This is a genomic window from Streptococcus infantis, from assembly GCF_047460825.1.
GTDB lineage: Bacteria > Bacillota > Bacilli > Lactobacillales > Streptococcaceae > Streptococcus > Streptococcus infantis_V.
In genome coordinates this window covers 1-56,102 of the sequence record NZ_JASHFO010000007.1, presented here as the reverse complement: position 1 = coordinate 56,102, position 56,102 = coordinate 1, and the positions used below count along the sequence as shown (strand labels likewise).

Genomic DNA, 56,102 nt, shown 5'->3' with positions numbered 1-56,102 from the left:
CGTCCCCACCACTTAAGGGGAAATATCAAAAAGAAAAAAAGAAGATAAATTTAAGGAGAAAAACACATGTCTAAAATTATCGGTATTGACTTAGGTACAACAAACTCAGCAGTAGCAGTTCTTGAAGGAACAGAAAGCAAAATCATCGCAAACCCAGAAGGAAACCGCACAACTCCATCTGTTGTGTCATTCAAAAACGGTGAAATCATCGTTGGTGACGCTGCAAAACGTCAAGCAGTCACAAACCCAGATACAGTGATCTCTATCAAATCTAAGATGGGTACTTCTGAAAAAGTTTCTGCTAACGGTAAAGAATACACTCCACAAGAAATCTCAGCTATGATCCTTCAATACTTGAAAGGTTACGCTGAAGAATACCTTGGTGAAAAAGTAACAAAAGCAGTTATCACAGTTCCAGCTTACTTCAATGATGCTCAACGTCAAGCAACTAAAGACGCTGGTAAAATCGCTGGCCTTGAAGTAGAACGTATCGTCAACGAACCAACTGCAGCAGCTCTTGCTTACGGTTTGGACAAGACAGACAAAGAAGAAAAAATCTTGGTATTCGACCTTGGTGGTGGTACATTCGACGTATCTATCCTTGAATTGGGTGATGGTGTCTTTGACGTATTGGCAACTGCAGGGGATAACAAACTCGGTGGTGACGACTTTGACCAAAAAATCATCGACTACTTGGTAGCAGAATTCAAGAAAGAAAACGGCATCGACTTGTCAGCTGACAAGATGGCTCTTCAACGTTTGAAAGATGCGGCTGAAAAAGCTAAGAAAGACCTTTCTGGAGTGACTTCAACTCAAATCAGCTTGCCATTTATCACTGCTGGTGAGGCTGGACCTCTTCACTTGGAAATGACTTTGACTCGTGCTAAATTCGACGATTTGACTCGTGATCTCGTAGAACGTACAAAGGTTCCAGTTCGCCAAGCCCTTTCAGATGCAGGTTTGAGCTTGTCAGAAATCGACGAAGTGATCCTTGTCGGTGGTTCAACTCGTATCCCAGCAGTTGTTGAGGCTGTTAAAGCTGAAACTGGTAAAGAACCAAACAAATCAGTAAACCCTGATGAAGTTGTTGCTATGGGAGCTGCGATCCAAGGTGGTGTCATCACTGGTGATGTTAAAGACGTTGTCCTTCTTGACGTAACACCATTGTCACTTGGTATCGAAACAATGGGTGGAGTCTTCACAAAACTCATCGACCGCAACACTACAATTCCAACTTCTAAATCACAAGTCTTCTCAACTGCAGCAGACAACCAACCAGCCGTTGATATCCACGTTCTTCAAGGGGAACGCCCAATGGCAGCAGATAACAAGACTCTTGGACGTTTCCAATTGACAGATATCCCAGCTGCACCTCGTGGTATCCCACAAATCGAAGTTACATTTGACATCGATAAGAACGGTATCGTATCTGTTAAGGCTAAAGATCTTGGAACTCAAAAAGAACAAACAATCGTTATCCAATCTAACTCAGGTTTGACAGACGAAGAAATCGACCGCATGATGAAAGATGCAGAAGCTAACGCTGAAGCAGATAAGAAACGTAAAGAAGAAGTTGACCTTCGTAACGAAGTAGACCAAGCGATCTTTGCGACTGAAAAGACAATCAAAGAAACTGAAGGCAAAGGCTTCGATGCAGAACGTGATGCTGCACAAGCTGCCCTTGATGATCTTAAGAAAGCTCAAGAAGACAACAACTTAGACGACATGAAAGCAAAACTTGAAGCATTGAACGAAAAAGCTCAAGGACTTGCGGTTAAACTCTACGAACAAGCCGCAGCAGCGCAACAAGCTCAAGCAGGAGCAGAAGGCGCACAAGCAACAGGAAACGCAGGCGATGACGTCGTAGATGGAGAGTTTACGGAAAAATAAGATGCAAAGCCCGTTAAAACCTCACAGTGAAAATAGGAAATCTGACGCAGAAACTCTAGTTTCTAGGAAGATTTATACCTAAAAGTAGCCTTATCTGTAATTCGCTAAAGCTAAAACAGCTACGTCTCTTTTTCACCAAGAGGTTAGGGCGTGCTCAATTTAGCCGAAACTCAATTCAGCATAACTAGCAAATGACAAAAAGAAATCCAGAGGTTGCAACCCAGCCTCTGTTTTTCGGTAAAATAGAGGATGTTGCGTATGAAAAAAGTACTTTGTATCATTTATCCTAATTTTTCTCTTTATGAGATAACCACTTTAACGAGTACTTTAGCTTTATCTTTTGGCGTAACAATTGATTATGTGGCTTCAGAACATTCGATAGTTATATCTGAGGATGGCTTACCCTGTCAACCGACTAAAACATTGGATCAAATCCGTATAGAAGAGTATTCTTGTGTGATTTTGCCAGGAATGGTTAACATTGGACCTGCTCTACAGGATGAAAAATTGATCTCATTTTTGAGAAGTCTTGATGAGCAAGATGTCTTAATTGCAGCCATTTCTTCAGCCCCCCTTTTATTAGCTAAAGCAGGCTTGTTGAAGGACACGAAATTTACAGGTGGAATTTGGCAAAACTTCTTTGACTATTTTGAATTTCTTCCTCGTGAGAATTTCCAACCGAAAGTCCTTGTGCAAGATAAACAGATCATTACGGCTATAGGATTCGCACATCAAGAGTTTGCAAGGAAAGTGATTCTAAGTCTAGGTTTGGCAGAAAATACTGACAACTATTTTAAAGAACAGAACGAATATTCAGAAGAGGATTTGATATTTACTCTATCAGATGAAGAGTTTGATCAAGTGGAGCGATGTATAGAAAACACCCTCTAAAGATTTACATGAAATTTATAGAAAGGAACAAAGAGTGTTTGGGAAATTGTAGCCGAGCTCTGAAGTTTCTTACTCAATATAAAAGAAAGGAATTGAACCCGACCTACATCGAGGTTTGATTTACAACATCAATAGAAAGGAACAAATGTGTTCGCAACTGAACACGGGCTACGGACTGTGCCAAAAAGATAGTTTTTTCTAGGACGTAAGCGTCCGTCGTCAAAACTCCTATTTTGCCTGTGTCCGTTTAACGCCCTTTGTATCTTGAATTATGAACAATACTGAATTTTACGACCGTTTGGGCGTTTCGAAAAATGCATCTCAAGATGAGATCAAGAAAGCCTATCGGAAATTATCTAAAAAATATCACCCAGATATCAACAAGGATCCTGGTGCTGAGGACAAGTACAAGGAAGTTCAAGAAGCTTATGAAACTTTGAGCGATGAACAGAAACGTGCTGCCTATGACCAATATGGTGCTGCTGGTGCCAATGGTGGTTTTGGTGGTGCTGGCGGTTTCGGAGGCTTCGACGGAGCAGGTGGCTTTGGCGGATTTGAAGATATCTTCTCAAGCTTCTTTGGTGGTGGAGGTGCATCACGTAATCCAAACGCCCCTCGTCAAGGTGACGACCTCCAGTATCGCGTTCATTTGACTTTTGAAGAAGCTATTTTTGGTACAGAAAAGGAAGTCAAATACAATCGTGAAGCAAGCTGTCGTACTTGTAATGGGTCTGGTGCTAAACCTGGAACAAGTCCAGTTACTTGTGGACGCTGTCATGGTTCAGGTGTGATCAATGTTGATACCCAAACACCTCTTGGTATGATGCGTCGCCAGGTAACCTGTGATGTCTGTCATGGCCGTGGTCAAGAAATCAAAGATCCATGTACAACCTGTCATGGAACTGGTCATGAAAAACAAGCTCATAGCGTACACGTAAAAATCCCTGCTGGTGTGGAAACAGGTCAACAGATCCGCCTAGCTGGTCAGGGTGAAGCCGGCTTTAATGGTGGTCCTTATGGTGACTTGTACGTGGTGGTTTCAGTTGAAGCTAGTGATAAGTTTGAACGTGAAGGAACTACTATCTTCTATAATTTGAACCTCAATTTTGTTCAAGCAGCACTTGGTGATACAGTAGACATCCCTACAGTTCATGGTGATGTAGAATTAGTCATTCCAGAAGGAACTCAGACTGGTAAACGATTCCGCCTACGTGGTAAAGGTGCGCCTAGCCTTCGTGGTGGTGCCCTTGGTGACCAATATGTTACTGTCAATGTTGTTACCCCAACAGGTTTGAATGACCGCCAAAAAGCAGCCTTGAAAGAATTCGCAGCTGCAGGTGATTTAAAAGTAAATCCAAAGAAAAAAGGCTTCTTTGACCATATTAAGGATGCCTTTGAAGGAGAATAAAGCATAAAGTAAAAAGAGCCTTCGGGCTCTTTTTCGTGCAATCTTTAGAATGTTATACTCAATGAAAATCAAAGAGCAAACTAGGAAGCTAGCCGCAGGTTGCTCAAAGTACTGCTTTGAGGTTGCAGATAGAGCTGACGTAGTTTGAAGAGATTTTCGAAGTGTATGAGCATGGGAGAAATCATTCTCAGACTAGTCTGTTATTGATATTTTTGAGTGAGTAAGCCAGCCTCATCCATGTCCTGGATGAGTTGCTTGAGTTCCGCTTCCTTGCCAGGTTTCACGGTGACGGTATCAATGTGCTTAATTGCCGAATTATCGTGAATATCCACCAAGGTCAAAGCTTTTTCATAGAATGCGATCCCCTTTTTCATGCTTTCCGGATCATTCAAAGTTAGAATTGTGTAAGAAGAATGTGATTTCTTTCCGTTTTCTCGGAAATACTTCTCGCCTTCCTCCTCTAAAAATTGGGATAAACCATGATTGAATAAGTTGTCCTCTACTGAATGGTAGGAAATATCTCCTGTGTTTAGGACATAGACTTTGAGTCGGTTTTTAGTGAGGTTTGGACTTTCTTTTAGGACTGGGTGGCTATTGACAACATCATCAGAGAAAGTCACATAAAAATCTAAGCCTCCACCCTCGAATTGATAGCTTCCATTTGATTCTACTTTTTCAGGAGGCAGGTCAAGGGAGATGAAGATTTGTTTTAAGGCTTCATTTCCTTTTTTGATGTCACTCGGTGAGGCCTTGAACAGATTGGCCAGTATTAGAAATGCTAGGGCTGTAAGAAGGCAGAGGCCACCACAAATTATCAGGATGATCCGCGTCAAAACTTTAAAAAACTGTTTCATTTTCATGCCCTCCCTGGTCTGTTAGGATTTGCTAACCCAAATGGATTTAAAGGGGAAATAAGGAAAATTGGAGTTTCCCTTTCCTTAGTTTTCTTCAGTTTCCTGCAATTCTTTTAGTACAGCTAATCTTGTTTGGACGTCTTTTTCCAAGACTTTAAACTTATAGGTCAAATCTTTTTGATATTCCTTGATGAGTTCTTTTTGTTGGTTGATAATTTGCAGGTTATCTTGGATGATATCCAAGTCTTCCTTAATGGCTTCAACACGATCAGTTGTATCTAGAACCTCTTCAGTGATAGCTTGGCGATTCTTAACGAGGAGGTATGAACCGACTGCAGAGCCTGCAAAAAGTAGTAAGTTTGATAGTTTCATAGTGACTCCTTAAGCGTTTTTGATCGTTTCAGCGACTTGGGTAAGTTTGTCGAAGTCTGGTTCATGGGCGATAAAGTCAATTTTTAGGTCGTCATCTGCACTATAGCGAGGAACGAGGTGGACATGGGTATGGAAAACGGTTTGTCCAGCAACTTCTTCGCAGTTGGCGATGATATTCATACCTTCAGCTTTGGTAGCTTTCATGACTTTTTGAGCAACCTTTGGTACTTGGGCGAACAGTTGGCTAGCACTTGCAGCATCCATTTCTAAAAGATTGCGGTGGTGTTCTTTTGGTACGACCAAGGTGTGACCAGGTGTTACTTGTGAGATATCAAGGAAGGCAAGAACTTGATCATCTTCGTAAACCTTTGATGCGGGAATCTCCCCAGCGATAATTTTACAAAAAATGCAATCTGACATAAAATCTACCTCTACTGTATTGAATTTTGATATAATATAGCTACATTATACCAGATTTGGAGAAAATATGTTAGAAATTAAAAACCTGACAGGTGGCTATGTTCATGTCCCTGTCTTGAAAGATGTGTCCTTTACAGTCGAGAGTGGACAGTTGGTCGGTTTGATCGGTCTCAATGGTGCTGGAAAATCAACGACCATCAATGAAATTATTGGACTTTTGACACCTTATAGTGGAGAAATAAACATTGACGGGCTAACCTTAGGTGCCAATCCTCGTGAATATCGTCAGCAGATTGGTTACATTCCTGAAACTCCTAGTTTGTACGAAGAATTAACTCTCAGAGAACATATCGAGACAGTTGCCATGGCCTATGGTATTGAGCAAAATCTAGCTTTTGAACGTGTAGAACCTCTTTTAAAGATGTTCCGTTTGGATCAGAAATTAGATTGGTTCCCTGTTCATTTTTCAAAAGGGATGAAACAGAAGGTCATGATTATCTGTGCCTTTGTTGTGGATCCGAGTCTCTTTATCGTCGATGAACCTTTCCTTGGTCTTGATCCCTTGGCAATTTCGGACTTGATTCAGCTTTTGGATCTTGAAAAGAAAAAAGGCAAGTCTATCCTCATGAGTACCCACGTTCTTGACTCTGCTGAAAAAATGTGTGATTCTTTTGTCATTCTCCACAAAGGTCAAGTCAGAGCTAAAGGGGATCTTGAAGAGCTGAGACAAGCTTTTGCCATGCCAGAAGCAAGTCTCAATGATATCTATTTGGCTTTGACCAAAGAGGAGGACAGATGAAAGACTTGTTTCTAAAGCGAAAGCAGGCTTTTCGTAAAGAGTGTGTCGGTTATCTGCGTTATGTGCTCAATGACCACTTTGTCTTGTTTTTACTGGTCTTAGTAGGTTTTCTAGCCTATCAGTATAGTCAACTACTTCAGCATTTTCCTGAGAATCATTTACCAATCCTAGGTTTAATTGGGATTGTCTCTGTTTTACTCTTGCTTTGGGGTGGAATCGCGACTTATGTGGAAGCGCCTGATAAGCTCTTTCTCTTAGTAGCTGAAGAAGAAGTAAGAGAACATATCCAGAAGCAAAGTCTAGTTTCCTTCATCTTTTGGGTTAGTGTACAGACTCTCTTTTTGCTCCTTTTTGCTCCTTTATTTTTAGCCATGGGTTTGGGCTTAGGAGTTTTTGGGGTCTATGTTCTTCTGTTGGGAGTAGGGAAATATTTTCTGTTTCAGAAAAAAGCTGGCAAGTTTTTTAGTGCAAATCATCTGGACTGGGACTATGTGATTGCCCAAGAAAGTAAACGCAAGCAGTTCTTACTTCGCTTCTTTGCCCTCTTTACCCAAGTCAAGGGAATTTCAAACAGCGTCAAGCGACGAGCTTATCTAGACTTTATCCTTAAAGTTGTTCAAAAAGTGCCTGGGAAGATCTGGCAGAACCTCTATCTTCGTTCTTATCTGCGAAATGGAGATCTTTTTGCCCTCAGTCTTCGCCTCCTCTTCCTATCCTTGCTGGCGTTGATCTTTATCGAGCAAGCTTGGATAGCGACAGCAGTGGTAGTTTTATTTAACTATCTCTTGCTCTTTCAGTTATTGGCTCTCTATCATGCCTTTGATTACCAATATTTGATCCAACTTTTCCCGCTAGACAAGGGACAAAAGGAAAAAGGGTTACAGGCAGTTGTCCGAGGATTGACTGGTTTTGTTTTATTGGTTCAACTGATAGTTGGTTTGATTACCCTCCAAGAAAAACTAGCCCTTCTAGCCCTGCTTGGAGCTGGATTGGTCTTGCAAATCTTGTATCTCCCTTATCAGGTGAAACGTCAGATACAGGATTAAATCTTATAAGATTAGATGAAAATGAGGTTGGGACAAAAGATCCCAACCTCATTTTTTATTAGCAATCAAACTTTGACGCGGTAGCTGATTGAACTTTTTGTTCGTCTTTTAGACTCCAAAAATCTCCTAATCATCCTCGCGGGGCTGGGACTACGAAATCGAGACTTTGCCTTTCGATTTTTGTCCCACCGCCATTTTTATTTACGTAACTTCAATGAATACCAAGGAGCAAGCCAGGAAGCTAGCCGCAGGTTACTCAAAAAACAGTTTTAAGGCTAACATGGTTTGAAAAGATTTTTGAAGACTATTACAAGATAAGGGTTGGCCCGTAGAGACTTAACTTGGTCTTGACTTGGTCAAAGTGGAAGCGGTCATAGGCTCTCCAAGCGGCACGGGTAGGACCGTCTGGATTGAGAGCACTGAGGCCCAGGAGAAGGCTGGAAGTTTGGTAAAATTTTTCTAGCTCAATCAAGAATCGATTATCCACTGTCTCAGTTTTAGAGAGAAAGCGGAGGATATTGTCCAGTTGCTCCTGGAAACGGACATCGTCAGCTGTTGCCTGTTTGCAGACTTGGTAAGTTTTGTTTAACTCAGTTATCAGTGCCTGAGCTCTTTTGATTGGATCTGTATCCGTCATGAGAATTCCTCCTTTGTGATGGTTTTAAAGTTGTTTTAAGCCTTTGTATTTCTAATCATAGCCTATCACTTTTTACTCTTTTTTTATCTACAAATCTTTAATTGTCATTGAAATTTCCTGAATGGTAATAGCGAGATTTTATGATAAAATAGTTGTAAGGTTATCATGGTTATTTAGTAAAAAATTCAACACTTTAGGAATTTTTGAGAACCGTTTAGGATTTGGTGAAAATTAGTTGCTAGACTTATGGTATCCTCTTTTTAGGAGGTTTTATCCATGAACTACATTATCATCCAAAAAGAGAAAGAAATTTTCAAATTAAACATAAAGGATATCTACTATATCCAAACGCATCCAAGTAAAGCCCATACCGTGCAGATTGTTACAGAAGACGCTAGCTTTGATCTGTTTCAAAATTTAAGCAAGCTTGAGAAACAATATGGGGAAACCTTAACGAGATGTCATCGGAATTGTCTGGTCAACCTTGAACGAGTAAAATCCATGGAACTCCAATCAAAGACTCTTTTTCTTGGAGAAGAAGGTCGATATGCTGTTCAGTATTCCAGACGTCGTTATAGAGAAATTCGCCAAAAATGGTTGAAAGAAGGAGAGTAAGAAGATGAGAATTTTTGTTTTAGAAGATGATTTTTCCCAACAAGCAAGAATTGAAACGACGATTGAAAAACTTTTGAAAAAACAGAGTATCATTCCCAGTTCTTTTGAAGTTTTTGGCAAGCCAAACCAACTGCTGGCAGAGGTACATGAGAAGGGGGCGCATCAGCTTTTCTTTTTGGACATTGAGATTCGAAACGAAGAGATGAAGGGTCTGGAAGTGGCTAGAAAGATTCGGGATCGGGATCCTTATGCCCTGATTGTCTTTGTGACGACTCACTCAGAGTTTATGCCCCTGTCTTTTCGCTACCAAGTTTCAGCTTTGGACTACATTGATAAGGCCTTGTCGGCAGAGGAGTTTGAATCTCGTATCGAGACAGCCCTCCTCTATGCCAATAGTCAAGATAGTAAAAGTCTGGCGGACGATTGCTTTTACTTTAAATCAAAATTTGCTCAATTCCAGTATCCTTTTAAAGAGGTTTACTATCTCGAAACATCCCCAAGACCCCATCGTGTTATCCTCTATACCAAGACAGACAGGTTGGAATTTACGGCGAGTTTAGAGGAGGTTCTCAAGCAGGAGCCACGTCTCTTGCAGTGCCATCGCTCCTTCCTCATCAATCCAACCAATGTAGTTCGTTTGGATAAGAAAGAAAAACTCCTTTTCTTTCCTAATAGCGGAAGCTGTCTGATCGCGCGTTATAAGGTCAGGGAAGTGTCTGAGGCTATCAATAACTTACATTGAGCTAGGAGAGTTTATGAATATTGCTTGGATATTATTGCATACACTTATTACTAATGGGCTAGAAATTGTCATTTTCTTTAAGGTGGATGGAATTGGTCTCACTTTCGAGAGGATTTTTAAGGCCTTTCTTTTTAAGATACTGTTGGCCTTTGTTTTTGTAATGATTGGCTATATAGTAGGAAATATTTACCTATCTTATTTTATGGAACCCTTGTATGGCATCGGCTTGTCTTTCTTACTGTTAAGAGGGCTTCCTAAAAAACTTCTCTTCTTTTATGGTCTCTTTCCAATGATATTGGTGAATCTCTTTTATAGAGGGGTCTCCTATTTTGTGCTTCCATTTTTGGGACAAGGGCAAGTATATGATGACTACTCATTTACTGGGTTATGTATAATAATTTTCAATTTCTTCATTTCTCTAGCCTTTTTGAAATGGTTGGACTATGATTTTACTAGTTTGAGAAGGGAGATTCTAGATAAAGCCTTTCAAAAGTCCCTGACTCAGATTAACTGGATAATGGGGGCTTACTATTTGGTGATACAAAGTCTGTCTTACTTTGAATATGAGCAAGGTATTCAATCAACGACTGTTCGCCATCTCATCCTAGTGTTTTACCTACTCTTTTTTATGGGGGTTATCAAGAAATTGGATACCTATTTGAAGGACAAACTCCATGAGAGACTGGACCAAGAGCAGGACTTGCGCTACAAAGATATGGAGCGGTATAGTCTGCATATAGAGGAGCTTTACAAGGAAGTACGGAGTTTTCGCCATGACTACACCAACCTCTTGACCAGCTTACGACTAGGCATTGAAGAGGAGGATATAGAGCAGATAAAAGAGGTCTACGACTCCGTCTTGAAGGACTCCAGCCAAAAATTGCAGGACAATAAATATGACCTTGGCAGATTGGTGAATGTTCGGGATCGTGCCCTCAAAAGTCTTCTAGCTGGAAAATTTATAAAAGCTAGAGAAAAGGACATTGTCTTTAATGTCGAAGTTCCTGAGGAGATTCAAGTCGAGAGTATGAACCTGCTTGATTTTTTGACCATCGTATCTATCCTTTGTGACAATGCCATTGAAGCCAGTGTAGAGGCCAGTCAACCTCATGTTTCAATCGCCTTTTTAAAAAGTGGAGCACAGGAGACCTTCATCATCGAAAATTCCATCAAAGAAGAGGGCATAAATATTTCTGAAATCTTCTCTTTTGGAGTTAGTTCTAAAGGGGAGGACAGAGGTGTTGGTCTTTATACTGTCATGAAGATTGTGGAAAGTTATCCCAATGCTAGTCTCAATACCACCTGTCAAGATCAAGTCTTTCGTCAGGTGCTTACTATGATACCTATAGAATGATGAAAAAATAAGACCGAGAGTGCTTGTTTCTCGGTCTTATTTTTTATAGTTGTATTGGATGATGAAGTCCTTTCGTATTGTTATGCTTAATTATATTAAGGCTGTATAAGATATCTTCCCACCATCCTCCACCTGTAATTTGGTTGAGTTCGGTAGTTGTTAGTTCTTGAAATGAGGTTAGATTTTGATTCTTATCCATGTTACAATTCTCCTGTTTTATAAGATAATAAATAGTTATAGAGTGTTATCTGAAAATTAATCAGAATGTGTTAAAATTTTATCTTTGAAATAATCAAAATATGTTTTCTTTGCAGTTACACTAGTGACGCGACCTTGTAAGCCATATTGGATGAGTTTACTATCCTCATTAGATAGTTTTGCAAGAGCGGTTAATTTAAAGAGATTTCCTTGCTCTGTTCTGGTAGGAGTTTGATCAATTGTCTGAAGTTGGCCGATGATGGTAATGCCATGATTTCCAATCTTCTCAAGCTTTAATCTTACAGTTTGTCCTTTATCTAGTAAGGGGAGATAGTCAGATGATACGTAGTAAGTGATTAGTACTTCTCTTGTATCTGTTATAATAGGGAATATTTGAGCAATTTCTGTACCAGTTGGAATTCTATTTTTACCTTCAAATTCACTGTTCAGATGAACGATACCTTTACTTGGAGCGGTTAAGGTATTGTTTTCTAAGCGCTGTGTCGCTTGATCTAGTTGTACTTTTAATTCTGTTAATTGATTCTCCACGGTTAGTTGTTGCTGAGAAGCTGTCTGTAAAAACTGAGTGCGAAGTACATCAATTTTGGTTTCTAAACTATTGTCATAAGTTGCTACACTTCCAATACCAGCTTGTTGAATTTTAAGATTGGCGATAGATGATTCGAGACCTGTAACACTTTGATTAATTTGAGAGAAAAATTGCTCATCTATAGCTCCTTGTGTCTGTCCTTGTGATGCTACAAGATAACTATTCAAGGTTGACTGGTGTGGATTACCAGTTGGTAATCGAGATTTTTTATTTATGATAGCATCTCTCAGTTCTTCATATTCTCCAATTCGTTGTTGGATTTTTATGATTTCTTGTTCGATAGCTGATGAACTGCTATTGGCAAGGTTGGCTTGATTTGAAACCTCAGTGTTAGTCTTTGATATACCCAGTTCAATATCACGAGCTTGTTTGGTAAAATTCATAAAGGTATTATGGTAGCCAAACTCATCCTCACCAGAAAAAAGATCGGTATTTTTTTCTAAGCTTTGTTTCAAAATTCCAAGTCCTTCTTTTTGCTTCTCAAGTCTTTGTAATTGAGTTTCTAAGGCAGTTTTCTGGCTCTCTTCCATTGTTTCAGAGTATTTGATGAGTAAATCACCTTTCTCAACTACTTGATTTGCCACTAAATGATTAGCTAAGATAGTATTATCACTGGTTGACTGAATGGATGCAATGACACTTGTAGGAGTGACTTCTCCTTGCGATGTAACAGTAATCTCTTTTGTAGCAACAAGGGAGAAAATCACGATGAAAGTAAACAGTAATGAAAGTGGTATGATTAATACTGTCGCATAATTATGGTAACGTCTCTGATAAAACTCGACGCTTCTAAAAAGATTAGGATTCATAACATTCCCCTTATTTGTTGAATAGATGATGGTAGAAGCCCTGCGCCTTCATTAACTCTTGATGACTACCAACTTCAATGATTTTACCCTGGTCAAGAACAATAACACTATTAGTTCGTTCGGCTATACTGAGACGATGGGCTACAAAGAGAATGGTTTTATCAGTTAGGGACATAAGATTATCTATAACTTTTTTCTCAGTCAAGACATCAAGACCGCTAGTAGCTTCATCTAGTATTAAAACAGGAGCTTTAGTTAAAAGAGCACGAGCGAGGGCTATTCGTTGCTTCTGTCCTCCTGATAGACCAGCTCCATCAGAGAGCTGGGTTTGATAGCCCATAGGCATTCTTTCAATGTCTTGACGGATTTCAGCTAATTCACAAGCTTTTAGAATATCTTCTTGGCTAATCATATGATTACCTCCTAAGGTTAAATTTTCCAATATAGAGCCATTAAAGATATAGGCTTGTTGAGGCAGGTAATTAATATGACGTCGTAAGACTTTTTTATCAATGTTTTTAATATCCTGATGATTGATGGTAATATGTCCTTTGTAAGGGTCAAAGAAATTAACAATCATTTTGGCTAGAGTTGTTTTACCAGAACCACTAACTCCAACCAGGCTTACCTTATCTCCTTGTTTAATCGTTAGATTAATATCCGTTAAGGTATCTCGTCCAAAACCATACTTATAAGAAAGATCATCAAATTCAATATCGCCCATCAAAAAATGTGAATGAACAGGAGTTTCTTGGACTTGAAACTCAGATTCGACTAGATAGACTTCGTTCAAACGGTTATTAGCGACCTTCGCAGATTGGAGTTTGGTTTGGAGGTTGATAATATTTTCCATAGGAGTTGTAAAGTAAGAAAGAAGTGTGTTAAAAGTAATCAGCTGACCGATAGAAATTTTACTCGACATGACTAATTGAGCGCCAAACCATAGGATAAGGATATTCAGAACTAATTTTGTTCCCTGCTTTAAACTCGTTTGTAAAATAGAATATTTGCTGAGTTTAAAGGACTTTTCCAAATAATCTACAAATTCGCTGTCTATATTTTGGTAGCGATTTTCTTCACTTGTGAGTGACTTGATGGTTTCAATCCCGTTAATATCTTCGATGATGGCAGAACTAACCATAGAATTACTTTGCATGACATCGTGGTTCATTTTTTCAAAAGGCTTCATAAAAGAAAAGATGATGAACATGTATATAGGAATGGAAATAAGAGAAAGAAGGAAGAGACTAGGGTTTTGTGCAAGTAAGACGCCCCCTACAAGAATCAGAATGGAGACATCAAGAAAAAGAGAGAGAATGGTAGAAGCCAAGGCATCTATGATAGAGTTGGCATCTGTGAACCGTGAAATGATTTCCCCTGTACGACGTGTCGCAAAGAAAGACATAGGAAGTTCAAAAATATGGCGAATATAGGATAAAATCACATCAATACTTAATCTTTGACTCAGAACGGTTAGGAGATAATCTCTGGAGAAGCTCATGACTTGTTGGAGGATATAGGTTATAACCAGACCAACTGAGATGATTCCTAAAGTTGATTTCATCTGATTTGGAATGTATTCATCCAAGATTCCTTGAAGATAATAAGAACCACCGATATTGATAATCGTGACCAATAAGCTTGAGAGAACGATGTAAGCAATGAGAGATTTTTGCTTGAAAATCAGAGGAAGGAAGCTTAGTAGACCATTCTTTTTATCTTTATGGGGTTGATAGCTGGGTTTGGGAGCTAGAAAAATAGCTACTCCAGTCCATTCAGAGAAAAAGCGTTCTTTTGACATTTTGGTGATTTTTACAGAAGGGTCAGGATCACCAATAATCAGATAGTCTTTCTTTGTTTGATAGACAACATAGTAATGTTGGAGTTTTCCTTCTTTGTTAACGTGAACGATAAATGGATAGGGGACATCACTCATGTCAAAGAGCGTCTTATCTGCTTGAACAGGTCTTGTTTCAAAGCCCATTTCATCAGCGGCTTTTACAATGCCAAGAGCAGTCGTTCCTTCTTTATTGGTCTTTGCAAGTTCTCTCAAGTGAGCTAGAGAAAAATCTGAACCATAGAATTTAGCAATCGAGGCTAAGGCAGCAACACCGCAGTCTCTAGCATCTATTTGAGGAACAAATGTACGTTTATAAGAAGTCATTGGCAATTCCTTTCATATAGTAGATAGGTATATTATGCCATAATAATAAGTTCATATCTTATAAAATCTTGAATAGTCATTGAAACTTCCTGAATGGTAAAAAAGTGATTAGAAATTATCTTTTAAAAAAATTTTAGAGGTGGTTTTAAATAAAAAAGCTAATTTAAGACGTTTCGATGACAATTCAAGATTTGGATGAAAAATTTTAAAAAACAATGATATACTAAACTTGTCAAAATTGCAACAAGACAAAAAAGAAATGTATCAATCTTACAGGTTTTACTCATAGTAAATACTTATAAAGTATATTGTATGAACCAGATTAGAGTGTATATCAATTTTGTAAAATGGGGGGCTTGATGAAATTTCAAAACTGTAGTTCGCAATTTGGCCTATGTTTATTTGGTCTGTACGTAGTTGTAGAACATCAGGATTTATTAAACTTTATTATTGGAGGTGTGTTAATTATTACTTCCATTATATCGTGTCATGTTAATTATAAGAAATACAAAAGGAGAAAAAATGATTGATTTAGCTATTAATGACTTAGAAAATGTTGTTGGCGGAGGAAATGCGTTGTCTTGTGCGACCGGAATTGGCATGAGTGGTGCCATTTTAGCAGCCGCTTCAGGTCCGATTGGCTGGGGAACTTTTGCACTGCTGGCGGTTGGAGCAGCGGCTACTGGATTTGGCACAGGATATTCTTGTGGTGCATGGTATCACACTGGTGATTAAGGAGATAATTATGAAAAATATTGATCAAACTACTCTAGAAGAAATTTCTGGAGGTGGGAACATTGCTGATTGTGCGTATGGTATTGGTGCCAGTGCGTTAGCAATTGCGGCAGGACCTGCTGGTTTGGCAGGTTTGCTTGTGGCAGGTGCAGCTGGTTTTAGATTAGGCTATGCATGTACTAGTTTATATCTTCACGGGGATTAATTTATTATTTTCATTGTTTAATTACTCTTAAACATTTTAAATATACAATATTGTGACTCAACTTGTGGTTTTGATACAGTTTTAATAGAGCCTGAGATAACACTCTCTCTGACTCATGCAAAAAGCAACGGCTTTAAAACCGTTGCTTTTTGCCTTGTTATGTGACTATTAGTCCGTCTCGCTCCGTGAGGTGCGAGACAAATAAACCACCCGCTATGCGGGTGCGCGTCGAAGGTTATACCAAAAAACTCCGAACGCGATACAATAAAGGTGTTCAAGCCAATTGTAAAGCGAAAGGAGAAAAATATGGCACAAAAGGCTCATAGTTTATCGCACACAAAGTGGATGTGTTCTATCACATTGTGTTCACCCCTAAGTATAGACGAAAAGTAATCTATAATCAATATCGAAGTAGTTTAGGAGAAATATTTCATCGCTTGTGTAATTATAAAGGAGTTGAAATTATCGAGGTTCACTTAATGCCAGAACATGTACACATGTTAGTAAGTATTCCACCAAGGATAAGTGTTTCAAGTTTCATGGGGTATTTAAAAGGTAAAAGTGCACTCATGATGTTTGAAAACCACGTCAATCTCAAGTACAAGTTTGGGAATCGCCATTTCTGGGCGGAAGGTTATTATGTAAGTACAGTAGGGCTTAATGAAGCCACAATTAAGAAATTTATTCAAGAGTAAAGAAATTATCCAGTGGATGATTTCTTCACGAGTATGAAAATTTGAGAACGAGTAAAGTATGATATAGCACTAGATAAATTAAGTGTAAAAGAATATGAGAATCCCTTTAGGGATAGTGGTAAGTAATACTAAAGCCTCTTTGAGAGGCAAGTGACGAGTCAAGAGCAATAAGGCTTGAACAAAGTGAAAGCCAGCGTCTTTAGGCGCTGGCTGGTAATTTGTGCTTATAGCCCTGGGACAAACCACCCGTTTGACAGGTAGTTATGATTTGTATAAGATATTTCTTTTATAACTTTCTAAATCATATGTATCTTTAATCTCCTTTTAAATATAAAGCAGCGCAATTATATCCCGTTAGGAAGCCAAAGCCTGCTGCAGAAACTAGTGCGACACCCCAGCCAACGGGACCTGTTATTGCTCCTACGCTAGCTATCGTACCTAGCGCACCACTCGCTGATAGCATGCAGTCGGATACATTTCCTCTAATTTATTGAAATTTAATTCTAACATATTTACTCCTTGTCCTTGCGTTTAATTTTAAAAAGTCCTATTATGGATAGAGTTATCATAGTTATTGAAGTTAAGCTGGTAAAGACAAATACTTTTGATGTTAATCCAATAGAAAATAGTAATACACCATAAAAAATAGATACATAATAAATCTTATTCTTAATGACACTCAACTCTGAACATAGATTTTTGTCCTGTTGCAACTTTGACAATGCTATACTATACTTGTCAAAGTTGCAACAGGACAAAAATTAAAAATAAAATGGAGGTATTCATCATGGATACAAAAATGATGGAACAATTTTCTGTTATGGCTACTGAGATGCTTGCTTGCGTTGAAGGTGACGGTTGCAATTGGGGAGATTTTGCTAAAGCAGGTGTTGGAGGAGGAGTAGCAAGAGGTCTTCAACTAGGAATTAAAACAGGAACATGGCAAGGCGTTGCAACTGGTGATGCAGGAGGAGCTATACTTGGAGGTGTAGCCTATGTAGCAATATGTTGGTGGTAATTATGGATTTTAAGAGTTTTATTATTGGTTTAGTAGTTGGTGTATTTAGTCCTTATATGGATGATTTAATTAAAAAAATATTTTCAAAATCTCCCAAAAAGAATACAGATAGTACCCCCTGAAAAATAAATCCCTCCCCTGTATTTGCTAGCATAATCTACAGGGGAGTTTCTTTAATATTGTTTCGGCTGTCAAAATGATATGTGATAGCAGGATGAAAAGTCTACAAACAAGTTGATATCATTACAGTGTAAAGAGGCCAGCATGTTTTTCGTGCTTGCTTTTTTATTAACAATTTAGGAGGTTTAGATGACCATTCATGATTTGAGTAATCAAAGATCAAAAGGAGTGCTAAACTAAGAGAGTAAAGGTTAAAGCTTAACTAAGATAAAGCACATATCACATATTAAGAAGGGGATCTTATGAAGAAAAAAATACTTGTCATTTTCATCTTGTATCTAATCATGTCCATCTTTCTTTATCCGCTTAGGGAGAGTACTTGGTATCAGCTATTTTATACCATAGCCTATGTGATTGCGGTTATGATCTATTTTGCTTTAATGAAAAAGAAAGGAGCAAAGAAATGAAAACTTTTCTTGCTAAAAAACGGAACATCTTTCTTGCAAGATTGTTCCTAGGTCAGTTGCCCTTACTTGTCTCCACTTATCTATTTCTATCTCGTCAGTTTTTAAATTTTTCCTTGGTTTTCCAATTTCTTTTAGTGGTTATTAACTTGGCTTCTATTTTGGCTGTTGTTTATCTCACTAGGGAAATGAGAGTGAAAAAATTTGAAGATGATGATTTGGTAAGTCCTAGAGCCAATCAACTAATGTTCGTAGGATTGACATGTTTCATGACTATCATCTGTTTGTATAGAGGTATCACAGCAGTAGAATCCTATCAACAACTAATCGCCTATATTGGAGCTATTCTATGCTTTATTATCACGCTTCTGCTCGTTTTGGGGTTGAAGTATTATAAAAAGTAGAGGTTAATGAAGTATAAAAGTGTAAGTGTTTTCGAAATGCTTACCTTTTTTAATGAAGTTTTTGCAATTCAAGATGTTTCGATGACAATTCAAGATTCGGATGAAAAAACTTTAACAAATAGTGCTATACTGAAATTGTCAAGGTTGCAACAGGACAAAAATTAAAATAAAAATGGAGGTATTCGTTATGGATACAAAAATGATGGAACAATTTGAGATTATGGATACTGATATGCTTGCTTGCGTTGAAGGTGGTAAAAAATTTGGTGATTGTGAAACTGCAATTGCTGCTGGAGTTAGTGTAGGTGCTGTTTTTGGAGGTCCTTGGGGCGGTATAGGTTTAGGTATGGTAGCAGCCGCTTATTACTGTTAATAATTATTTGGACATTAGTATTTATAGTGATGTTAAACTGAATTTGGAGGTAAAAAAATGAATAAGGATAATATCAAGAAATTTGAAGTTGTTGATGTGGAGATGCTCTCAACTGTTAATGGTGGAGACTGGCGTTGTGTAGTAGGAACAGCAGGAGGCGCTATATTTGGAGGTGCATTTGGAGGTCCTTGGGGTGCGCTTGGTGTAGGCACGGCGGCTAATATGTATTTTTGTGCTACCCCTGTTAGTTAATACTTAATGAGAAACAAAGAATAAGCTAGAAGGCTGGGCGAAGAGTATAAACAACAGATAATTTATAGGTTAATGTAAAATTTAGAATTTTTATAGAAGTTTTTAAAATTTTTGAAGTTTATGCTAAGTAATATTGATATTGCTGAATAGTTTAAATATAGGTTAGTCAATAGATAACACTCCAGTACTCTTGTTTAGAGTGGGAGGGATATTAGTTAGTATTAGAATTAAAAAATTACTTACTTATCATATGTTAAGATAAAAGTGAAGGATGAAGTATCAATATGAAAAAGTATGTAGATTATTTAGATTTATTTGCCCGAGTTGTAGTAATATTGATGTCTCTTTTTCTTTGTATAAGAGTACTCATGATTTCAACGGAACTCTGGAGAAATATTGTGGTATTGGTGAGTACTCCTGTTACAATCTATAGTCTTATAAAACATAAATTAGATTATAAAGTATATAAAAATAAAGAACGTTCATAGTAAGAAAAAGTTATGAAACTATAGAACTGGTTTGCTTAATGTGTAAAAAACAGAATGATAGTAGATCTACTCAAGTATTCATCTTTTTAATAGACCTTTGGTACAACTCAATTAAAAAAGGTAAGTGTTTTTGAAATACTTACCTTTTTTAATGAAGTTTTTACAATTCAAGATGTTTTGATGACCATTTAAGATTTAGATGAATTTGTAATCTTAAATAAGGTAAGATAAATATATCAAATGTAAAGGAGTATTCTTATGAAGAATCAAAAGATAAAATCGCTATTACTTGTACCACTTGTATTTGCATCTATTACTACGGGTGTTGTATATGCAGAAGAACAGACTACTTCTTCCTCTATCCAGGCTAATGATAGTTCTGTTGTGGCACCAGATCTGCAATCGGGTACGGAAAATGTTGAGCATAAACCTTCCGTTGTAACTCCCGAAGAGTATGAGCAGAATGTTGCGGAATTTAAAAAGATAGATATTGAAGCCGTTCGTCAATCTTTTACAGAGGATCAATTGGAACATACTATATATTTTGGTAGAAAAACTTGTTCTCATTGTCGTCAATTTTCTCCTGAATTGAAAGAATTTAATAACTTAATTGAAAAGAAGTTAGAATATTATGATTTGGATGGTAAAGATTTTGACGGGGAAGCGAGAGAGTTTCTATTTAAAAAAGTCGGTATTCCAGGAACACCAACAATTTTGTATTTAAGAAACGGACGTCCGATATCTGGATGGGTTGGTGGCGGGGCAACTGCACAACAGGTTTATGATTATATGTACTCGAGAAACTCACCTAAGCAAACGGAAACAGTAGCATCTTCTGAGGATACAGTAACAGAAAGTGTCCGTGATGATAAAACAGGAGAGGTGGAGAATTCAAAGGAAAATTTAACTAATAATAGTGATAGTAGAGAACAATTGAAGAATAATATTCCTCCTTCTAACACTATAACTGTTCAGCCTGAAGATTTGGTAATGACAGATAAGAAGAAGCGAGGAGATACATCTAAGACAATCTCTGAAAATACTGATAAGTTACAAACTTCTTTATCCGAAGTTAAGGGGAATGATTCTGCCTCCCAAACCATTCATTTGAGCAAACAATTACTACCTAATACAGGAGAGGAAGAAAGTTACAATCTATTACGTATAGCTGTTGCACTCTTGATTACTTCAGGTATGATCAAGTGGAAACAAAGAGTTCATAAATAAAAATTTTTGCATCCTTATTTTGATGATTCTAAATAGGAGAGAGGTTGTGTTTATGGCCATTTTTAATAAATGTCATGCTGTGTTTGTTGGGTTTTTAGCCTTTATAATAGTTACTACAGTAGGCTATACCATCAATCAAGGAGATTTTTTTCAAAATGAGTACCTATTTATTATCGCAAAGACTTTCTGGATTTCACTGAGTGTTGCCTATGCGAACTGGTTTGATATGGTTTCGCTAAGAAGGTTAACGAAGAAAGAAATTCTACTTTTTATTGGAAGCTTTCTTATTTGTGTGCTGGTAAATATAGGTTATTATAGTTTTTTTACAGTATCTTCTGGTGCTGGATATCAACACCTTGAGGCTACTAGTACAGGAATTTCATTATCCTTTATTGCAAGCGTGACAGTTTTTGGGCCTATTCTGGAGGAATTTGTTTTCAGAGGTATCCTTCAAGGTGCGGTTTTTGAAAATTCTTGGTTGGGGCTTGTACTGACTGCCTCTCTCTTCTCTTTCATGCATGCACCTTATGATTTTCCTTCGTTTTTCTATTATCTATTTGGAGGTTTGATGCTGGGCTTTGCTTATAAAAAGAGTCAAAATCTATCGGTGCCTATTTTAATCCATATCTGTTACAATTGTTTATCATTCTTCTAGTAGGTGACAGTGCTAAATTTACAAAGGAATATAGAGGACGGTCAGTTAGCACCATAGTGACTATAGAACTGATCTGGTAGATGTGAAATCAATAGATGGAGGAATCATATGAAAAAGTATGTGTATTTTTTAGATTGCTTTGCCCGAGTTGTAATAATATTGATATCTCTTGTTCTTTGTATAAGAGTACTCATGATTTCAACGGAACTCTGGAGAAATATTGTGGTATTGGTGAGTACTCTTGTTACGATCTATAGTCTGTTAAAACATAGACCAGGTAAGAAGAACATAAAAAACCTGTGAGAATCTTAAAAGAAAGATTAAAAAGATGCAAGCACAATATAAAAATAAAATAGTAGAAGTTTGGGAAATTGGTAAAGATACTCCTAAACCAGATTGGGTAGAAGACGCCTTGCAAAAGAATTACATAGTATGGCTAGACAATCATGTCCGAATTTTAATGGCAGGACTTCAGTCTTCTCTTGTAACCAATCTCAAAATTGGACTAGTCGGAACAGCAGGAGGAGGTTTTGCTGGTTATAGTATGTATGTCCTTGGCTATCCAGGAGATTATCTTGACCTCACAAATCATCGAGTGGTATCTGCCACAACTTTTCATCGAGAGTATCAAGTATTATAAAATGATTAGGTAGAAAAAGGATGATGGTCTATCATTTTGAAAAGAATTGACTACCTAGATGATGAAAAATATAAAGTTTTTAACAGCAACAAAAGTACACAAGGGTAGATGTATTGGCTTATCAAAGTTATGGTGATAGCTACCGAGACTGAATGATAGAGGATTAATACTCAATGAAAATCAAAGAGCAAACTAGGAAGCTAGCCGCAAGCTGTACTTGAGTACGGTAAGGCGACGCTGACGTGGTTTGAATTTGATTTTCGAAGAGTATAAATGATAATTGATGGCAGCTACGATAGCAAAGCTACGAAGGAGCTTCTATGAAAAAATATTCTATTCTTTTCAAAACGAGTGCAATCCTTTCTTATTTATTTTTGTTTTTCGGCTTGTTTTGGACTACCCAATTTTGGAGAAATTATTGGGAGTTTTCATCTTGGGTAGGAAATATTATCTGGATTCGAAACATCATCAGCCTTCTCTTTATAGGCTTGATGGTTTGGATTTTGATCAGGTCGGGCCATGCTTATCTTTTTCGTATCCCTAGGAAAAAGTGGTTGAGCTATTCTGTTCTGACGGTGTTAGCAGCTGTCGTGCTTATCTGCTTTAACTATCTGACAGCTAAACACGTTCAGGGGACAAACGAAAGTTGGAATTTGTTTATTGTCTATAGTGAGACCAATTTTGCAGAGTTCGGAGTTTACCTAACCTTAATAGTACTAGGACCTCTGATGGAAGAATTGGTATGTAGGGGACTGCTTCAACATGCCTTCTTTAAGAATTCAAGATGGGGACTGGATATTCTATTTCCGTCGGTTTTGTTCGTCTTACCCCATTTTTCAAGTTTTCCTAGTCTATTAGACCTTCTGGTTTATACAGCAGTTGGATGTATATTTGGTGGTTTGACACGCTATACAAAGACTATCTATCCTTCTTACACGATTCATATTGTTAATAATATCATCGCAAACTTACCATTTCTGCTCACTTTTTTACATAGGGTATTTGCATGATGAGAACCAGTTGAAAGCTTGAATTATCAGATTAAGCATAGATTTTTTCCTTACAATTTTCTGCTAAAAAAATTGAATGACCAAGGCTAGGCAGATCTCTCTGCTTACCTTTTTCTTTCTATAATGATAACCCAAACCACCCCAGAGGCTTTTATTTGAGAATCAGGTCTGGACTGGTTGACGAATAGCCTAAAAACTAGTAGAATAGTAAGGAAACTTTATACGGAGGAAAGAAATGGACTTGGGTGATATTGAGCTAACGCTGACCCCTATACCTGGGAAAAGCGGAAAAGCTTATATGGGAAGCTACCCTGATGGGAAGCGCGTCTTTATTAAAATGAACACCTCTCCAATCCTACCTGGTTTAGCCAAGGAACAAATCGCTCCTCAATTATTATGGACTCGCCGTTTACCGGATGGACGTGGTATGAGTGCCCAAGAATGGTTGAATGGTAAAATTTTGACCCCTTATGATATGAATCGCAAGCAGATTATCAATATTTTGAGCCGCTTGCATCGTTCGCGTCCTTTGATGACGCAATTGACTCGTTTGGGCTATTCTTTAGAAACACCTTTTGATTTGCTTCAGGCTTGGTTAAAAGATGCTCCAGAATCCTTGAAGAACAATCAATATCTAAGAATGGTAGTAGAGGATTTGCGAGGAAGTTTGCCAAACTTTAGGGAAGATTATGCAACGATCGTTCATGGAGATGTACGACATAGTAATTGGATTGAGACAGAGAGCGGTCTTGTTTATTTAGTGGATTGGGATTCCGTTCGTTTAACGGATCGCATGTTTGATGTAGCGCATATGCTATGTCACTATATTCCAGACTATCAGTGGAAAGAGTGGTTGACTTATTACGGTTACAAATACAACCAAACAGTCATCAACAAACTATTTTGGTATGCTCAGTTATCCTTCTTGAGCCAGATTGCCAAATATTATACAAATGAAGATCTAGAAAATGTCAATCGGGAGATCTATGCCTTGCGCATCTTCCGTGACAAGTATGGAAAGAAGAGATGAGAGTTAGAAATCGTAAAGGGGCAACAGAATTACTAGAGGCTAATCCTCAGTATGTTGTCTTAAATCCTTTAGAAGCCAAAGGGAAATGGCGAGATTTATTTGGAAATGACAATCCTATCCATGTTGAGGTTGGTAGTGGTAAGGGTGCTTTTGTGACAGGTATGGCCAAACAAAACCCTGACATCAACTATATCGGGATTGACATTCAAAAGTCTGTTTTGAGCTATGCCTTGGACAAGGTTTTGGAAGTTGCTGTACCCAATATTAAGTTGTTGTGGGTTGATGGTTCTGATTTGACCGACTACTTTGAAGATGGTGAGATTGATCGCTTGTACCTAAATTTTTCAGATCCGTGGCCTAAAAAACGCCATGAAAAGCGTCGTCTAACCTATAAGAGTTTCTTGGATACCTTCAAGCGTATCTTGCCTGAACACGGTGAGATTCATTTCAAGACAGATAACCGTGGCTTGTTTGAATATAGCCTAGTGAGCTTTTCTCAATATGGCATGAAGCTCAATGGAGTTTGGTTGGACTTGCATGCCAGCGACTTTGAAGGCAATGTTATGACAGAATATGAAGAAAAATTCTCAAGTAAGGGTCAGGTCATCTATCGAGTTGAGGCAGAATTTTAAGAAAAAGCTTAAAATCAAGCCTTCTGAGTGCTTATACTTTACATAAGTAGTCAAAAGTGCTATACTATAAGTAAGAATATGAGAAAGTGAGGCGGGGAAATATCTTCGCCTCTTGCTTATGAGGAGGTGGACGCAATCGCAACTATCGTAGAATTAGTCAGAGAAGTCGTAGAACCTGTCATTGAAGCTCCCTTTGAACTCGTGGATATCGAGTACGGAAAGATTGGCAGTGACATGATTCTTAGTATTTTTGTAGATAAACCAGAGGGAATTACCTTGAACGACACAGCGGACTTGACAGAGATTATCAGTCCTGTCCTAGATACTATCAAGCCAGATCCCTTCCCAGAACAATATTTCCTAGAAATCACCAGCCCAGGCTTGGAACGTCCTTTGAAAACCAAGGAAGCAGTCGCTGGAGCGGTTGGGAAATACATCCATGTTGGACTTTACCAAGCCATCGATAAGCAAAAGGTCTTTGAAGGAACCTTGCTAGCCTTTGAAGAGGATGAGTTGACTATGGAATATATGGACAAGACACGTAAGAAAACAGTCCAAATCCCATACAGTTTGGTGTCAAAAGCACGTTTAGCAGTAAAATTATAGTAAAAGAAAGGAAGCTTTTGAAGATTCAAAAGTGAATAGAAGATGAGTAAAGAAATGCTAGAGGCCTTCCGCATTTTGGAAGAAGACAAGGGAATCAAAAAAGAAGACATCATTGATGCAGTGGTGGAATCGCTTCGTTCAGCCTATCGCAGACGCTATGGTCAATCAGACAGTGTAGCCATTGATTTCAACGAAAAGACAGGTGACTTTACAGTTTATACTGTTCGTGAAGTAGTTGATGAAGTATTTGATAGCCGTTTGGAAATCAGCTTAAAAGATGCTCTTGCCATTAACTCAGCTTACGAGCTTGGGGACAAGATTAAATTTGAAGAAGCACCAGGTGAGTTTGGTCGTGTAGCAGCTCAATCTGCCAAACAAACCATCATGGAAAAAATGCGCAAGCAAACACGTGCCATTACCTACAATACTTACAAAGAGCATGAGCAAGAAATCATGTCTGGTACGGTAGAACGTTTTGACAATCGCTTTATCTATGTCAACCTTGGCAGCATCGAAGCACAATTGTCAAAACAAGACCAAATCCCTGGAGAAGTTTTTGCTTCTCATGATCGTATCGAAGTTTATGTCTACAAGGTTGAAGACAATCCTCGTGGTGTGAACGTATTTGTGAGCCGTAGCCATCCAGAAATGATTAAACGTTTGATGGAACAAGAAATTCCTGAGGTCTATGACGGAACTGTTGAAATCATGAGTGTTGCTCGTGAAGCAGGTGACCGTACCAAGGTTGCTGTTCGTAGCCACAATCCAAACGTGGATGCGATCGGGACAATCGTCGGACGTGGTGGTGCTAACATCAAGAAAATTACTAGCAAATTCCACCCAGCTCGCTACGATGCCAAGAGCGATCGTATGGTTCCAATCGAAGAAAACATCGACGTTATCGAATGGGTAGCCGATCCAGCTGAATTTATCTACAACGCTATTGCTCCTGCTGAAGTTGACCAAGTTATCTTTGATGAAAACGACAGCAAACGTGCCTTGGTCGTTGTGCCAGATAACAAGCTTTCTCTTGCGATCGGTCGTCGTGGACAAAACGTTCGTTTGGCAGCTCATTTGACAGGCTACCGTATCGATATCAAGTCTGCAAGTGAGTTTGAAGCCATGGAAGCAGCAGAAGAAGCTGACCAGGTAGAAACAGACGAATTGGTCGAAGAATAAAAGCTGATCAGAGGAGGGAAAGATGAAAACTAGAAAAATCCCTTTGCGCAAGTCTGTTGTGTCTAATGAAGTGATTGACAAGCGAGATTTACTTCGTATTGTCAAGAACAAAGAAGGACAGGTCTTTATCGACCCGACAGGCAAGGCTAATGGCCGGGGCGCTTATATCAAGCTAGACAATGCAGAAGCCCTAGAGGCTAAAAAGAAAAAAGTCTTTAACCGTAGCTTTAGTATGGAAGTTGAAGAAAGCTTTTATGACGAGTTGATTGCCTATGTCGATCACAAAGTAAAAAGAAGAGAGTTAGGACTTGAATAAACAAAAAATTGCCAATCTCTTGGGACTTGCTCAGAGAGCAGGGAAAATCATCTCGGGTGAAGAAATGGTGGTCAAGGCCATCCAAGACCAGAAAGTAAAACTGGTATTTCTCGCTCATGATGCTGCTCCCAACCTGACCAAGAAGATTCAGGATAAAAGTCATTATTATCAAGTAGAAGTTATTACCGTGTTTTCAACACTGGAATTAAGCATAGCAGTCGGAAAATCAAGAAAAGTTTTGGCTGTGACAGATGCTGGATTTACAAAGAAAATGAGGTCTCTTATGGAATAGAAGAGGAGGACATGATTTGTCTAAGAAAAGATTGTACGAAATCGCAAAAGAACTTGGAAAAGAAAGTAAAGAAGTTGTAGCGCGTGCAAAAGAGTTGGGCTTGGATGTAAAAAGCCACTCATCAAGTGTGGAGGAAGCAGCTGCTTCAAAAATCGTAGCAAGTTTTAAACCTGCTCCTGCTCCAAAGGTAGAATCGAAACCTGTGGCTCCAAAGCCAGTTGACGCTAAGGAAGAGGCAAAACCAGCAGCAGCTGTTGCCCCTAAAGAGGAAAAAGTGGCGCCAGCAAAACCGCAGAGTCGAAACTTTAAGGCAGAGCGTGAAGCACGTGCAAAAGAGCAGGCTGAACGACGCAAGCAAAATAAGGGTAATAACCGTGACCATCAACAAAATGGAAATCGTCAAAAAAATGATAACCGTAATGGTGGTAAACAAGGTCAAGGCAATCGCGACAATCGTCGCTTTAATGATCAAGGGAAAAAACAGCAAGGTCAGCAAAATCGCGGAAATGATCGCCGCAAGCAAGAGGACAACCGTCCAAATCAAGCTGGCCCACGTATTGACTTTAAAGCCCGTGCAGCTGCTCTAAAGGCAGAGCAAAATGCAGAATATGCTCGTTCAAGTGAGGAACGCTTCAAGCAAACTCAAGCAGCCAAAGAAGCCTTGGCCCAAGCAAATAAACGCAAGGAACCTGAGGAAATCTTTGAAGAAGCTGCTAAATTGGCTGAACAAGTACAGCAAGTTCAACCAGTGGTTGAAGTAGCTCCTGCAGCTAAAGAACCTGTAGTGGATACACGTCGTAAGAAACAAGCCCGACCAGACAAAGAACGTGATGATTTCGATCACGAAGAAGATGGTCCTAGAAAACAACAAAAGAATCGAAGTAGTCAAAATCAAGTGAGAAATCAAAGAAATAGTAACTGGAACAATAACAAAAAGAATAAAAAAGGCAATAACAAAAATAACCGTAATCAGGCACCAAAACCTGTTACAGAGCGTAAGTTCCATGAATTGCCAACAGAATTTGAATATACAGATGGTATGACCGTTGCGGAAATCGCAAAACGTATCAAACGCGAACCAGCTGAGATTGTTAAGAAACTCTTCATGATGGGTGTGATGGCGACACAAAACCAGTCCTTGGACGGTGAAACAATCGAACTCCTCATGGTAGATTACGGTATTGAAGCTAAACAAAAGGTTGAAGTGGACAATGCTGATATCGAACGTTTCTTTGCTGAAGAGGGTTATCTCAATGAAGATGAACTCGTAGAACGTCCACCAGTTGTAACGATCATGGGACACGTTGACCATGGTAAAACAACCCTTTTGGATACCCTTCGTAATTCTCGTGTTGCTACGGGAGAAGCTGGTGGTATCACTCAGCATATCGGTGCTTATCAGATCGAAGAAAATGGTAAGAAGATTACCTTCCTTGATACACCAGGACACGCGGCCTTTACTTCTATGCGTGCGCGTGGTGCTTCTGTTACCGATATTACCATCTTGGTCGTAGCGGCAGATGACGGGGTAATGCCTCAGACTATCGAAGCCATCAACCACTCAAAAGCGGCTAATGTTCCAATCATCGTGGCTATCAACAAAATCGATAAACCAGGTGCTAACCCAGAACGTGTGATCGGTGAATTGGCTGAACATGGTGTTATGTCAACAGCTTGGGGTGGAGATTCTGAGTTCGTAGAAATCTCAGCCAAGTTCAACCAAAATATCGATGAACTCTTGGAAACTGTTCTACTTGTGGCTGAAATTCAAGAGCTCAAAGCTGATCCAACAGTTCGTGCCATCGGTACTGTTATCGAAGCTCGTTTGGATAAAGGAAAAGGTGCGGTCGCAACCCTTCTTGTTCAACAAGGTACTTTGAATGTCCAAGATCCAATCGTTGTCGGAAATACTTTTGGACGTGTCCGTGCTATGACCAACGACCTCGGACGTCGTGTGAAGGTTGCAGGCCCATCAACACCAGTATCGATCACTGGTTTGAATGAAGCGCCAATGGCAGGTGACCACTTTGCTGTTTACGAAGATGAAAAATCTGCGCGTGCAGCTGGTGAAGAGCGTGCAAAACGTGCTCTTATGAAGCAACGTCAAGCTACTCAACGTGTCAGCCTTGAAAACCTCTTTGATACCCTTAAAGCAGGAGAACTCAAGTCAGTTAACGTCATCATCAAGGCAGACGTACAAGGTTCTGTTGAAGCTCTCTCTGCATCACTTCAAAAGATTGATGTGGAAGGCGTTAAAGTAACTATTGTTCACTCAGCAGTAGGTGCTATCAATGAATCTGACGTTACTCTTGCTGAAGCTTCAAATGCCTTTATCGTTGGTTTCAACGTACGTCCTACACCGCAAGCTCGTCAACAAGCAGAAGCTGACGATGTAGAAATCCGTCTCCACAGCATTATCTACAAGGTTATCGAAGAGATGGAAGAAGCCATGAAGGGTATGCTTGATCCAGAATTCGAAGAAAAAATTATCGGTGAAGCGATTATCCGTGAAACCTTTAAAGTCTCTAAAGTTGGAATAATCGGTGGATTTATGGTTACTAGCGGTAAAGTTACCCGTGACTCTAAAGTCCGTGTTATTCGTGATGGTGTCGTTATTTACGATGGTGCCCTAGCTAGCTTGAAACACTATAAAGATGACGTCAAAGAAGTTACAAACGGCCGTGAAGGTGGTCTCATGATTGATGGCTACAATGATCTTAAGATGGATGATGTGATTGAAGCCTATATCATGGAAGAAATCAAACGATAATAGAGAAACGATAGCCGATTTGACTCGTCGTCAACAGCGCCTTGATGAACCCGTAGTTCTATCTAAGGCTTGTTTCCTAGATTCAAATGGCTCTAGTTCCTCTATCTACTAGACAAAGCTAGGTCTGCTGGCCTAGCTTTTGGTTCAATTGAGAGAAAGGAAGAAATATGGCAAATCATTTCCGTACGGATCGTGTGGGCATGGAGATCAAGCGAGAAGTCAATGAGATTTTGCAAAAGAAAGTCCGTGATCCACGTGTCCAAGGTGTGACTATCACTGATGTTCAGATGCTAGGTGACTTGTCTGTTGCTAAGGTCTACTACACTATTTTGAGTAACCTGGCTTCAGATAATCAAAAAGCTCAAGTCGGACTTGAAAAAGCAACTGGTACTATCAAACGTGAACTTGGTCGCAATTTGAAATTGTACAAAATTCCAGACTTAACTTTCGTCAAAGACGAATCCATCGAATATGGAAACAAGATTGACGAGATGCTACGCAATCTGGATAAACATTAAGCAGAAAGAGGGGCAACCCTCTTTTTTTTGTGGAAAATAGGTAGAATTTAAAATGGAAAAATATTCTTTTAAAAATGAGATTCTGTATTTATAAAATGTTTGCTAATCAGAAAATGCTTTTTTTTTTTAGGAAATATGATATGATAATTTCATAAATAAAAGGAGATTCTATTAATGAATAATGTAAAAAAAGTTTGTCGTTTAGCTTTACTATGTCTGTCCGTTTCTACTCTAGTTGCTTGTAGTTCTCTGTCTGAAAAAACAAGTAATTCATCTAGTGATAGTAAAACGGAAAGTTCTGGGAAAAAAGGATTTTTAGATAAAGCAAAAGATAAATTAGGTTCTAGTGACTTTAATCCACAAGATGTCAGTGATGAAACAATTGAATCTATCAAAACTTATGAAGATTATTTGACTATGTATGAGAAAATTGTTAATAATTACTATACCGAAGCAGATGAAGCCTTTAAGGGAACTGTTTTAGAAGATAGTGCTTCTATCCAAGAATTAAAAGATAGTACTAAAAAAGAAATGGAAGAACAGAAAAAACAATATGGTCCATTGAAGAAAGCACCTATTCAAGGAAAAGAGGAAATAATTCAGTTTTTAAAGGAATATCGTGATTCTCTACACGATCAAGTAGAACAGTGGAAAGCTAGCCTTTAATAAGAAGAATGGAGTTCGGGATGGACTATCAATTGTTACCTCATGAATACATGGTTATGAATAGTGATCATGTGAGTTTTGGGAAAAATGGTTTGTCTACAGATGAATTAATTTTAACAAATCTACACTTAATACATATTAAAAAAGGTATTTTTGGAGGAAAAAAAGATCAAACTACTATACCAATTAACCAAATTAAGGTTTTTGAGGGGAAACCACAAGTTTCAGTTACGAAATCCAATGGTATGAAACGATTAGAAATCTATTATAATGGTGGACAAGTTATCTTCTCATTCTCTAATACTAAGGATACTGAAAAGTGGGCAACGAATATTATTAAATTAATCTCTGGTGATACAAGCAACTTTGCAACCTTGGGTGATAATAGCTTATTTGGTGTAGAAATTTTGGCCGAGACTCTAAAAGATACGTTTGACACTTTCAAAGCAGGGCTTGGTATTAAGGATGCAGAACCAGAGAAACTATCTACTAAATGCAGTTTTTGTGGAGCTCCTCTGTCTGGAACCGTAAAACAAACTGTCAAATGTAGTTTTTGTGATATGGAACAGACCTTGTAGGAGATGAAATATGGGAATAATTAAAGCATTTACAGATTCAATTAGTGGTACTTTTGCAGATCAATGGAAGGAGATTATTACAGTTCAGGCTTTTGATGAACATACAGCTGTAAGTCCAGGAGTTCTTCAAGTCAGTAATAATGGTAGAGGAGTTAATAGTCAAGGGTCTATAGGTGTCATTTCAAATGGGTCTAAGATATTTATTCCTGAAAATACTGCTGCTTTTATTTTTAGTCAGTCTGGAATAGAAGAAATTATCACTGAACCAGGTGGATATGAATATCAAAATGGGGAGAGTAGTGTTTTTAATGGTGATGGGCTAAAAAAATCACTGTTTGATAATGTTGTTAATCGTGTTGGATTTGGCGGACAAAGTGATCAGCAAAAACAGATTTGTTTTGTCAATTTGAGAGAAATTCGCGATATTAGGTTTGGTACTCGTGGTCCGGTTATGTATAACGACTTGTTTTATGGAACAGACTTAGAAGTGCGTGCTTTTGGAACTTTTTCTATTCAAATTACGGACGCTATCAAGTTTGTAAAAAATTTCCTTCCTGCAAATGTGACCTACTATAGCTTTGATAGTGCTCAAGCAAGGGCTCAGATAGTCACGGAATTTCTTCAATCCTTTACCGTTGCCCTTAATTCGTTATCAACAACTTATCGTATCTCACAACTACCATCACAAGCATCAGTGCTTGCAAAACAAGTATCGAATGATGAACAGTATGCTGGTACTTGGAAAGATCGTTTTGGGTTTGAGATTATAAAAGTTGCGATTACTAATATAGAATTCTCACCAGAATCTAAGGAATTAGTTAAGAACTTTTCATCAAATAAGATGAATTTAAAGGCTTTTGATGATGTATCGCAGAAAGCTTCTAATATTGCTGCACAACAAAAAGTCGCATCAGGGATCGAACAACATGGGCTAGGAGATGGTGCGGGGATGATTTTTGGTATGAATATGGCACAACAGTTAGATGAAAAAGCAAATAAACCAAGTTTATCTTTTGATGAGCAAATCGAAGCTCTTACTAAACTCAAATCACTTTTAGATGCAGATATATTATCTCAGGAAGAGTTTGATCGAAAGAAAAAAGAAATTATAGACTTATAAGATTGACGAGATGCTACGCAATCTGGATAAACATTAAGCAGAAGGAGGGGCAACCCTCTTTTTTTGTGTGTCTATAAGTAGGTCATTGTCTAGTCAGATTATATAAATAGAAATTCAGAAAATAAAATAAATCTTGAAAATATCATTTATTCCATAAATATGATAAGATAAAGCTTGATATGAATGAAAAATGGAGATAGAGATGGCTAAAGAAGATGTGGCGATGCAAGTGTTGCACCAGGTGGTGAAACTACCCGTCGTCAAAGTGAACCGGTCAAAATTTTTAATGGACAAATTCTCTAAGGAAGTGGCCTCAAAGGACATTCCTAGATTATTGGAAGAAGGGCCGACAGCTTTATTACCTCAGGAAACCTTAGATCGAGTGGCCAATGCCTGTATTAAAGATAATGTTTTGCTAGCAAGTGGGACATCTGTTCTGGCTGGATTACCTGGCGGTCTTGCCATGGCGGTTACTATACCAGCAGATGTAGCCCAATTTTATGCATTTTCACTGAAACTAGCTCAAGAATTGGGCTACATTTATGGTTATGATGATCTATGGGCATCTCGTGATGAATTGAGTGAAGATGCTCAAAACACACTTTTACTCTACCTCGGAGTAATGCTTGGAGTGAATGGCACTGCTGCTCTCCTCCGGGCGGGAGGTGTTGCTGTTGCTAAGCAGGTCATGAAAACTGTTCCCCAGAAAGCTTTGACTAAGACACTTTGGTACCCAATTTTGAAAAAAGTTTTGAAAATTTTTGGAGTTAACTTAACAAAAGGAGGATTGGCCAAGGGAATGGGGAAATTTATTCCTATTTTAGGTGGAATCATTTCTGGAGGATTAACCTTTGCAACAATGAAACCCATGGGTGAAAGTCTGCAAAAAGAGCTCTCCAAATTAGTTAACTATGATGAGGAGCAATATCAAGAAGATATAGAAACAATCCGAAAGGAAGCGGAAATCATCGAAGGTGAATGAAATGGGTATCATTAAAATATTGGCTAAAACATACGGTAATTATTTTCTTACAACTCAGGCTATAAAAGTCGCAGAAACCATGAAGAAAGATGAAAATATAGTAGTTGGCTTAGGAAAATTACTTCTCGTAGATAAGCTTATGGATACAGCTACTTGGTTGATGAAGCCGGAGGATAAAGAATGAAATCTTTTTGGAAGCTCTTCACTCTTCTTTTTATAACACCAATTGTCGGTCTGATAAAAATTCTCTGGTTTTTAGTCTCTTTCGCCTTCCAATTACTGTTCTATAAGATTCTTTTCAAGATCATAGACTGGTTTTTCAAACTTCTCTGATGATCATGGTAAGGATAAGACTTTGAGGTTTTACTAGGAAAAGTCTATATAATTGGAAATAATGAAATTATACGAAATAAACTAGCAAGTCTTCTACTGCTAGTTTTTTAATCTTTGCCCTTGTGGTATAATAAAAAAGAAAAAACTGTTAGAGAATATGATGGAGGTTATGATGGACAATATCATTGATGTATCTATTCCTGTTGCGGAAGTTGTGGACAAGCATCCAGAAGTTTTAGATATCCTAGTAGAACTCGGTTTTAAACCTCTTGCAAATCCTTTGATGCGAAATACAGTCGGACGAAAAGTATCGCTCAAACAGGGGTCTAAGCTGGAGGGAACTCCTATGGATAAGATTGTGCGCACACTTGAAGCAAATGGTTACGAAGTGATTGGAATAGACTAATGGCAGATGAACGAATTCATGTCCTACGGGATATTTTATTAGAATTGCATAATGGAGCCTCCCCTGAATCCGTTCAGGAACGCTTTGATGCAACCTTTACAGGTGTATCAGCTATCGAGATTTCTCTCATGGAGCACGAGTTGATGAACTCTGACTCAGGTGTGACATTTGAAGACGTCATGGAGCTCTGTGATGTCCATGCCAATCTCTTTAAAAATGCTGTTAAAGGCGTAGAAGTAGAAGATACAGAGCATCCAGGTCATCCTGTGCGTGTTTTTAAGGATGAAAATCTAGCTCTCCGTGCTGCCTTGATTCGTGTTCGAAGATTGTTAGACACATATGATTCTATGGAAGACGAGGAAATGCTTGCAGAGATGCGTAAGGGGTTGGTTCGTCAGATGGGGCTTGTAGGTCAATTCGACCGTCACTACCAGCGCAAGGAAGAACTCTTCTTTCCTATCATGGAGCGTTATGGACATGATTCGCCTCCAAAAGTCATGTGGGGAGTCGATGACCAGATTAGGGAACTCTATCAAAAAGCCTTGGGGACAGTTAGGTCACTACCAGAAGCATCCATTAGTATTGTAAAGGCAGATTTTGAGGCTTTTGCGACTGAATTTGAGAGTATGATTTTCAAGGAAGAGTCCATCCTCCTCATGATTCTGCTCGAATCCTTCACCCAGGATGACTGGATTCAGATTGCCGAGGAAAGTGATGCTTATGGCTATGCGATCATCCGGCCATCTGAAAAATGGGTTCCTGAACGTCAAAGTTTTGTTGAGGAAAAAAGTGTAGAAGAACCAACTCAGCCAGAAACTGTAGATGGACAGGTTCAACAAGTGATTGATACGCCAGAGGGTCAGTTTACTATCACCTTTACACCTAAGGAAAAGGAAGCAGTGATGGATCGAAATAGTCAGCAGGCTTTTGGCAATGGCTATCTTTCAGTCGAGCAGGCGAATCTTATCCTCAACCACCTGCCTATGGAGATTACTTTTGTCAATAAAGATGATATTTTCCAGTATTACAATGACAATACGCCAGGAGATGAGATGATTTTCAAGCGGACACCGTCTCAAGTTGGACGAAATGTCGAACTATGTCATCCACCAAAATATTTGGAGAAAGTCAAAGCGATTATGCAAGGTCTTCGTGAAGGGAAAAAAGACAAGTACGAGATGTGGTTCAAGTCCGAGTCACGAGGCAAGTTTGTCCATATCACTTATGCTGCTGTACACGATGAAAATGGAGAATTTCAAGGTGTATTGGAGTATGTTCAGGATATCCAGCCTTACCGTGAGATTGACACAGATTACTATCGAGGAATAGAATAAGGAGAAACAATGAGTTACGAACAAGAATTTATGAAGGAATTTGAAGCCTGGGTTAATACCCAAATCATGATTAATGATATGGCGCTCAAGGAAAGCCAAAAGGTCTATGAAGAAGATCAAGATGAGCGGGCTAAAGATGCCATGATTCGCTATGAAAGCCGCTTGGATGCCTACCAGTTCTTGCTAGGCAAGTTTGAAAATTTCAAGGCAGGCAAGGGATTCCATGATTTACCAGAAGGTTTGTTTGGTGAGAGAAATTATTAAGAGCTATAAAAAGAGTGTGGTCTATAAACCGCACTTTTTACATATGATGGGTATGCTTGGTAATCCATTGTTCTGTTTTTATTTTTAACCAAAATGAATAGATTCCAAGAGTGATAATCGTCAGTAAGAACCATTTGATCCAATTTCCAAATAACTGGGCGCCAGTTCCATCAAAATATAAACGTTGACCATCGATGCCAGTATGTCGGACTTTCCAATCTTGCATAAAATAAACGGCCCAAGGTGTGGCAATTCCTAGAGTTAAGGCGATGATGAAAAAAGCGACAATCCAGTGCCCGATAAAGCTGAGTAATCCACCGTCAAAATAACTTTCTTTGTTCATTTAGAGTCTCCTTAGAATTTTATGGATAAGTAAATCATTACTTTGAGGTATTGTACCATAGGAGGAGATAGGAATCAATATTTCTTGAAATGAGGAACTATAGTTCAAACGAAAATAGCATTCACGATTTGTCCTACTTATCTTTTTGTGTTACAATGTTAGCATGAAAACGAAAAATATCATTAAAACAGGTTTGGCATTAGTAGGCCTCGGAGCACTTGCTTTTGGAGCTAAGAAAGTAGCCGATGACCACAAACTCATGAAAACGCAGGAAGAGTTGACCGCTATTGTGCGTGACTCCTTTTCAGAGATGGGTGAGATAGCGACTCTCTATGTCCAAGTGTACGAAAGTAGCCTAGAACGTCTCGTTGGTGGTGTCATTTTTGAAGATGGTCGTCACTATACCTTTGTCTATGAAGATGAAGATCTCATCTATGAGGAGGAAGTCTTATGATTTCTCCTAAGAGTATCGAAGAATTAGCAAATCTAGTAGAGCAGGATGGCAAGAAGGTCTTCCTTTTTGTTGCGGATTGGTGTGGCGATTGTCGTTATATCTACCCTGCCTTGCCAGAGATTGAAGAATCAAATCCAGAGTTTACCTTTATACGAGTAGACCGTGATGAGTACATGGAACTAGCTAAACTTTGGGATGTTTACGGGATTCCAAGTCTTGTTGTCTTAGATAAGGACAAGGAGATTGGGCGCTTTGTCAATCGTGACCGTAAAACCAAGGCACAAATTAACGACTTTTTAGCAGGATTAAAATAGGAGAAAAGAAAGAATGATTTTTACATATAACAAAGAACATGTCGGTGATGTCCTTATGGTCATCGTGAAAAACAGTGGCGATGCTAAACTAGATGTTGAACGTAAAGGCAATGTGGCGCGTGTTTTCCTAAAGGAAACAGGTGAAACTGTTGCTTGGAATATTTTTGAAGTTTCTAGCTTATTCGAAATTGAGGAACGTGGCCAAGTATTTCTAACAGACGACCAAGTGGCTCGTTTGAACCAAGAATTGCAGGCACAAGGTTTTTCTGAAGAAATCATTAACGACAAGGAACCAAAATTTGTGGTTGGTGAGATTGTAGAAATGGTTGCACATTCAGATAGTGACCACTTGAATATCTGTCAAGTTGCTGTTGGGAATGACAAAACAGTACAAATCGTGGCAGGTGCTCCCAATGCACGTGTTGGTTTGAAAACCATTGTTGCTCTTCCTGGAGCCATGATGCCAAAAGGCAATCTCATTTTTCCAGGGGAACTTCGTGGTGAAAAGAGTTTTGGGATGATGTGTAGCCCTCGTGAACTCGCCTTGCCAAATGCTCCGCAAAAACGTGGTATCATTGAATTGTCAGACGACCAAGTTGTTGGGACTCCGTTCAATCCAGCTAAACATTGGACAGCTTAATCCGTAACAGTTATCTATGCTGTTCGCTTGAGGGAAATAAGATGGCAAAAAATGTAGTCATTACAGGTGCAACATCAGGAATTGGTGAAGCAATCGCGCGTGCTTATCTAGAAAAAGGTGAGAATATCGTTCTCACAGGTCGCCGAACAGAAAGACTCAAAGCTCTAAAAACAGAGTTCGCTGGAGCCTTTCCAAATCAAAATGTTTGGACCTTTCCGCTAGATGTAACAGATATGAGCATGGTTAAGGCTGTTTGTTCAGATATTCTTGAAGCAGTAGGTTCGATTGATGTTTTAGTTAATAACGCTGGACTTGCTTTAGGATTAGCTCCATATCAGGACTATGATGAGTTGGATATGTTGACCATGCTGGATACTAATGTCAAGGGTTTGATGGCAGTTACGCGTTGCCTCTTACCTTCCATGGTAGCAGCTAATCAAGGGCATATTATCAATATGGGCTCTACTGCAGGTATTTACGCCTATGCGGGTGCAGCAGTCTATTCAGCAACCAAGGCTGCAGTTAAAACCTTTTCGGATGGCTTAAGGATTGACACCATTGCGACAGATATCAAGGTGACCACTATTCAGCCAGGAATTGTAGAAACTGATTTTTCAAAAGTCCGTTTCCATGGAGATGAGGCACGGGCTGCAACGGTCTATCAGGGGCTCGAAGCCTTGCAGGCACAAGATATCGCAGATGCTGTGGTTTATGTGACCAGCCAACCTCGTCGTGTGCAAATTACAGATATGACCATCATGGCCAATCAACAAGCAACTGGATTTATGATTCACAGAGATTAACATTATTTAAAAAAGTTACAAATTTTGTAACTTTTTTTGATTTCCTTCGAATAGATAAGTAGGAGGATGAAAAAATGTATAATAAAGTTATTATGATCGGACGTTTGACGTCTACACCAGAATTGCACAAAACCAACAATGATAAGTCCGTTGCACGAGCAACTATCGCAGTGAATCGCCGTTATAAAGATCAAAATGGGGAACGTGAAGCAGACTTCATCAATATTGTGGTCTGGGGCAAATTGGCTGAAACCTTGGCTAGTTATGGAAGCAAGGGTAGTCTCATTTCTGTGGATGGGGAACTTCGTACCCGTAAGTTTGAGAAGAATGGCCAGACCAACTATGTAACAGAAGTTCTCTGTACAGGTTTCCAACTCTTAGAAAGCCGTGCCCAACGTGCTATGCGTGAAAATAATGCAGGACAAGACTTAGCAGATTTGGTTTTGGAAGAAGAGGAACTTCCATTTTAAAATGACAAGAGTTTGAGAATTTTCTCCAACTCTTTTTGTGCTATAAATCAGACTTTTTTTCTTGACTATTTCTGACTAAGTGATACAATAGAACTATGGTTTAGCACTCGTTCGTAAAGAGTGCTAACAATATGATTATGTTATGGAGGAAAACAGATGTTGAAACCATTAGGGGACCGTGTGGTCTTGAAAATTGAAGAGAAAGAACAAACAGTCGGAGGCTTTGTCCTCGCAAAATCAGCCCAAGAAGAAACGAAAACAGCTACAGTAGTGGCTACTGGACAAGGTGTTCGCACCTTGAACGGTGACTTGGTTGCTCCAAGTGTTAAAGCTGGAGACCGTGTCTTGGTTGAAGCTCATGCAGGTATCGAGGTCAAAGATGGTGACGAAAAATATGTCATCGTTGGTGAAGCTAACATCTTAGCAATCGTGGAAGAATAATAGGAGGAAGTAAGTATGGCAAAAGACATTAAATTTTCATCTGATGCACGTTCAGCTATGGTACGTGGTGTTGATATCCTAGCTGATACAGTTAAAGTAACCTTGGGGCCTAAAGGACGTAATGTTGTTCTTGAAAAATCATTCGGTTCACCATTGATTACCAATGATGGTGTGACCATCGCTAAAGAAATCGAACTAGAAGACCATTTTGAAAATATGGGTGCCAAATTGGTGTCAGAAGTGGCTTCTAAAACCAATGACATCGCTGGTGACGGGACAACTACTGCAACAGTATTGACTCAGGCCATTGTTCGTGAAGGGATTAAAAACGTTACGGCTGGCGCAAACCCAATCGGTATCCGTCGTGGAATTGAAGCAGCGGTTTCTTCAGCTGTAGAAGCCTTGAAGAACAATGCTATTCCTGTTGCCAACAAAGAAGCTATCGCACAAGTTGCTGCCGTATCCTCTCGCTCTGAAAAAGTTGGTGAGTACATCTCTGAAGCCATGGAAAAAGTCGGCAAAGATGGAGTCATCACCATTGAAGAATCACGTGGGATGGAAACAGAGCTTGAAGTTGTAGAAGGAATGCAGTTTGACCGTGGTTATCTATCTCAGTACATGGTTACTGATAATGAAAAAATGGTTGCAGACCTTGAAAATCCATACATTTTAATTACTGACAAGAAAATCTCAAATATCCAAGAAATTTTACCACTGCTAGAAAGTATTCTTCAAAGTAGCCGTCCACTCTTGATTATTGCAGATGATGTTGACGGTGAAGCTCTTCCAACTCTTGTTTTGAACAAGATCCGTGGAACCTTCAACGTAGTTGCTGTTAAGGCACCAGGATTTGGTGACCGACGCAAGGCTATGTTGGAAGACATCGCAATTTTGACAGGCGGAACTGTTATTACAGAAGATCTTGGTCTTGAATTGAAAGATGCTACTATCGAAGCGCTTGGTCAAGCAGCTAAAGTGTCTGTTGATAAAGATAGCACAGTCATTGTTGAAGGTGCAGGTAATCCTGAAGCAATTGCTAACCGTGTTGCTGTCATCAAATCACAAATTGAAACAACAACTTCAGAATTCGACCGTGAAAAACTCCAAGAACGCTTGGCTAAATTGTCAGGCGGGGTAGCAGTTATCAAGGTCGGTGCTGCAACTGAAACTGAGTTGAAAGAAATGAAACTCCGTATCGAAGATGCTCTTAACGCGACTCGTGCAGCTGTTGAAGAAGGTATCGTTGCAGGTGGTGGTACTGCCCTTGTTAATGTTATCTCTGCTGTTGCTGCCTTGGAGTTAGAAGGTGATGAAGCAACAGGACGTAACATTGTTCTTCGTGCCTTGGAAGAACCTGTACGTCAAATCGCTTACAATGCAGGATATGAAGGTTCAATTGTTATTGATCGTTTGAAAAATGCAGAGCTTGGAACAGGCTTCAATGCTGCAACAGGTGAATGGGTCAACATGATTGAAGCAGGAATTATCGATCCTGTTAAGGTTAGTCGTTCAGCCCTTCAGAACGCAGCTTCAGTAGCAAGCTTGATTCTAACAACAGAAGCAGTCGTAGCTAACAAACCAGAACCCGCTGCACCAGCGCCAGCTATGGATCCATCTATGATGGGTGGTTACTAAGAAATAAATAAAAACAGGTAGAATGAAAGATTTCTACCTGTTTCTTTTGAATTACTCAAAAAGAGGAAGCTCAGCCTCCTCTTTTTACATTTATTTAATTATGGTTTGATAACTTCAGCTCCACCCATGTATGGACGAAGAACTTCTGGAATGGTCACAGAACCATCTTCGTTTTGATAGTTTTCAAGGATAGCAGCGACTGTACGTCCAACAGCAAGTCCAGAACCATTCAAAGTATGAAGAAGTTTAACCTTACCATCGGCTTCATCACGGTAACGGATTTGGGCACGACGAGCTTGGAAATCTTCTGTATTTGAACAGCTTGAGATTTCACGGTAGGTATTTTGCGCAGGGATCCATACTTCCAAGTCATAAGTCTTAGCAGCAGAGAAGCCCATATCTCCAGTAGAGAGAGCAACCACACGGTATGGAAGGTTGAGTTTTTGAAGGATGTTTTCAGCGTTGGCTGTCATCTTTTCTAGTTCTTCGTATGACTCTTCAGGTTTGGCAAATTTCACCATTTCAACCTTGTGGAATTGGTGCAAACGAATCAAACCACGAGTATCACGACCAGCTGAACCAGCTTCAGAACGGAATGATGGACTCATAGCAGTAAAGTAGATTGGCAAGTCTTTTCCATCAAGAATTTCATCACGGTAGTAGTTGGTCAGAGGAACTTCAGCTGTAGGAATGAGGACGTAGTTCGTATCTTTCAATTCAAACGTATCTTCCTTGAATTTTGGATATTGACCAGTACCAAACATAGAATCATGGTTGACCATGTAAGGTGTGATAACTTCAGTGTAACCTTCTTTTCCGTGCTCATCCAACATGAAGTTGTAGATAGCACGTTCTAAGCGAGCTCCAAGTCCTTTATAGAAGAGGAAACGAGCTCCAGTTACCTTTCCACCACGTTCCCAGTCAAGAATACCAAGGTCTTCTCCAAGATCCCAGTGAGCTTTTGGTTCGAAGCCAAACTCGCGAGGAGTTCCCCAACGGCGAACCTCTACGTTATCGTCTTCGTCTGCTCCGATAGGCACGCTGTCAGCGGGGATATTTGGAAGTGTAGTAGTAAATTCTGTCAATTTCGCATCGATTTCAGCCAATTCAGCATCAAGAGCTTTTACCTCGGCAGAGAGGGTTTGCATAGCTGCAATCTTATCGTCAGCATTTTCCTTGTTACGTTTAGCTTGGGCAATCTCAGCAGAAACTGTGTTACGTTCAGCCTTGAGGGTTTCAACCTTAACCAAGATGTCACGTCGTTTGGCATCGATTTCTTTCATCTCGTTCAAGATAGCAGCATCTACACCACGTGTAGCTAGTTTTTCTGCAACAGCATCAAAGTCTGTACGAATACGTTTGATATCTAACATATAAACTCCTTTATGAAAAAAGCACACCTGACAAAGCGTTGGAGTGGCAGGGCCACGGTTCCATCCAACTTCACAGGTGTGCACTTGATTCTGTATTTGATTTAAAACAACGGTAGAATTTCAATTAAATCTTCTATCTGCTCGCAGCACCCGCAGACTTTCTGAAAGAAGGAAGTAACCTACTTATCCGTTTCTATGATTATACTAAACTTTCTATTTTTTTGCAAATAGATTTTTAATTTTTCGGCCAATGATTTGGATTAAGGTAGGAAGTTTGACTACCTTGTCATTTCCCAGTTTTTCACGAGCTATTTTAAGAATTTTTCCAGAGTCTTTTGAGGCGAAGAGGAATTTTCCTTGATCTGTAAAGACTTCAAAATGCCGACTAACCTTGCGGCCTGAAACATTGGCTCCGATTTGATTAATGCTGGACCATGGGATTTGAATATAGTCCTCGACATTACGATCTGAGTAAAATTCTAGGGCATGATCTCCGACCAGAAATTTTCCAACCTTTCCTGTAATGGAGAGATAGGATGTTCCAGTTGTTTGCAAGTCGACGACCTTATTGAGGGATTGTGCCATGTTTAGTCTTCCTTATTTTCACCGAAAAATGCTTGGTAGAGAGCTTTAAGAGCGGCTTTTTCTTGGTCTTTGTGGACAACAAACATGATAGAAACTTCACTAGAACCTTGTGACATCATTTGGATGTTGATGTTGTTTTCAGATAAGGCACGAGTGGCTGTAGCAGTTACCCCGATATGACGCTTCATTTTTTCCCCAACAATCATAATGATAGAGAGGTCGTGTTCGATTTCAGCGTGGTCTACCTCTGCTTTTTGGACTAATTGACGAAGGATTTCTTCTTCCTTGATCGGAGTCAATTCTCGTGAACGTAAGATGATAGACAGGTCATCGATACCAGTTGGCATGTGTTCCCAACCAATATTAAGGTCCTCAAGAATCTGAAGAACTTTACGACCAAAACCGATTTCGCGGTTCATCAGATACTTAGACATATTAATGCTGACAAAGCCAGAATCACCAGCGATCCCAACAACTGGGAATTTGTCGCTGCTATGTTGTAGCACAATGCGAGTACCTGGGTGGTCTGGATTGTTGGTATTTTTAATGACAAGAGGAATTTTCCCACGGTAGGCTGGCAAGAGAGCTTCGTCATGGAGTACAGAGAATCCAGCATAGGCCAATTCACGCATTTCACGGTAGGTCAATTCAGGGATAGAGTGTGGCTTATGGATAATACCAGGGTGAGCTGCAAAGATTCCGTCTACATCCGTAAAGTTTTCATAGAGGTCAGCCTTGACACCAGCAGCGATGATAGAACCAGTGATATCTGAACCCCCACGTGAGAAGGTACAAATTTGGTCTTCTTTCGTAACACCGAAGAAACCAGGGATAACAAGAACTTCAGTTGAATTTGTCAATTCCTCGATTTTATCGTAACTTGATGGGATGATACGTGCATTTCCAGGTTCGCTTGTCACAACGATACCAGCTTCTCTAGGATGAACATAACGCGCTTCCAAGCCATTTTGGTTAAAGTAGGCTGCAATCAACTTGGCATTGTTATTTTCTCCAGCTGCTAGAAAGGTATCATAGAGAAACTTATTATCTTCAATTGGAAGAGTAGCTAGAGAGCGAATGCTTTTTGAAATTTTGTCTAAAACGGCTGGTTTAAGACCTAATTCGCTAACCATAGCAGCATAGCGATCAATAATCCAGTTTTGGCTTTTGCTAATGTCATTTCCGGCTACATAGTCGCGGTAGTATTTAATCAAGGCATCTGTAACCTTAGTATCTTCAGAATTACGTTTACCAGGGGCAGATACAACCACAAAACGACGTTCTGGGTCACTTTTGACAATATTTAAAACTTTTTCTAATTGACTAGCAGAGGCAAGCGAGCTTCCACCAAATTTAACAACCTTCATAAGAACTCCTAAAGTAAGTATTTTATACGATTATAGCAGAAAGAGGGGCTTTTTTCAATCTGGAAAATGTCCTATATAATTGTTTGAATGTCTCATCAGGAAAGCTTATAATGAAGGTGTAGGGGGAAAGACTCTTCTGATGAAAGGAGTTGGGAAAGATGATTAAAAGAGTGTTTTGTTTAATACTATTCCTCACCTTCGTGATGATTCCTACAAGTATCGGAGCAACTTATCATTCTCTTCCCAGAGGTCGTTTGACCGGAGAAGAATTAGCGATTGAGTATGCTCAGGAAGGTCAGATATCAGTTGAGAGGGCTAAAATTATCTTATCTATCGATTTTTCAGATAGTAAGTCAAGGACTTATCGAATTCTCTCTGAAAAGATTATCGTCAATCCTAACTATGAAGCTAGAGTCAAGTTTTACTGTCGAACAGATGAAAGTGGACAATTTAGAGGAATCACGAAACTCTTAGCTGTAAGTCTGGTCAACAAGGACGGGGATAAGGAAACTCCTTTTACAGGGAATCTTTTTGCCTACCTAGAAGATCCAAATCGTATTTTTTACATGGTTTCAGGAGAATTCTACCATAAAGGATTCAACAAAGAACAGCTCTATCAGAGAGAAGGAGGGCGGATGCTTGAAGTCATTTATGATTTCAAAGATGATGCAAGTACTGGTTTTCCTTCATTTTTAGAGACTAAACTAAGCTTTTAAAATCGGCCGAGACACTTTCGGTCGATTTTTCTCTTGTCTAATAAGCTGGAAAAAGATATAATTTGAAAATAAAATAATTTAAATATCGTTGCAAATTAAAAGGAGTGGCTATGAATCATATTCTCTATCAAGTTCAAGACGATTTAGCGATACTAACTTTAAATCGTCCCGAGGTGGCAAATGGTTTTCATATTCCTATGTGTCAAGAAATTCTTGAAGCATTGGAATTAGCTGAAAAAGATGCTTCGGTTTCGTTTGTTCTCATTAATGCTGCCGGCAAAGTCTTCTCTGTTGGGGGCGATCTAGTAGAAATGAAACGTGCTGTCGATGAGGATGATATTGCCTCCCTCACCCAAATTGCGGAGTTAGTAAATACGATTTCCTATAAGATTAAACAAATTCCTAAACCAGTCATTATGGAGGTGGATGGAGCAGTTGCTGGGGCAGCAGCTAATATGGCCTTGGCAGTTGATTTCTGTATTGCTTCTGACAAAGCTAAATTCATCCAGGCCTTTGTAGGTGTGGGCTTGGCTCCAGACGCGGGAGGTTTATTCTTGCTTACACGATCACTTGGTGCGACTCGGGCAACGCAATTAGCTATGACGGGTGAAGCTTTCACAGCAGAAAAAGCACTTGAAGCTGGAGCTGTCTACCGTCTTTGTGCTAGTGATCAATTAGAAAAGACAAGAGAGCAACTATTGAAGAAGTTGAGACGAGGTTCTTCTAACTCCTATGCAGCTGTTAAGAAGTTAGTCTGGGAGAGCGAATTTAAGCAGTGGCACGAGTACGCACAGCTAGAATTGGAATTGCAAAAATCTCTATCTTATACGGAGGATTTCAAAGAAGGTGTTCGTGCACATTCTGAGAGAAGACGTCCAAAATTTATCGGAAAATAAAAAAATACTTGCACAATTCTTTGAAGTTTGATATACTTTTTTTGTCAAATGTTTTGATAGTTAAACTTTTTTGATAAGGGAGGGAAGAGAATTGGACTACCAACGGATCAATGACTATTTAACATCTATTTTTAATAACGTCCTGGTGATTGAGGAAGTAAGTTTGCGAGGTAGTCGTTTCAAGGACATCTCTATCAAGGAAATGCACACGATTGATGTGATTGGTAAGTTTCCAGATGTGACACCGAGTCAAGTGTCCAAAGAGCTGATGGTAACTCTAGGAACAGTGACAACTAGCTTGAACAACTTGGAACGAAAAGGTTACATCGAACGCTTACGTTCAGATCAGGATCGTCGTGTAGTACATCTGCATTTGACTAAGAAAGGTCGACTCGTACATCGTCTCCATAAACGTTTCCACAAGGCCATGGTCGAAAGAATTATCGAAGGCATGAGCCCAGAGGAAATGGACGTCATGAGTAAAGGTTTGACCAATCTTTATCAATTTTTGGAGGATTTGAAATAATGGCTTTTGCAAAAATAAGCCAGGTTGCTCATTATGTACCAGAGCAGATTATCACAAATGAGGATTTAGCTCAGGTTATGGATACGAGTGATGAATGGATTTCAAGTCGAACTGGGATTAAGGAACGTCGCATTTCTAAGACAGAATCAACTGGAGATTTGGCAACGGCAGTTGCAAAACAACTCTTAGAGAAGTCAGGGATTTCTGCTGAAGAGTTGGATTTTATCATTCTAGCTACGATGACACCTGACTCGATGATGCCTTCAACAGCCGCTCGTGTTCAGGCTAAAATCGGCGCTCATAAGGCTTTTGCCTATGACTTAACAGCTGCCTGTAGTGGCTTTATCTTTGCCCTATCAACTGCAGAGAAGTTTATCTCTTCAGGAGCTTATCGTAAGGGTCTAGTTATCGGTAGTGAAACCATGTCAAAAGCTTTAGACTGGTCGGATCGCTCAACAGCTGTCCTATTTGGAGATGGAGCTGGGGGCATCTTGTTAGAAGCAAGCGAAGAGCCACATTTCCTAGCGGAGAGTCTCAATAGCGATGGTTCGCGTAGTGAGTGTTTGACCTTTGGACAGACTGGTTTAACTTCACCATTTTCAAATCAAGAAAAGCCCGATGCTTTCTTGAGAATGGATGGCCGAGCAGTTTTTGATTTTGCGATTCGAGATGTTGCTAAGTCTATAAAAAACACCATAGAAGAGAGTCCTCTGTCGGCAGAAGAACTAGACTATCTCTTGCTTCATCAAGCTAATATCCGCATTCTAGATAAGATGGCTAGAAAGATCGGTGTAGATCGAGACAAGCTTCCTGCCAATATGACCAAGTATGGAAATACCAGTGCGGCAAGTATTCCGATCCTACTTTCAGAGTGTGTAGAGGAAGGGCTCATTCGTTTGGATGGTAGCCAAAAAATTCTCTTGTCAGGCTTCGGTGGAGGTTTGACATGGGGCACGCTTATTGTTACAATTTAGGTAATCATGTGGTGAACACATTGTTATAAAAACTATTTATTTTAAAGGAGTCTATCATGGCAGTATTTGAAAAAGTACAAGAAATTATCGTTGAAGAACTTGGGAAAGACGCATCAGAAGTAACACTTGAATCTACTTTTGATGATTTGGATGCAGATTCATTGGACTTGTTCCAAGTAATTTCAGAAATTGAAGATGCTTTTGATATCCAAATCGAAGCTGAAGACAACTTGAAAACAGTTGGTGACTTGGTTGCTTACGTTGAAGAGCAAACAAAATAATTAAAATAAATGAAGAAGGAGTAGGGGGGCCCCGCTCCCTCTTGTTTAGGTAATAGTTTGACTGTCAAATTATAATGTAGTCGAACTATTACGTAAGCAAGACATATGGAGGCACTATGAAAACACGTATTACAGAATTATTGAATATTAAATATCCTATCTTCCAAGGTGGAATGGCCTGGGTTGCAGATGGTGACCTTGCTGGAGCTGTTTCAAAAGCAGGTGGTCTAGGTATCATCGGTGGAGGAAATGCTCCTAAAGAAGTGGTTAAGGCTAATATCGATAAGATTAAATCTTTAACAGACAAGCCTTTTGGTGTCAACATTATGCTTCTGTCTCCATTTGTTGATGATATTGTTGACCTCGTCATTGAAGAAGGGGTTAAAGTAGTCACAACTGGCGCAGGAAACCCAAGTAAATACATGGAGCGATTCCATGAAGCGGGAATCACCGTTATTCCAGTAGTTCCTAGTGTTGCTTTGGCTAAACGGATGGAAAAAATCGGTGCAGACGCTGTTATTGCAGAAGGTATGGAAGCAGGTGGACACATCGGTAAACTAACAACTATGACCTTGGTTCGTCAAGTTGCAGCTGCTGTTTCTATTCCTGTTATCGCTGCTGGCGGTATTGCAGACGGTGAAGGAGCTGCTGCTGGCTTTATGCTTGGTGCAGAGGCTGTGCAAGTAGGAACTCGTTTTGTAGTTGCTAAAGAATCAAATGCCCATCCAAACTATAAAGCTAAAATTTTAAAAGCTCGTGATATTGATACAACGATTTCGGCACAACATTTTGGACACGCAGTTCGTGCCATTAAAAACAAATTGACTCGTGATTTCGAGCAAGCTGAAAAAGATGCCTTTAAACAAGAAAATCCAGATTTAGAAATTTTTGAGCAGATGGGCGCAGGAGCCTTAGCTAAAGCAGTTGTCCATGGGGATGTGGATGGCGGTTCAGTGATGGCCGGCCAGATTGCAGGTTTGGTATCTAAAGAAGAAACTGTTGAAGAAATCTTAAAAGATATTTACTACGGTGCAGCTGAAAAGATTCAAGCAGAAGCTGCTCGTTGGGCAGGAGTTACAAGAAATGACTAAAACAGCCTTTCTATTTGCAGGTCAAGGAGCCCAGTACCTTGGAATGGGTCGCGAGTTATACGACCAATATGCTATCGTCAAGGAAACAATCGACCAAGCTAGCCAAGTATTAGGCTATGACCTCCGTGACTTGATTGATAATGATGAAACAAAGCTACATCAGACTCGTTACACGCAACCAGCTATTTTGGCTACATCCGTTGCCATTTACCGACTACTAAAGGAGAAAGGTTACCAACCAGATATGGTGGCAGGTTTGTCTCTTGGAGAATATTCTGCCCTCGTAGCTAGTGGTGCCTTGGATTTTGAAGCTGCAGTGGCTCTAGTTGCTAAACGTGGGTCTTATATGGAAGAAGCAGCACCAGCAGGATCAGGAAAAATGGTGGCTGTCCTCAATACACCAGTTGAAGTTATCGAACAAGCTTGTCAAGAAGCTTCTCAATTTGGTGTTGTAACTCCAGCTAACTACAACACTCCAAGCCAGATTGTTATTGGTGGGGAGGTAGCTGCAGTAGATCGTGCAGTTGAACTTTTGCAAGAAGCGGGAGCAAAACGCTTGATTCCTCTAAATGTTTCTGGACCTTTCCATACAGCTTTATTGGAACCTGCTAGTCAAAAATTAGCACAAGCCTTAGAAGATGTTGAATTTTCTGACTTTGCTTGTCCACTTGTTGGCAATACAGAAGCGAAGGTTATGGAAAAAGAACGAATTGTAGAACTCTTGATTCGTCAAGTTAAGGAACCTGTCCGTTTTTATGAAAGTATTGCAGTCATGCAAGAAGCGGGTGTCACTCGTTTTATCGAGATTGGACCTGGTAAAGTTTTGTCAGGATTCGTCAAAAAGATTGATAAAACAGCTCAACTTGCTAATGTGGAGGATCAGGCAAGTTTACTAGCACTCTTAGAAAATTAGACCAAAATGGTAGAAGTTCTGAAAGGAGAAAAATGAAACTAGAACAGAAAAATGTCTTTATTACAGGCTCAAGTCGAGGAATTGGTCTAGCCATTGCTCATAAATTTGCTAGCTTGGGAGCTAACGTTGTCTTGAATAGTCGTGGTGAAATCTCCGAGGAGCTTCTAAACGAGTTTAAACCATACGGTGTGAAGGTTCTTGCTATTTCTGGTGACGTTTCTGATTTTGCGGACGCAAAACGTATGGTAGACCAAACCATTGAAGAGCTGGGTTCAGTTGATGTCCTAGTGAATAATGCTGGGATTACTCAAGATACTCTCATGCTTAAGATGACGGAAGAAGATTTTGAGAAGGTCTTGAAAGTCAACCTGACAGGCGCTTTCAATATGACACAATCAGTCTTGAAACCGATGATAAAAGCACGCGAAGGTGCTATCATCAATATGTCTAGTGTTGTTGGTCTGATGGGAAATATCGGTCAAGCCAACTACGCTGCTTCCAAGGCTGGTTTGATTGGATTTACTAAATCAGTAGCACGTGAAGTTGCTAATCGTAATGTGAGAGTAAATGCTATTGCGCCAGGAATGATCGAATCAGATATGACTGCTGTTCTATCTGATAAGGTCAAAGATGCCATGTTAGCACAAATTCCGATGAAACAATTTGGCCAAGCAGAGCAGGTCGCAGAGGTGACAGTCTTTCTTGCAAGTCAGGATTATCTAACGGGACAGGTCATTGCAATTGATGGTGGACTAACCATGCAATAAGAGTTAAAATAGAGGTATGAAAATGAAACTAAATCGAGTAGTAGTAACAGGTTATGGATTAACATCTCCAATTGGGAACACACCAGAAGAATTTTGGAACAGTCTTAAAAATGGAAAGATTGGAATTGGTGAAATCACCAAATTTGATCACAGTGCTTTTGATGTTCATAATGCGGCAGAGATCCAGGATTTTCCGTTTGATAAATACTTTGTAAAAAAAGATACCAATCGTTTTGATGACTATTCTTTGTATGCCTTGTATGCAGCTCAAGAAGCAGTGAACAATGCTAATCTTGATGTAGAGACTCTTGATAGAGACCGCTTTGGTGTCATCGTTGCATCAGGTATCGGTGGGATTAAAGAAATCGAAGATCAAGTGCTTCGACTTCATGATAAGGGACCAAAACGTGTAAAACCATTGACACTTCCAAAAGCTTTGCCAAACATGGCGGCAGGGAATGTTGCTATGCGCTTTGGGGCAAATGGTATCTGTAAATCTATCAATACAGCTTGTGCTTCATCAAATGATGCTATCGGGGATGCCTTCCGTTCTATCAAATTTGGTTTCCAAGATATCATGCTGGTTGGTGGTTCAGAATCATCTATTACTCCATTTGCGATTGCAGGTTTCCAAGCCTTAACAGCTCTTTCAACAACAGAGGATCCAACTCGTGCTTCTATTCCATTTGATAAGGATCGTAATGGATTTGTTATGGGTGAAGGATCAGGTATGTTGGTTCTTGAAAGTTTAGAGCATGCTGAAAAACGCGGAGCAACTATTCTAGCTGAAGTTGTTGGTTACGGTAACACTTGTGATGCCTACCACATGACTTCACCACATCCAGAAGGTCAAGGGGCTATTAAAGCTATCAAACTTGCCTTGGACGAAGCTGAGATTACACCAGACCAAGTAGCCTATGTCAATGCTCATGGTACCTCAACTCCTGCTAATGAAAAGGGAGAAAGTGGAGCGATTGTAGCTGTTCTTGGTAAGGAAGTACCTGTATCTTCAACTAAGTCATTTACAGGACACTTGCTCGGTGCAGCTGGTGCAGTTGAAGCAATTGCAACAATTGAAGCCATCCGTAACAACTATGTTCCAATGACAGCTGGAACAACAGAACTATCAGACTACATTGAAGCAAATGTTATTTATGGACAAGGCTTGGAACGTGAAATTCCTTATGCTATCTCAAACACTTTTGGATTTGGTGGGCATAATGCAGTTCTTGCTTTCAAACGTTGGGAGAATAAGTAAAAATGAATTTAAATGAAATCAAAGACTTGATGGCGCAATTTGACCAGTCGAGCTTGAGAGAATTTTCTTATAAAAATGGAACGGATGAGTTGGTCTTCAGTAAGAATGAAGCAAAACTTGTTGCAGAAGCAAGTCCAGCACCTCAACCTGTGATTCCAGCAACTGCACCTACAGCTACACCACAAGCTCCAACTTCAATACCAGCTGTAGAAGCAGTTTCAGAAACAAGCGCTACCGAATCTGTAGCTGAAGGAGATCTAATAGAGAGTCCACTGGTTGGAGTTGCTTACTTGGCTGCGGGACCAGACAAACCTAATTTTGTTTCAGTTGGTGATACTGTTAAAAAAGGCCAAACCTTGGTCATCATCGAAGCTATGAAGGTCATGAACGAAATTCCAGCACCTAAAGATGGTGTCGTAACAGAAATTCTTGTTGCCAATGAAGAAATGGTTGAGTTCGGGAAAGGCTTGGTACGTATCAAATGATTGATATTCAAGGAATTAAAGAAGCTTTGCCCCACCGCTATCCTATGCTCTTAGTGGATCGTGTTTTGGAAGTTAGTGAAGATACAATTGTTGCTATTAAAAATGTAACGATTAACGAACCTTTCTTCAACGGACACTTTCCAGCCTACCCTGTGATGCCAGGTGTCTTGATCATGGAAGCTTTGGCACAAACAGCAGGTGTTTTGGAATTATCAAAACCTGAGAACAAAGGGAAGCTGGTCTTCTACGCTGGTATGGACAAAGTGAAATTTAAGAAACAAGTTGTTCCTGGTGATCAGCTTGTAATGACAGCAACTTTTGTCAAACGTCGTGGCACAATCGCCGTAGTAGAAGCGAAGGCAGAAGTAGATGGTAAGCTTGCAGCAAGCGGTACTCTAACCTTTGCTATTGGAAACTAGGGAGGTTTTCCATGTTTCGTAAGATTTTAATTGCCAATCGTGGTGAAATCGCTGTTCGTATTATTCGTGCGGCACGAGAATTAGGAATTGCAACAGTCGCTGTCTATTCGACTGCTGACAAGGAAGCTCTCCACACGCTTTTGGCTGATGAGGCTATCTGTATCGGCCCTGGGAAGGCTACAGAATCTTATCTGAACATCAATGCCATCCTATCAGCTGCGGTCTTGACTGAAGCTGAAGCTATTCACCCTGGATTTGGTTTTTTAAGTGAAAATTCCAAGTTTGCAACCATGTGTGAAGAAGTTGGTATCAAATTTATCGGACCATCAGCTCGTGTCATGGATATCATGGGAGATAAAATTAACGCCCGTGCTCAAATGATTAAGGCAAATGTGCCTGTCATTCCAGGATCAGATGGAGAAGTCCATACTGCAGAAGAGGCTCTGGCTATTGCCGAAAAAATTGGTTATCCAGTTATGCTGAAAGCTTCAGCTGGAGGTGGTGGTAAAGGGATTCGTAAGGTTGAAAGAGCAGAAGATCTCGTGTCAGCCTTTGAAACAGCCTCTAGTGAAGCCAAAGCCAACTTTGGTAATGGAGCTATGTACCTTGAGCGTGTGATCTATCCTGCTCGCCATATTGAAGTACAGATTCTTGCTGACCAAATGGGACATGTTGTTCACCTAGGTGAGCGTGACTGTTCGCTGCAACGGAATAACCAAAAGGTTTTAGAAGAAAGTCCTTCGATTGCTATTGGAAAAACCCTTCGTAATGAAATTGGTGCAGCGGCAGTTCGTGCAGCGGAGTCTGTTGGTTACGAGAATGCTGGTACCATTGAATTCCTACTAGATGAAGCAAGTGGGAAATTCTACTTTATGGAGATGAATACGCGTGTCCAAGTGGAACACCCAGTAACCGAATTTGTATCTGGTGTGGATATTGTCAAGGAACAAATCCGTATCGCAGCAGGTCAACCATTGACTTTGAAGCAAGAAGATATTGTTCTAAAAGGACATGCTATTGAGTGCCGTATCAATGCGGAAAACCCAGCCTTTAATTTTGCACCAAGTCCAGGTAAGATTACCAATCTTTATCTACCGAGTGGTGGTGTTGGCTTACGTGTAGATTCTGCAGTTTATCCAGGGTATACCATTCCGCCATACTATGATAGTATGATTGCTAAAATTATTGTTCATGGCGAAAATCGTTTTGATGCTCTCATGAAAATGCAACGAGCTCTTTATGAACTCGAAATTGAAGGGGTTGTCACCAATGCTGATTTCCAACTTGATCTGATTTCAGATCGTCGCGTGATAGCAGGGGACTACGATACTTCATTCTTGATGGAAACTTTCTTACCATACTATCAAGAAAAAGAATAATGTAAAAAGAGTATGAGACTGAAAAGGGGGATGTATGGCTCTATTTAGTAAAAAAGATAAATATATTCGAATCAATCCCAATCGTTCGACTGTAAATCAACCTCAGATCAAGCCAGAGGTTCCAGATGAGCTCTTCTCCCAATGTCCAGGTTGCAAATATACGATTTACCAAAAGGACTTGGGGAGTGAGCGTATATGCCCTCACTGTGGCTATACCTTCCGTATTTCAGCTCAAGAGCGTTTAGCTTTAACCATTGATATGGGGACGTTTTTGGAAATGTTTAAAGGGATTGAGACTCAGGATTCTTTGAATTTTCCAGGCTATCGTAAAAAATTGACTTTGATGCGTGAAAAGACAGGTCTTGATGAGGCTGTTGTAACAGGAACAGCTTTGATTAAGGGAGAGAAGGTTGCCCTTGGCATCATGGATTCTAACTTTATCATGGCATCGATGGGGACAGTTGTTGGTGAGAAAATCACTCGCTTGTTCGAATATGCGACCGCTGAAAAATTACCTGTCGTATTGTTTACAGCTTCTGGTGGAGCACGAATGCAGGAAGGAATCATGAGCTTGATGCAGATGGCCAAAATCTCTGCCGCAGTCAAACGTCATTCCAATGCAGGTCTCTTTTATCTGACAATCCTTACAGACCCGACGACTGGAGGAGTAACAGCTTCCTTCGCTATGGAAGGGGATATCATCTTGGCAGAACCCCAAAGTTTGGTAGGTTTTGCTGGACGCCGTGTGATTGAAAATACAGTAAGAGAAGACCTACCAGAAGACTTCCAGAAAGCAGAGTTTTTACTGGAACATGGTTTTGTAGATGCAATTATTAAACGACGAGAATTGCCAGATACGATTGCTCGATTAGTAAGACTACACAGGAGGGAGAGTTGATGAATATTGCGAAAATCGTTAGAGAAGCTCGTGAACAAACTCGCCTAACAGCCTTGGATTTCGCAACAGGAATTTTTGATGATTTTATTGAGCTGCATGGGGATCGCTCCTTCCGTGATGATGGTGCTATTATTGGTGGTATCGGTTGGTTGGGAGACCAAGCAGTGACTGTTGTTGGAATCCAAAAAGGTAAAAGTTTACAAGATAATCTTAACCGTAACTTTGGTCAACCTCATCCTGAAGGTTATCGAAAAGCCCTTCGTTTGATGAAACAAGCAGAAAAGTTTGGTCGTCCAATTGTAACCTTTATCAATACTGCTGGTGCCTATCCTGGTGTAGGCGCAGAAGAACGTGGTCAAGGTGAAGCCATTGCACGTAACCTCATGGAGATGAGCGACCTAAAAGTGCCCATTATTGCCATTATTATTGGTGAAGGTGGCTCTGGTGGAGCTCTAGCTCTAGCAGTTGCTGACCGTGTTTGGATGCTAGAAAACTCTATCTATGCAGTTCTCAGTCCCGAAGGCTTTGCTTCCATCTTGTGGAAAGATGGCACGCGTGCCATGGAAGCAGCTGAGTTGATGAAAATCACTTCCCATGAACTTTTGGAGATGGAAGTCGTAGATAAGGTTATTTCAGAGAGAGGTCTCTCTGCCAAAGAGCTGCTAGCTCGTGTAAAAAATGAACTTCAAACAGAAATTGAACAATTAAAACAATTATCGTTGGAGAAACTTTTGGAAGAACGTTATCAACGCTTTAGAAAGTATTAAAAAGAAAGCTAGAACTAAAAAAGGTTCTAGCTTTTTGGTTTCTCTCAAAAATTCATTTCATACTCAATTATTTTCAAAAAGCAACCTCGTCCATTGTCTGCTGACAGTTGACTTTAAAACATTTTTTTCCAGTCCTAGAATAACTTCTTGAAGCTTATCAATGACAGCTTCCAATGTTTGGAAAGC

General features: G+C 39.6%; 67 protein-coding genes and 1 pseudogene. 57 read left to right on the top strand and 11 right to left on the bottom strand.

Features of this window, described 5'->3' with window-relative positions; all coding sequences use genetic code 11:
* Positions 1-66: 66 nt before the first annotated feature.
* The 3 genes from dnaK (at position 67) to dnaJ (ending at position 4,189) form a co-directional block, all read left to right on the top strand.
* Positions 67-1,890, top strand: coding sequence for a molecular chaperone DnaK (gene dnaK / locus QM911_RS03555; RefSeq protein ID WP_414313136.1), 1,824 nt, complete (start codon positions 67-69; stop codon positions 1,888-1,890).
* Between the two features lie 258 nt (positions 1,891-2,148).
* Complete coding sequence (locus QM911_RS03550; protein ID WP_414313135.1) at positions 2,149-2,781, top strand: DJ-1/PfpI family protein; 633 nt, start codon at positions 2,149-2,151, stop codon at positions 2,779-2,781.
* Between the two features lie 271 nt (positions 2,782-3,052).
* Positions 3,053-4,189, top strand: a complete 1,137-nt coding sequence (gene dnaJ, locus QM911_RS03545; protein ID WP_049530135.1) for a molecular chaperone DnaJ — start codon at positions 3,053-3,055, stop codon at positions 4,187-4,189.
* Positions 4,190-4,389: 200 nt separating this feature from the next.
* Here the strand turns inward: dnaJ and QM911_RS03540 are convergent, their stop codons facing one another.
* The 3 genes from QM911_RS03540 to QM911_RS03530 all read right to left on the bottom strand — a co-directional run bounded on the left by QM911_RS03540 (position 4,390) and on the right by QM911_RS03530 (position 5,835).
* A complete protein-coding gene (locus QM911_RS03540; protein WP_414313134.1) occupies positions 4,390-5,043 on the bottom strand; it encodes a hypothetical protein in 654 nt (217 codons plus the stop codon).
* An 84-nt stretch (positions 5,044-5,127) separates the two neighbouring features.
* Positions 5,128-5,415 (bottom strand): hypothetical protein, encoded by a 288-nt coding sequence (locus QM911_RS03535; RefSeq protein ID WP_414313133.1) that lies wholly within the window; start codon positions 5,413-5,415, stop codon positions 5,128-5,130.
* A 9-nt stretch (positions 5,416-5,424) separates the two neighbouring features.
* Positions 5,425-5,835: an HIT family protein gene (locus QM911_RS03530; RefSeq protein ID WP_414313132.1), complete on the bottom strand. Its 411-nt coding sequence runs from the start codon at positions 5,833-5,835 to the stop codon at positions 5,425-5,427.
* Between the two features lie 67 nt (positions 5,836-5,902).
* On the opposite strand from QM911_RS03530, the gene QM911_RS03525 reads away from it, so the two are divergent.
* Together QM911_RS03525 and QM911_RS03520 are read left to right on the top strand one after the other, a co-directional pair.
* Positions 5,903-6,634 carry an ABC transporter ATP-binding protein gene (locus tag QM911_RS03525; RefSeq protein WP_049508263.1) on the top strand — a complete coding sequence of 244 codons (732 nt, stop codon included), beginning with the start codon at positions 5,903-5,905 and terminating at the stop codon, positions 6,632-6,634.
* Positions 6,631-7,680, top strand: a complete 1,050-nt coding sequence (locus QM911_RS03520) for an ABC transporter permease (RefSeq protein WP_414313131.1) — start codon at positions 6,631-6,633, stop codon at positions 7,678-7,680. Before QM911_RS03525 ends, QM911_RS03520 begins: the two co-directional genes overlap by 4 nt.
* A gap of 307 nt (positions 7,681-7,987) precedes the next feature.
* On the opposite strand, the gene QM911_RS03515 is transcribed toward QM911_RS03520, so the two are convergent.
* Positions 7,988-8,317: a helicase BlpT gene (locus QM911_RS03515; RefSeq protein WP_414313130.1), complete on the bottom strand. Its 330-nt coding sequence runs from the start codon at positions 8,315-8,317 to the stop codon at positions 7,988-7,990.
* 276 nt (positions 8,318-8,593) lie between these two features.
* On the opposite strand from QM911_RS03515, the gene QM911_RS03510 reads away from it, so the two are divergent.
* The 3 genes from QM911_RS03510 to QM911_RS03500 are packed head-to-tail and all read left to right on the top strand — an operon-like array spanning position 8,594 to position 11,028.
* Positions 8,594-8,932, top strand: a complete 339-nt coding sequence (locus QM911_RS03510) for a LytTR family DNA-binding domain-containing protein (RefSeq protein WP_061862663.1) — start codon at positions 8,594-8,596, stop codon at positions 8,930-8,932.
* A 4-nt stretch (positions 8,933-8,936) separates the two neighbouring features.
* The gene (locus QM911_RS03505) at positions 8,937-9,674 is read left to right on the top strand and encodes a response regulator transcription factor (RefSeq protein WP_061862664.1); all 738 of its coding nucleotides are present in this window, start codon (positions 8,937-8,939) and stop codon (positions 9,672-9,674) included.
* A 13-nt stretch (positions 9,675-9,687) separates the two neighbouring features.
* Positions 9,688-11,028 carry a sensor histidine kinase gene (locus QM911_RS03500; RefSeq protein WP_414276267.1) on the top strand — a complete coding sequence of 447 codons (1,341 nt, stop codon included), beginning with the start codon at positions 9,688-9,690 and terminating at the stop codon, positions 11,026-11,028.
* 43 nt (positions 11,029-11,071) lie between these two features.
* On the opposite strand, the gene blpC is transcribed toward QM911_RS03500, so the two are convergent.
* The 3 genes from blpC to blpA are packed head-to-tail and all read right to left on the bottom strand — an operon-like array spanning position 11,072 to position 14,809.
* Positions 11,072-11,227, bottom strand: a complete 156-nt coding sequence (blpC, locus tag QM911_RS03495) for a quorum-sensing system pheromone BlpC (RefSeq protein ID WP_061862666.1) — start codon at positions 11,225-11,227, stop codon at positions 11,072-11,074.
* Between the two features lie 56 nt (positions 11,228-11,283).
* The gene (locus tag QM911_RS03490; protein WP_061862667.1) at positions 11,284-12,645 is read right to left on the bottom strand and encodes a bacteriocin secretion accessory protein; all 1,362 of its coding nucleotides are present in this window, start codon (positions 12,643-12,645) and stop codon (positions 11,284-11,286) included.
* Between the two features lie 10 nt (positions 12,646-12,655).
* Positions 12,656-14,809: a peptide cleavage/export ABC transporter BlpA gene (blpA, locus tag QM911_RS03485; protein WP_061862668.1), complete on the bottom strand. Its 2,154-nt coding sequence runs from the start codon at positions 14,807-14,809 to the stop codon at positions 12,656-12,658.
* Positions 14,810-15,385: 576 nt separating this feature from the next.
* Here blpA and QM911_RS03480 point away from each other — a divergent pair.
* From QM911_RS03480 to QM911_RS03345, 28 genes and pseudogenes are all read left to right on the top strand, one after another.
* Positions 15,386-15,544: a hypothetical protein gene (locus tag QM911_RS03480; protein WP_414313129.1), complete on the top strand. Its 159-nt coding sequence runs from the start codon at positions 15,386-15,388 to the stop codon at positions 15,542-15,544.
* 10 nt (positions 15,545-15,554) lie between these two features.
* Positions 15,555-15,749, top strand: a complete 195-nt coding sequence (locus QM911_RS03475) for a hypothetical protein (RefSeq protein WP_061862669.1) — start codon at positions 15,555-15,557, stop codon at positions 15,747-15,749.
* A gap of 306 nt (positions 15,750-16,055) precedes the next feature.
* Positions 16,056-16,570, top strand: a pseudogene (gene tnpA, locus QM911_RS03470) (IS200/IS605 family transposase).
* A gap of 661 nt (positions 16,571-17,231) precedes the next feature.
* On the top strand, positions 17,232-17,462 hold the full coding sequence (locus tag QM911_RS03465; protein WP_061862670.1) for a Blp family class II bacteriocin: 231 nt from the start codon (positions 17,232-17,234) through the stop codon (positions 17,460-17,462).
* 2 nt (positions 17,463-17,464) lie between these two features.
* A complete protein-coding gene (locus QM911_RS03460) occupies positions 17,465-17,584 on the top strand; it encodes a PncF family bacteriocin immunity protein (protein ID WP_061863213.1) in 120 nt (39 codons plus the stop codon).
* A gap of 461 nt (positions 17,585-18,045) precedes the next feature.
* Positions 18,046-18,450 (top strand): hypothetical protein, encoded by a 405-nt coding sequence (locus QM911_RS03455; RefSeq protein ID WP_061862671.1) that lies wholly within the window; start codon positions 18,046-18,048, stop codon positions 18,448-18,450.
* 187 nt (positions 18,451-18,637) lie between these two features.
* Positions 18,638-18,823: a bacteriocin class II family protein gene (locus QM911_RS03450; RefSeq protein ID WP_061862672.1), complete on the top strand. Its 186-nt coding sequence runs from the start codon at positions 18,638-18,640 to the stop codon at positions 18,821-18,823.
* Positions 18,824-18,880: 57 nt separating this feature from the next.
* Positions 18,881-19,075, top strand: a complete 195-nt coding sequence (locus QM911_RS03445; RefSeq protein WP_061862673.1) for a Blp family class II bacteriocin — start codon at positions 18,881-18,883, stop codon at positions 19,073-19,075.
* A 746-nt stretch (positions 19,076-19,821) separates the two neighbouring features.
* Positions 19,822-20,790, top strand: a complete 969-nt coding sequence (locus tag QM911_RS03440; protein ID WP_061862675.1) for a thioredoxin domain-containing protein — start codon at positions 19,822-19,824, stop codon at positions 20,788-20,790.
* Positions 20,791-20,842: 52 nt separating this feature from the next.
* The gene (locus QM911_RS03435) at positions 20,843-21,445 is read left to right on the top strand and encodes a lysostaphin resistance A-like protein (RefSeq protein WP_414313128.1); all 603 of its coding nucleotides are present in this window, start codon (positions 20,843-20,845) and stop codon (positions 21,443-21,445) included.
* A gap of 328 nt (positions 21,446-21,773) precedes the next feature.
* Positions 21,774-22,085 (top strand): hypothetical protein, encoded by a 312-nt coding sequence (locus QM911_RS03430; RefSeq protein WP_061862677.1) that lies wholly within the window; start codon positions 21,774-21,776, stop codon positions 22,083-22,085.
* Between the two features lie 320 nt (positions 22,086-22,405).
* The gene (locus QM911_RS03425) at positions 22,406-23,095 is read left to right on the top strand and encodes a lysostaphin resistance A-like protein (RefSeq protein WP_414313127.1); all 690 of its coding nucleotides are present in this window, start codon (positions 22,406-22,408) and stop codon (positions 23,093-23,095) included.
* 235 nt (positions 23,096-23,330) lie between these two features.
* Complete coding sequence (ccrZ, locus tag QM911_RS03420; RefSeq protein ID WP_414313126.1) at positions 23,331-24,125, top strand: cell cycle regulator CcrZ; 795 nt, start codon at positions 23,331-23,333, stop codon at positions 24,123-24,125.
* Positions 24,122-24,757: a tRNA (guanosine(46)-N7)-methyltransferase TrmB gene (gene trmB, locus QM911_RS03415; RefSeq protein WP_001266100.1), complete on the top strand. Its 636-nt coding sequence runs from the start codon at positions 24,122-24,124 to the stop codon at positions 24,755-24,757. The genes ccrZ and trmB overlap by 4 nt, the downstream gene beginning before the upstream one ends.
* A 126-nt stretch (positions 24,758-24,883) precedes the next feature.
* Positions 24,884-25,363 carry a ribosome maturation factor RimP gene (rimP, locus tag QM911_RS03410; protein ID WP_000338687.1) on the top strand — a complete coding sequence of 160 codons (480 nt, stop codon included), beginning with the start codon at positions 24,884-24,886 and terminating at the stop codon, positions 25,361-25,363.
* A 42-nt stretch (positions 25,364-25,405) separates the two neighbouring features.
* On the top strand, positions 25,406-26,542 hold the full coding sequence (nusA, locus tag QM911_RS03405; protein WP_049504279.1) for a transcription termination factor NusA: 1,137 nt from the start codon (positions 25,406-25,408) through the stop codon (positions 26,540-26,542).
* Positions 26,543-26,564: 22 nt separating this feature from the next.
* A complete protein-coding gene (gene rnpM / locus QM911_RS03400) occupies positions 26,565-26,858 on the top strand; it encodes an RNase P modulator RnpM (protein ID WP_000857562.1) in 294 nt (97 codons plus the stop codon).
* Positions 26,851-27,150, top strand: coding sequence for a YlxQ-related RNA-binding protein (locus QM911_RS03395; protein ID WP_049504276.1), 300 nt, complete (start codon positions 26,851-26,853; stop codon positions 27,148-27,150). Before rnpM ends, QM911_RS03395 begins: the two co-directional genes overlap by 8 nt.
* Positions 27,151-27,166: 16 nt before the next feature.
* On the top strand, positions 27,167-29,920 hold the full coding sequence (gene infB / locus QM911_RS03390) for a translation initiation factor IF-2 (RefSeq protein WP_414313125.1): 2,754 nt from the start codon (positions 27,167-27,169) through the stop codon (positions 29,918-29,920).
* Positions 29,921-30,087: 167 nt separating this feature from the next.
* Entirely contained in the window at positions 30,088-30,438 is a 351-nt protein-coding gene (gene rbfA, locus QM911_RS03385) for a 30S ribosome-binding factor RbfA (RefSeq protein WP_075227613.1), read from the top strand.
* A 174-nt stretch (positions 30,439-30,612) separates the two neighbouring features.
* Entirely contained in the window at positions 30,613-31,104 is a 492-nt protein-coding gene (locus QM911_RS03380) for a hypothetical protein (RefSeq protein ID WP_414313124.1), read from the top strand.
* A 20-nt stretch (positions 31,105-31,124) separates the two neighbouring features.
* A complete protein-coding gene (locus QM911_RS03375; RefSeq protein ID WP_371559062.1) occupies positions 31,125-31,682 on the top strand; it encodes a hypothetical protein in 558 nt (185 codons plus the stop codon).
* Between the two features lie 10 nt (positions 31,683-31,692).
* A complete protein-coding gene (locus QM911_RS03370; RefSeq protein ID WP_414313123.1) occupies positions 31,693-32,802 on the top strand; it encodes an SPFH domain-containing protein in 1,110 nt (369 codons plus the stop codon).
* Positions 32,803-33,004: 202 nt separating this feature from the next.
* Complete coding sequence (locus QM911_RS03365; RefSeq protein WP_414313122.1) at positions 33,005-33,784, top strand: hypothetical protein; 780 nt, start codon at positions 33,005-33,007, stop codon at positions 33,782-33,784.
* Between the two features lies 1 nt (position 33,785).
* Positions 33,786-33,968, top strand: a complete 183-nt coding sequence (locus QM911_RS03360; RefSeq protein WP_414313121.1) for a hypothetical protein — start codon at positions 33,786-33,788, stop codon at positions 33,966-33,968.
* 321 nt (positions 33,969-34,289) lie between these two features.
* Positions 34,290-34,523, top strand: coding sequence for a DUF1858 domain-containing protein (locus QM911_RS03355; protein WP_000368731.1), 234 nt, complete (start codon positions 34,290-34,292; stop codon positions 34,521-34,523).
* A complete protein-coding gene (locus QM911_RS03350) occupies positions 34,523-35,857 on the top strand; it encodes a DUF438 domain-containing protein (RefSeq protein WP_414313120.1) in 1,335 nt (444 codons plus the stop codon). The genes QM911_RS03355 and QM911_RS03350 overlap by 1 nt, the downstream gene beginning before the upstream one ends.
* Before the next feature lie 9 nt (positions 35,858-35,866).
* Positions 35,867-36,121 carry a DUF1912 family protein gene (locus QM911_RS03345; RefSeq protein WP_004251830.1) on the top strand — a complete coding sequence of 85 codons (255 nt, stop codon included), beginning with the start codon at positions 35,867-35,869 and terminating at the stop codon, positions 36,119-36,121.
* A gap of 37 nt (positions 36,122-36,158) precedes the next feature.
* Here QM911_RS03345 and QM911_RS03340 read toward each other — a convergent pair whose 3' ends face one another.
* Positions 36,159-36,464 (bottom strand): DUF898 family protein, encoded by a 306-nt coding sequence (locus QM911_RS03340; RefSeq protein ID WP_414313119.1) that lies wholly within the window; start codon positions 36,462-36,464, stop codon positions 36,159-36,161.
* Between the two features lie 163 nt (positions 36,465-36,627).
* Between QM911_RS03340 and QM911_RS03335 the strand changes: the two genes are divergently transcribed.
* The 7 genes from QM911_RS03335 to groL all read left to right on the top strand — a co-directional run bounded on the left by QM911_RS03335 (position 36,628) and on the right by groL (position 41,221).
* Positions 36,628-36,918 carry a DUF4651 domain-containing protein gene (locus QM911_RS03335; RefSeq protein WP_000850670.1) on the top strand — a complete coding sequence of 97 codons (291 nt, stop codon included), beginning with the start codon at positions 36,628-36,630 and terminating at the stop codon, positions 36,916-36,918.
* Entirely contained in the window at positions 36,915-37,232 is a 318-nt protein-coding gene (locus tag QM911_RS03330; protein WP_414313118.1) for a thioredoxin family protein, read from the top strand. The genes QM911_RS03335 and QM911_RS03330 overlap by 4 nt, the downstream gene beginning before the upstream one ends.
* Before the next feature lie 13 nt (positions 37,233-37,245).
* Positions 37,246-37,872, top strand: coding sequence for a YtpR family tRNA-binding protein (ytpR, locus tag QM911_RS03325; protein WP_414313117.1), 627 nt, complete (start codon positions 37,246-37,248; stop codon positions 37,870-37,872).
* Positions 37,873-37,913: 41 nt separating this feature from the next.
* Complete coding sequence (locus tag QM911_RS03320; protein ID WP_414313116.1) at positions 37,914-38,675, top strand: SDR family NAD(P)-dependent oxidoreductase; 762 nt, start codon at positions 37,914-37,916, stop codon at positions 38,673-38,675.
* Positions 38,676-38,749: 74 nt separating this feature from the next.
* A complete protein-coding gene (locus QM911_RS03315; RefSeq protein WP_000282453.1) occupies positions 38,750-39,145 on the top strand; it encodes a single-stranded DNA-binding protein in 396 nt (131 codons plus the stop codon).
* A 156-nt stretch (positions 39,146-39,301) separates the two neighbouring features.
* Entirely contained in the window at positions 39,302-39,586 is a 285-nt protein-coding gene (gene groES / locus QM911_RS03310) for a co-chaperone GroES (protein ID WP_414313115.1), read from the top strand.
* Between the two features lie 15 nt (positions 39,587-39,601).
* Entirely contained in the window at positions 39,602-41,221 is a 1,620-nt protein-coding gene (gene groL / locus QM911_RS03305) for a chaperonin GroEL (RefSeq protein ID WP_223140602.1), read from the top strand.
* Between the two features lie 98 nt (positions 41,222-41,319).
* Here the strand turns inward: groL and serS are convergent, their stop codons facing one another.
* From serS to QM911_RS03290, 3 genes are all read right to left on the bottom strand, one after another.
* Entirely contained in the window at positions 41,320-42,594 is a 1,275-nt protein-coding gene (serS, locus tag QM911_RS03300; protein WP_006150289.1) for a serine--tRNA ligase, read from the bottom strand.
* Positions 42,595-42,807: 213 nt separating this feature from the next.
* A complete protein-coding gene (locus QM911_RS03295) occupies positions 42,808-43,179 on the bottom strand; it encodes a DUF956 family protein (protein ID WP_301559768.1) in 372 nt (123 codons plus the stop codon).
* 2 nt (positions 43,180-43,181) lie between these two features.
* Positions 43,182-44,546, bottom strand: a complete 1,365-nt coding sequence (locus QM911_RS03290) for an aspartate kinase (RefSeq protein ID WP_373094325.1) — start codon at positions 44,544-44,546, stop codon at positions 43,182-43,184.
* A gap of 158 nt (positions 44,547-44,704) precedes the next feature.
* Between QM911_RS03290 and QM911_RS03285 the strand changes: the two genes are divergently transcribed.
* From QM911_RS03285 to QM911_RS03220, 14 genes are all read left to right on the top strand, one after another.
* Positions 44,705-45,262, top strand: coding sequence for a hypothetical protein (locus QM911_RS03285; RefSeq protein ID WP_414313114.1), 558 nt, complete (start codon positions 44,705-44,707; stop codon positions 45,260-45,262).
* Between the two features lie 110 nt (positions 45,263-45,372).
* Positions 45,373-46,158 (top strand): enoyl-CoA hydratase, encoded by a 786-nt coding sequence (locus QM911_RS03280; RefSeq protein ID WP_223140606.1) that lies wholly within the window; start codon positions 45,373-45,375, stop codon positions 46,156-46,158.
* Between the two features lie 91 nt (positions 46,159-46,249).
* Positions 46,250-46,684: a MarR family winged helix-turn-helix transcriptional regulator gene (locus QM911_RS03275; protein ID WP_000386343.1), complete on the top strand. Its 435-nt coding sequence runs from the start codon at positions 46,250-46,252 to the stop codon at positions 46,682-46,684.
* The gene (locus QM911_RS03270; RefSeq protein ID WP_414313113.1) at positions 46,684-47,658 is read left to right on the top strand and encodes a beta-ketoacyl-ACP synthase III; all 975 of its coding nucleotides are present in this window, start codon (positions 46,684-46,686) and stop codon (positions 47,656-47,658) included. The genes QM911_RS03275 and QM911_RS03270 overlap by 1 nt, the downstream gene beginning before the upstream one ends.
* A gap of 56 nt (positions 47,659-47,714) precedes the next feature.
* The gene (locus QM911_RS03265; RefSeq protein ID WP_000257840.1) at positions 47,715-47,939 is read left to right on the top strand and encodes an acyl carrier protein; all 225 of its coding nucleotides are present in this window, start codon (positions 47,715-47,717) and stop codon (positions 47,937-47,939) included.
* A gap of 116 nt (positions 47,940-48,055) precedes the next feature.
* A complete protein-coding gene (gene fabK / locus QM911_RS03260; RefSeq protein ID WP_045763680.1) occupies positions 48,056-49,030 on the top strand; it encodes an enoyl-[acyl-carrier-protein] reductase FabK in 975 nt (324 codons plus the stop codon).
* The gene (fabD, locus tag QM911_RS03255) at positions 49,023-49,943 is read left to right on the top strand and encodes an ACP S-malonyltransferase (protein WP_414313112.1); all 921 of its coding nucleotides are present in this window, start codon (positions 49,023-49,025) and stop codon (positions 49,941-49,943) included. The genes fabK and fabD overlap by 8 nt, the downstream gene beginning before the upstream one ends.
* Positions 49,944-49,975: 32 nt before the next feature.
* Positions 49,976-50,710, top strand: coding sequence for a 3-oxoacyl-[acyl-carrier-protein] reductase (gene fabG, locus QM911_RS03250; protein WP_414313111.1), 735 nt, complete (start codon positions 49,976-49,978; stop codon positions 50,708-50,710).
* Between the two features lie 22 nt (positions 50,711-50,732).
* On the top strand, positions 50,733-51,968 hold the full coding sequence (fabF, locus tag QM911_RS03245) for a beta-ketoacyl-ACP synthase II (protein WP_061862707.1): 1,236 nt from the start codon (positions 50,733-50,735) through the stop codon (positions 51,966-51,968).
* Positions 51,969-51,970: 2 nt separating this feature from the next.
* Positions 51,971-52,453, top strand: coding sequence for an acetyl-CoA carboxylase biotin carboxyl carrier protein (gene accB, locus QM911_RS03240; protein ID WP_414267359.1), 483 nt, complete (start codon positions 51,971-51,973; stop codon positions 52,451-52,453).
* Positions 52,450-52,872, top strand: a complete 423-nt coding sequence (gene fabZ, locus QM911_RS03235) for a 3-hydroxyacyl-ACP dehydratase FabZ (protein ID WP_006145014.1) — start codon at positions 52,450-52,452, stop codon at positions 52,870-52,872. Before accB ends, fabZ begins: the two co-directional genes overlap by 4 nt.
* Positions 52,873-52,883: 11 nt before the next feature.
* Positions 52,884-54,251 carry an acetyl-CoA carboxylase biotin carboxylase subunit gene (gene accC, locus QM911_RS03230; protein ID WP_414313110.1) on the top strand — a complete coding sequence of 456 codons (1,368 nt, stop codon included), beginning with the start codon at positions 52,884-52,886 and terminating at the stop codon, positions 54,249-54,251.
* Between the two features lie 34 nt (positions 54,252-54,285).
* Positions 54,286-55,149 (top strand): acetyl-CoA carboxylase, carboxyltransferase subunit beta, encoded by an 864-nt coding sequence (accD, locus tag QM911_RS03225; RefSeq protein WP_414313109.1) that lies wholly within the window; start codon positions 54,286-54,288, stop codon positions 55,147-55,149.
* Positions 55,149-55,916 carry an acetyl-CoA carboxylase carboxyl transferase subunit alpha gene (locus tag QM911_RS03220; RefSeq protein ID WP_414267358.1) on the top strand — a complete coding sequence of 256 codons (768 nt, stop codon included), beginning with the start codon at positions 55,149-55,151 and terminating at the stop codon, positions 55,914-55,916. The genes accD and QM911_RS03220 overlap by 1 nt, the downstream gene beginning before the upstream one ends.
* The last annotated feature ends 186 nt before the right edge of the window (positions 55,917-56,102 follow it).

Coding starts and splice junctions, on each gene's coding strand:
- dnaK (WP_414313136.1), top strand. CDS start 67: ATGTCTAAAATTATCGGTATTGACTTAGGTACAACAAACTCAGCAGTA.
- QM911_RS03550 (WP_414313135.1), top strand. CDS start 2,149: ATGAAAAAAGTACTTTGTATCATTTATCCTAATTTTTCTCTTTATGAG.
- dnaJ (WP_049530135.1), top strand. CDS start 3,053: ATGAACAATACTGAATTTTACGACCGTTTGGGCGTTTCGAAAAATGCA.
- QM911_RS03540 (WP_414313134.1), bottom strand. CDS start 5,043: ATGAAACAGTTTTTTAAAGTTTTGACGCGGATCATCCTGATAATTTGT.
- QM911_RS03535 (WP_414313133.1), bottom strand. CDS start 5,415: ATGAAACTATCAAACTTACTACTTTTTGCAGGCTCTGCAGTCGGTTCA.
- QM911_RS03530 (WP_414313132.1), bottom strand. CDS start 5,835: ATGTCAGATTGCATTTTTTGTAAAATTATCGCTGGGGAGATTCCCGCA.
- QM911_RS03525 (WP_049508263.1), top strand. CDS start 5,903: ATGTTAGAAATTAAAAACCTGACAGGTGGCTATGTTCATGTCCCTGTC.
- QM911_RS03520 (WP_414313131.1), top strand. CDS start 6,631: ATGAAAGACTTGTTTCTAAAGCGAAAGCAGGCTTTTCGTAAAGAGTGT.
- QM911_RS03515 (WP_414313130.1), bottom strand. CDS start 8,317: ATGACGGATACAGATCCAATCAAAAGAGCTCAGGCACTGATAACTGAG.
- QM911_RS03510 (WP_061862663.1), top strand. CDS start 8,594: ATGAACTACATTATCATCCAAAAAGAGAAAGAAATTTTCAAATTAAAC.
- QM911_RS03505 (WP_061862664.1), top strand. CDS start 8,937: ATGAGAATTTTTGTTTTAGAAGATGATTTTTCCCAACAAGCAAGAATT.
- QM911_RS03500 (WP_414276267.1), top strand. CDS start 9,688: ATGAATATTGCTTGGATATTATTGCATACACTTATTACTAATGGGCTA.
- blpC (WP_061862666.1), bottom strand. CDS start 11,227: ATGGATAAGAATCAAAATCTAACCTCATTTCAAGAACTAACAACTACC.
- QM911_RS03490 (WP_061862667.1), bottom strand. CDS start 12,645: ATGAATCCTAATCTTTTTAGAAGCGTCGAGTTTTATCAGAGACGTTAC.
- blpA (WP_061862668.1), bottom strand. CDS start 14,809: ATGACTTCTTATAAACGTACATTTGTTCCTCAAATAGATGCTAGAGAC.
- QM911_RS03475 (WP_061862669.1), top strand. CDS start 15,555: ATGAAAAATATTGATCAAACTACTCTAGAAGAAATTTCTGGAGGTGGG.
- QM911_RS03465 (WP_061862670.1), top strand. CDS start 17,232: ATGGATACAAAAATGATGGAACAATTTTCTGTTATGGCTACTGAGATG.
- QM911_RS03460 (WP_061863213.1), top strand. CDS start 17,465: ATGGATTTTAAGAGTTTTATTATTGGTTTAGTAGTTGGTGTATTTAGT.
- QM911_RS03455 (WP_061862671.1), top strand. CDS start 18,046: ATGAAAACTTTTCTTGCTAAAAAACGGAACATCTTTCTTGCAAGATTG.
- QM911_RS03450 (WP_061862672.1), top strand. CDS start 18,638: ATGGATACAAAAATGATGGAACAATTTGAGATTATGGATACTGATATG.
- QM911_RS03445 (WP_061862673.1), top strand. CDS start 18,881: ATGAATAAGGATAATATCAAGAAATTTGAAGTTGTTGATGTGGAGATG.
- QM911_RS03440 (WP_061862675.1), top strand. CDS start 19,822: ATGAAGAATCAAAAGATAAAATCGCTATTACTTGTACCACTTGTATTT.
- QM911_RS03435 (WP_414313128.1), top strand. CDS start 20,843: ATGGCCATTTTTAATAAATGTCATGCTGTGTTTGTTGGGTTTTTAGCC.
- QM911_RS03430 (WP_061862677.1), top strand. CDS start 21,774: ATGCAAGCACAATATAAAAATAAAATAGTAGAAGTTTGGGAAATTGGT.
- QM911_RS03425 (WP_414313127.1), top strand. CDS start 22,406: ATGAAAAAATATTCTATTCTTTTCAAAACGAGTGCAATCCTTTCTTAT.
- ccrZ (WP_414313126.1), top strand. CDS start 23,331: ATGGACTTGGGTGATATTGAGCTAACGCTGACCCCTATACCTGGGAAA.
- trmB (WP_001266100.1), top strand. CDS start 24,122: ATGAGAGTTAGAAATCGTAAAGGGGCAACAGAATTACTAGAGGCTAAT.
- nusA (WP_049504279.1), top strand. CDS start 25,406: ATGAGTAAAGAAATGCTAGAGGCCTTCCGCATTTTGGAAGAAGACAAG.
- rnpM (WP_000857562.1), top strand. CDS start 26,565: ATGAAAACTAGAAAAATCCCTTTGCGCAAGTCTGTTGTGTCTAATGAA.
- rbfA (WP_075227613.1), top strand. CDS start 30,088: ATGGCAAATCATTTCCGTACGGATCGTGTGGGCATGGAGATCAAGCGA.
- QM911_RS03380 (WP_414313124.1), top strand. CDS start 30,613: ATGAATAATGTAAAAAAAGTTTGTCGTTTAGCTTTACTATGTCTGTCC.
- QM911_RS03375 (WP_371559062.1), top strand. CDS start 31,125: ATGGACTATCAATTGTTACCTCATGAATACATGGTTATGAATAGTGAT.
- QM911_RS03370 (WP_414313123.1), top strand. CDS start 31,693: ATGGGAATAATTAAAGCATTTACAGATTCAATTAGTGGTACTTTTGCA.
- QM911_RS03365 (WP_414313122.1), top strand. CDS start 33,005: ATGGCTAAAGAAGATGTGGCGATGCAAGTGTTGCACCAGGTGGTGAAA.
- QM911_RS03360 (WP_414313121.1), top strand. CDS start 33,786: ATGGGTATCATTAAAATATTGGCTAAAACATACGGTAATTATTTTCTT.
- QM911_RS03355 (WP_000368731.1), top strand. CDS start 34,290: ATGGACAATATCATTGATGTATCTATTCCTGTTGCGGAAGTTGTGGAC.
- QM911_RS03350 (WP_414313120.1), top strand. CDS start 34,523: ATGGCAGATGAACGAATTCATGTCCTACGGGATATTTTATTAGAATTG.
- QM911_RS03345 (WP_004251830.1), top strand. CDS start 35,867: ATGAGTTACGAACAAGAATTTATGAAGGAATTTGAAGCCTGGGTTAAT.
- QM911_RS03340 (WP_414313119.1), bottom strand. CDS start 36,464: ATGAACAAAGAAAGTTATTTTGACGGTGGATTACTCAGCTTTATCGGG.
- QM911_RS03335 (WP_000850670.1), top strand. CDS start 36,628: ATGAAAACGAAAAATATCATTAAAACAGGTTTGGCATTAGTAGGCCTC.
- QM911_RS03330 (WP_414313118.1), top strand. CDS start 36,915: ATGATTTCTCCTAAGAGTATCGAAGAATTAGCAAATCTAGTAGAGCAG.
- ytpR (WP_414313117.1), top strand. CDS start 37,246: ATGATTTTTACATATAACAAAGAACATGTCGGTGATGTCCTTATGGTC.
- QM911_RS03320 (WP_414313116.1), top strand. CDS start 37,914: ATGGCAAAAAATGTAGTCATTACAGGTGCAACATCAGGAATTGGTGAA.
- QM911_RS03315 (WP_000282453.1), top strand. CDS start 38,750: ATGTATAATAAAGTTATTATGATCGGACGTTTGACGTCTACACCAGAA.
- groES (WP_414313115.1), top strand. CDS start 39,302: ATGTTGAAACCATTAGGGGACCGTGTGGTCTTGAAAATTGAAGAGAAA.
- groL (WP_223140602.1), top strand. CDS start 39,602: ATGGCAAAAGACATTAAATTTTCATCTGATGCACGTTCAGCTATGGTA.
- serS (WP_006150289.1), bottom strand. CDS start 42,594: ATGTTAGATATCAAACGTATTCGTACAGACTTTGATGCTGTTGCAGAA.
- QM911_RS03295 (WP_301559768.1), bottom strand. CDS start 43,179: ATGGCACAATCCCTCAATAAGGTCGTCGACTTGCAAACAACTGGAACA.
- QM911_RS03290 (WP_373094325.1), bottom strand. CDS start 44,546: ATGAAGGTTGTTAAATTTGGTGGAAGCTCGCTTGCCTCTGCTAGTCAA.
- QM911_RS03285 (WP_414313114.1), top strand. CDS start 44,705: ATGATTAAAAGAGTGTTTTGTTTAATACTATTCCTCACCTTCGTGATG.
- QM911_RS03280 (WP_223140606.1), top strand. CDS start 45,373: ATGAATCATATTCTCTATCAAGTTCAAGACGATTTAGCGATACTAACT.
- QM911_RS03270 (WP_414313113.1), top strand. CDS start 46,684: ATGGCTTTTGCAAAAATAAGCCAGGTTGCTCATTATGTACCAGAGCAG.
- QM911_RS03265 (WP_000257840.1), top strand. CDS start 47,715: ATGGCAGTATTTGAAAAAGTACAAGAAATTATCGTTGAAGAACTTGGG.
- fabK (WP_045763680.1), top strand. CDS start 48,056: ATGAAAACACGTATTACAGAATTATTGAATATTAAATATCCTATCTTC.
- fabD (WP_414313112.1), top strand. CDS start 49,023: ATGACTAAAACAGCCTTTCTATTTGCAGGTCAAGGAGCCCAGTACCTT.
- fabG (WP_414313111.1), top strand. CDS start 49,976: ATGAAACTAGAACAGAAAAATGTCTTTATTACAGGCTCAAGTCGAGGA.
- fabF (WP_061862707.1), top strand. CDS start 50,733: ATGAAACTAAATCGAGTAGTAGTAACAGGTTATGGATTAACATCTCCA.
- accB (WP_414267359.1), top strand. CDS start 51,971: ATGAATTTAAATGAAATCAAAGACTTGATGGCGCAATTTGACCAGTCG.
- fabZ (WP_006145014.1), top strand. CDS start 52,450: ATGATTGATATTCAAGGAATTAAAGAAGCTTTGCCCCACCGCTATCCT.
- accC (WP_414313110.1), top strand. CDS start 52,884: ATGTTTCGTAAGATTTTAATTGCCAATCGTGGTGAAATCGCTGTTCGT.
- accD (WP_414313109.1), top strand. CDS start 54,286: ATGGCTCTATTTAGTAAAAAAGATAAATATATTCGAATCAATCCCAAT.
- QM911_RS03220 (WP_414267358.1), top strand. CDS start 55,149: ATGAATATTGCGAAAATCGTTAGAGAAGCTCGTGAACAAACTCGCCTA.